General features: G+C 62.1%; 45 protein-coding genes and 6 pseudogenes (1 of these 51 running past the window's edge). 24 read left to right on the top strand and 27 right to left on the bottom strand.

The genetic code is table 11. The features are described 5' to 3' along the window. Positions 1-505: 505 nt before the first annotated feature. A complete protein-coding gene (locus HNQ08_RS21885; protein WP_184136851.1) occupies positions 506-1,609 on the bottom strand; it encodes a hypothetical protein in 1,104 nt (367 codons plus the stop codon). Between the two features lie 308 nt (positions 1,610-1,917). On the opposite strand from HNQ08_RS21885, the gene HNQ08_RS21880 reads away from it, so the two are divergent. Continuing rightward, complete coding sequence (locus HNQ08_RS21880; protein ID WP_184136849.1) at positions 1,918-2,268, top strand: DDE-type integrase/transposase/recombinase; 351 nt, start codon at positions 1,918-1,920, stop codon at positions 2,266-2,268. A 119-nt stretch (positions 2,269-2,387) separates the two neighbouring features. Here HNQ08_RS21880 and HNQ08_RS21875 read toward each other — a convergent pair whose 3' ends face one another. After that, positions 2,388-3,296 (bottom strand): DUF1266 domain-containing protein, encoded by a 909-nt coding sequence (locus HNQ08_RS21875; RefSeq protein WP_184136847.1) that lies wholly within the window; start codon positions 3,294-3,296, stop codon positions 2,388-2,390. Between the two features lie 291 nt (positions 3,297-3,587). Between HNQ08_RS21875 and HNQ08_RS21870 the strand changes: the two are divergent. Both HNQ08_RS21870 and HNQ08_RS21865 read left to right on the top strand, forming a co-directional pair. After that, positions 3,588-4,282 (top strand): annotated as a pseudogene (locus HNQ08_RS21870) (IS6 family transposase). A 231-nt stretch (positions 4,283-4,513) separates the two neighbouring features. Then, positions 4,514-5,278, top strand: coding sequence for a peptidylprolyl isomerase (locus HNQ08_RS21865; protein WP_184136845.1), 765 nt, complete (start codon positions 4,514-4,516; stop codon positions 5,276-5,278). A gap of 163 nt (positions 5,279-5,441) precedes the next feature. On the opposite strand, the pseudogene HNQ08_RS21860 reads toward HNQ08_RS21865, so the two are convergent. The 4 genes and pseudogenes from HNQ08_RS21860 to HNQ08_RS21845 form a co-directional block, all read right to left on the bottom strand. After that, positions 5,442-5,629, bottom strand: a pseudogene (locus tag HNQ08_RS21860) (IS6 family transposase); the annotation flags it as partial. 218 nt (positions 5,630-5,847) lie between these two features. Next, complete coding sequence (locus HNQ08_RS21855) at positions 5,848-6,411, bottom strand: DUF1281 family ferredoxin-like fold protein (protein WP_184136843.1); 564 nt, start codon at positions 6,409-6,411, stop codon at positions 5,848-5,850. Positions 6,412-6,436: 25 nt separating this feature from the next. After that, positions 6,437-7,852, bottom strand: coding sequence for a WGR domain-containing protein (locus HNQ08_RS21850; protein WP_184136841.1), 1,416 nt, complete (start codon positions 7,850-7,852; stop codon positions 6,437-6,439). Positions 7,853-8,576: 724 nt separating this feature from the next. Further along, positions 8,577-10,223 (bottom strand): CocE/NonD family hydrolase, encoded by a 1,647-nt coding sequence (locus tag HNQ08_RS21845; RefSeq protein ID WP_221284361.1) that lies wholly within the window; start codon positions 10,221-10,223, stop codon positions 8,577-8,579. A gap of 866 nt (positions 10,224-11,089) precedes the next feature. On the opposite strand from HNQ08_RS21845, the gene HNQ08_RS21840 reads away from it, so the two are divergent. Beyond that, complete coding sequence (locus HNQ08_RS21840; RefSeq protein WP_184136837.1) at positions 11,090-11,659, top strand: dienelactone hydrolase family protein; 570 nt, start codon at positions 11,090-11,092, stop codon at positions 11,657-11,659. Here the strand turns inward: HNQ08_RS21840 and HNQ08_RS21835 are convergent. The 5 genes from HNQ08_RS21835 to HNQ08_RS21815 form a co-directional block, all read right to left on the bottom strand. Then, complete coding sequence (locus HNQ08_RS21835; protein ID WP_184136835.1) at positions 11,651-11,938, bottom strand: hypothetical protein; 288 nt, start codon at positions 11,936-11,938, stop codon at positions 11,651-11,653. The genes HNQ08_RS21840 and HNQ08_RS21835 overlap by 9 nt on opposite strands. Positions 11,939-12,186: 248 nt before the next feature. Then, positions 12,187-12,831, bottom strand: a complete 645-nt coding sequence (locus HNQ08_RS21830) for a hypothetical protein (RefSeq protein WP_184136833.1) — start codon at positions 12,829-12,831, stop codon at positions 12,187-12,189. A gap of 306 nt (positions 12,832-13,137) precedes the next feature. Continuing rightward, a complete protein-coding gene (locus HNQ08_RS21825; RefSeq protein WP_184136831.1) occupies positions 13,138-13,572 on the bottom strand; it encodes a response regulator in 435 nt (144 codons plus the stop codon). A gap of 1,116 nt (positions 13,573-14,688) precedes the next feature. Next, entirely contained in the window at positions 14,689-15,969 is a 1,281-nt protein-coding gene (locus HNQ08_RS21820; protein WP_184136829.1) for an MFS transporter, read from the bottom strand. Beyond that, on the bottom strand, positions 15,966-16,409 hold the full coding sequence (locus HNQ08_RS21815) for a DinB family protein (protein WP_184136827.1): 444 nt from the start codon (positions 16,407-16,409) through the stop codon (positions 15,966-15,968). Before HNQ08_RS21815 ends, HNQ08_RS21820 begins: the two co-directional genes overlap by 4 nt. Positions 16,410-16,516: 107 nt before the next feature. On the opposite strand from HNQ08_RS21815, the gene HNQ08_RS21810 reads away from it, so the two are divergent. The 3 genes and pseudogenes from HNQ08_RS21810 (at position 16,517) to HNQ08_RS21800 (ending at position 19,134) form a co-directional block, all read left to right on the top strand. Beyond that, positions 16,517-17,131, top strand: a complete 615-nt coding sequence (locus tag HNQ08_RS21810; protein ID WP_184136825.1) for a CGNR zinc finger domain-containing protein — start codon at positions 16,517-16,519, stop codon at positions 17,129-17,131. Positions 17,132-17,250: 119 nt separating this feature from the next. Further along, positions 17,251-18,387, top strand: a complete 1,137-nt coding sequence (locus HNQ08_RS21805) for a GGDEF domain-containing protein (RefSeq protein ID WP_184136823.1) — start codon at positions 17,251-17,253, stop codon at positions 18,385-18,387. Between the two features lie 6 nt (positions 18,388-18,393). Continuing rightward, a pseudogene (locus HNQ08_RS21800) lies at positions 18,394-19,134 on the top strand (IS6 family transposase). Here HNQ08_RS21800 and HNQ08_RS21795 read toward each other — a convergent pair. The 4 genes and pseudogenes from HNQ08_RS21795 to HNQ08_RS21780 form a co-directional block, all read right to left on the bottom strand. After that, positions 19,056-22,070, bottom strand: a complete 3,015-nt coding sequence (locus tag HNQ08_RS21795; RefSeq protein ID WP_184136821.1) for a PAS domain S-box protein — start codon at positions 22,068-22,070, stop codon at positions 19,056-19,058. The pseudogene HNQ08_RS21800 and the gene HNQ08_RS21795 overlap by 79 nt on opposite strands. Before the next feature lie 256 nt (positions 22,071-22,326). Then, positions 22,327-23,036, bottom strand: a pseudogene (locus tag HNQ08_RS21790) (IS6 family transposase). Positions 23,037-23,351: 315 nt separating this feature from the next. Next, positions 23,352-24,158 (bottom strand): alpha/beta fold hydrolase, encoded by an 807-nt coding sequence (locus tag HNQ08_RS21785; protein WP_184136819.1) that lies wholly within the window; start codon positions 24,156-24,158, stop codon positions 23,352-23,354. A 20-nt stretch (positions 24,159-24,178) separates the two neighbouring features. Beyond that, positions 24,179-24,337: a hypothetical protein gene (locus HNQ08_RS21780; RefSeq protein WP_184136817.1), complete on the bottom strand. Its 159-nt coding sequence runs from the start codon at positions 24,335-24,337 to the stop codon at positions 24,179-24,181. Positions 24,338-24,448: 111 nt separating this feature from the next. On the opposite strand from HNQ08_RS21780, the gene HNQ08_RS21775 reads away from it, so the two are divergent. Further along, a complete protein-coding gene (locus HNQ08_RS21775) occupies positions 24,449-24,739 on the top strand; it encodes a DUF1330 domain-containing protein (RefSeq protein WP_184136815.1) in 291 nt (96 codons plus the stop codon). Positions 24,740-24,983: 244 nt separating this feature from the next. Here the strand turns inward: HNQ08_RS21775 and HNQ08_RS21765 are convergent. Next, positions 24,984-25,640: pseudogene (locus tag HNQ08_RS21765) on the bottom strand (IS6 family transposase); the annotation flags it as partial. Positions 25,641-26,097: 457 nt separating this feature from the next. On the opposite strand from HNQ08_RS21765, the gene HNQ08_RS21760 reads away from it, so the two are divergent. After that, entirely contained in the window at positions 26,098-28,191 is a 2,094-nt protein-coding gene (locus HNQ08_RS21760; RefSeq protein ID WP_184136811.1) for a tetratricopeptide repeat protein, read from the top strand. 143 nt (positions 28,192-28,334) lie between these two features. After that, positions 28,335-29,084, top strand: coding sequence for a hypothetical protein (locus HNQ08_RS21755; RefSeq protein WP_184136809.1), 750 nt, complete (start codon positions 28,335-28,337; stop codon positions 29,082-29,084). Positions 29,085-29,300: 216 nt separating this feature from the next. On the opposite strand, the gene HNQ08_RS21750 is transcribed toward HNQ08_RS21755, so the two are convergent. Then, positions 29,301-29,951, bottom strand: coding sequence for an MSMEG_1061 family FMN-dependent PPOX-type flavoprotein (locus tag HNQ08_RS21750; protein ID WP_229790166.1), 651 nt, complete (start codon positions 29,949-29,951; stop codon positions 29,301-29,303). A 298-nt stretch (positions 29,952-30,249) separates the two neighbouring features. On the opposite strand from HNQ08_RS21750, the gene HNQ08_RS21745 reads away from it, so the two are divergent. The 3 genes from HNQ08_RS21745 to HNQ08_RS21735 are packed head-to-tail and all read left to right on the top strand — an operon-like array spanning position 30,250 to position 33,639. Further along, complete coding sequence (locus HNQ08_RS21745; protein ID WP_184136805.1) at positions 30,250-31,782, top strand: ABC transporter substrate-binding protein; 1,533 nt, start codon at positions 30,250-30,252, stop codon at positions 31,780-31,782. Positions 31,783-31,808: 26 nt separating this feature from the next. Then, complete coding sequence (locus HNQ08_RS21740; RefSeq protein WP_268240029.1) at positions 31,809-32,762, top strand: ABC transporter permease; 954 nt, start codon at positions 31,809-31,811, stop codon at positions 32,760-32,762. Beyond that, positions 32,755-33,639, top strand: coding sequence for an ABC transporter permease (locus HNQ08_RS21735; protein WP_221284360.1), 885 nt, complete (start codon positions 32,755-32,757; stop codon positions 33,637-33,639). Before HNQ08_RS21740 ends, HNQ08_RS21735 begins: the two co-directional genes overlap by 8 nt. Here the strand turns inward: HNQ08_RS21735 and HNQ08_RS27610 are convergent. Beyond that, on the bottom strand, positions 33,636-33,809 hold the full coding sequence (locus HNQ08_RS27610) for a hypothetical protein (RefSeq protein WP_229790178.1): 174 nt from the start codon (positions 33,807-33,809) through the stop codon (positions 33,636-33,638). The two genes, HNQ08_RS21735 and HNQ08_RS27610, sit on opposite strands and share 4 nt — an antisense overlap. Between HNQ08_RS27610 and HNQ08_RS21730 the strand changes: the two genes are divergently transcribed. Then, positions 33,801-35,027, top strand: a complete 1,227-nt coding sequence (locus HNQ08_RS21730) for a M14 family zinc carboxypeptidase (protein WP_229790176.1) — start codon at positions 33,801-33,803, stop codon at positions 35,025-35,027. The genes HNQ08_RS27610 and HNQ08_RS21730 overlap by 9 nt on opposite strands. Before the next feature lie 457 nt (positions 35,028-35,484). Continuing rightward, positions 35,485-35,703: an IS3 family transposase gene (locus tag HNQ08_RS28340; RefSeq protein ID WP_425321368.1), complete on the top strand. Its 219-nt coding sequence runs from the start codon at positions 35,485-35,487 to the stop codon at positions 35,701-35,703. Here HNQ08_RS28340 and HNQ08_RS27605 read toward each other — a convergent pair. Together HNQ08_RS27605 and HNQ08_RS21720 are read right to left on the bottom strand one after the other, a co-directional pair. After that, positions 35,606-35,806 carry a hypothetical protein gene (locus tag HNQ08_RS27605; RefSeq protein ID WP_229790167.1) on the bottom strand — a complete coding sequence of 67 codons (201 nt, stop codon included), beginning with the start codon at positions 35,804-35,806 and terminating at the stop codon, positions 35,606-35,608. The genes HNQ08_RS28340 and HNQ08_RS27605 overlap by 98 nt on opposite strands. A 232-nt stretch (positions 35,807-36,038) precedes the next feature. Beyond that, positions 36,039-36,767: a DUF981 family protein gene (locus HNQ08_RS21720; protein ID WP_184136797.1), complete on the bottom strand. Its 729-nt coding sequence runs from the start codon at positions 36,765-36,767 to the stop codon at positions 36,039-36,041. Positions 36,768-37,621: 854 nt separating this feature from the next. Between HNQ08_RS21720 and HNQ08_RS21715 the strand changes: the two genes are divergently transcribed. Continuing rightward, complete coding sequence (locus HNQ08_RS21715) at positions 37,622-37,858, top strand: hypothetical protein (protein WP_184136795.1); 237 nt, start codon at positions 37,622-37,624, stop codon at positions 37,856-37,858. A gap of 299 nt (positions 37,859-38,157) precedes the next feature. On the opposite strand, the gene HNQ08_RS21710 is transcribed toward HNQ08_RS21715, so the two are convergent. Continuing rightward, entirely contained in the window at positions 38,158-39,051 is an 894-nt protein-coding gene (locus HNQ08_RS21710; RefSeq protein ID WP_184136793.1) for an aldo/keto reductase, read from the bottom strand. A gap of 121 nt (positions 39,052-39,172) precedes the next feature. On the opposite strand from HNQ08_RS21710, the gene HNQ08_RS21705 reads away from it, so the two are divergent. From HNQ08_RS21705 to HNQ08_RS21690, 4 genes are all read left to right on the top strand, one after another. After that, positions 39,173-39,442 (top strand): SOS response-associated peptidase family protein, encoded by a 270-nt coding sequence (locus HNQ08_RS21705; RefSeq protein ID WP_184136791.1) that lies wholly within the window; start codon positions 39,173-39,175, stop codon positions 39,440-39,442. A 414-nt stretch (positions 39,443-39,856) separates the two neighbouring features. Further along, positions 39,857-41,791, top strand: a complete 1,935-nt coding sequence (locus HNQ08_RS21700; RefSeq protein WP_184136789.1) for an acetate--CoA ligase — start codon at positions 39,857-39,859, stop codon at positions 41,789-41,791. Positions 41,792-42,163: 372 nt separating this feature from the next. Continuing rightward, positions 42,164-42,859 (top strand): alpha/beta hydrolase fold domain-containing protein, encoded by a 696-nt coding sequence (locus HNQ08_RS21695; protein WP_184136787.1) that lies wholly within the window; start codon positions 42,164-42,166, stop codon positions 42,857-42,859. A gap of 143 nt (positions 42,860-43,002) precedes the next feature. Continuing rightward, the gene (locus HNQ08_RS21690; RefSeq protein WP_342355716.1) at positions 43,003-44,496 is read left to right on the top strand and encodes a pyridoxal phosphate-dependent decarboxylase family protein; all 1,494 of its coding nucleotides are present in this window, start codon (positions 43,003-43,005) and stop codon (positions 44,494-44,496) included. 298 nt (positions 44,497-44,794) lie between these two features. Here the strand turns inward: HNQ08_RS21690 and HNQ08_RS21685 are convergent, their stop codons facing one another. Continuing rightward, positions 44,795-44,959: a hypothetical protein gene (locus HNQ08_RS21685; RefSeq protein ID WP_184136785.1), complete on the bottom strand. Its 165-nt coding sequence runs from the start codon at positions 44,957-44,959 to the stop codon at positions 44,795-44,797. A gap of 233 nt (positions 44,960-45,192) precedes the next feature. Between HNQ08_RS21685 and HNQ08_RS21680 the strand changes: the two are divergent. Continuing rightward, a pseudogene (locus HNQ08_RS21680) lies at positions 45,193-45,549 on the top strand (DMT family transporter). Between the two features lie 1,340 nt (positions 45,550-46,889). On the opposite strand, the gene HNQ08_RS21675 reads toward HNQ08_RS21680, so the two are convergent. Both HNQ08_RS21675 and HNQ08_RS21670 read right to left on the bottom strand, forming a co-directional pair. After that, a complete protein-coding gene (locus tag HNQ08_RS21675; RefSeq protein WP_184136783.1) occupies positions 46,890-47,117 on the bottom strand; it encodes a hypothetical protein in 228 nt (75 codons plus the stop codon). A 436-nt stretch (positions 47,118-47,553) separates the two neighbouring features. Beyond that, the gene (locus tag HNQ08_RS21670) at positions 47,554-47,856 is read right to left on the bottom strand and encodes a GNAT family N-acetyltransferase (protein WP_184136781.1); all 303 of its coding nucleotides are present in this window, start codon (positions 47,854-47,856) and stop codon (positions 47,554-47,556) included. Positions 47,857-49,061: 1,205 nt separating this feature from the next. Here HNQ08_RS21670 and HNQ08_RS21665 point away from each other — a divergent pair. The 3 genes from HNQ08_RS21665 to HNQ08_RS21655 all read left to right on the top strand — a co-directional run bounded on the left by HNQ08_RS21665 (position 49,062) and on the right by HNQ08_RS21655 (position 50,821). Continuing rightward, positions 49,062-49,409 carry an ArsR/SmtB family transcription factor gene (locus HNQ08_RS21665; RefSeq protein WP_184136779.1) on the top strand — a complete coding sequence of 116 codons (348 nt, stop codon included), beginning with the start codon at positions 49,062-49,064 and terminating at the stop codon, positions 49,407-49,409. Between the two features lie 26 nt (positions 49,410-49,435). Continuing rightward, positions 49,436-49,876 carry an SRPBCC family protein gene (locus HNQ08_RS21660; protein ID WP_184136777.1) on the top strand — a complete coding sequence of 147 codons (441 nt, stop codon included), beginning with the start codon at positions 49,436-49,438 and terminating at the stop codon, positions 49,874-49,876. Positions 49,877-50,074: 198 nt separating this feature from the next. Further along, positions 50,075-50,821 carry an endonuclease NucS domain-containing protein gene (locus tag HNQ08_RS21655; protein ID WP_184136775.1) on the top strand — a complete coding sequence of 249 codons (747 nt, stop codon included), beginning with the start codon at positions 50,075-50,077 and terminating at the stop codon, positions 50,819-50,821. A 182-nt stretch (positions 50,822-51,003) separates the two neighbouring features. On the opposite strand, the gene HNQ08_RS21650 is transcribed toward HNQ08_RS21655, so the two are convergent. The 3 genes in view from HNQ08_RS21650 to HNQ08_RS21640 are tightly spaced (each overlapping or abutting the next) and all read right to left on the bottom strand, a layout consistent with a single transcriptional unit that may run on beyond the window. After that, positions 51,004-52,518, bottom strand: coding sequence for an FGGY-family carbohydrate kinase (locus tag HNQ08_RS21650; RefSeq protein ID WP_229790168.1), 1,515 nt, complete (start codon positions 52,516-52,518; stop codon positions 51,004-51,006). Beyond that, complete coding sequence (locus HNQ08_RS21645) at positions 52,515-54,131, bottom strand: fucose isomerase (protein WP_184136773.1); 1,617 nt, start codon at positions 54,129-54,131, stop codon at positions 52,515-52,517. Before HNQ08_RS21645 ends, HNQ08_RS21650 begins: the two co-directional genes overlap by 4 nt. Then, a protein-coding gene (locus HNQ08_RS21640) for a ribokinase (RefSeq protein WP_184136771.1) crosses the window boundary here: on the bottom strand, positions 54,128-54,751 show its 3' portion. It continues 336 nt past the right edge of the window; 624 of the gene's 960 nt are visible here — the last part of the coding sequence; its start codon lies beyond the right edge, outside the window; its stop codon occupies positions 54,128-54,130. The genes HNQ08_RS21645 and HNQ08_RS21640 overlap by 4 nt, the downstream gene beginning before the upstream one ends.

The following is a 54,751-nucleotide window of genomic DNA, read 5'->3' as shown; positions in this document are numbered from 1 at the left end:
CTGGCCTTACCGCTTCGCATGACGAGCACGCCAGTCATGACCTTCAACCGGATGCTGATGAGCTATGAAATACGCGACTTTGGTGTGGAGCTTGACGGTAGCTCCAAATCGCAGATGGTTTCCGAACACTGAGGAAGGAGTGCCCACCCGACTTTCCTTTCAGACCGGGTTGGCGTCACACGCAAATGCACGTTCATCGCACTGCCCTGCCTCCTCGTGAGCCGTCCTGGGCGCGGAAGATGTGCTTGATGCCAGCCTTGAATGAGCGCATATCACAGAGATCCTGTTCCCCGGCCTGATTTGCTGTTCTGTCCCAGAAACAACATTTCTGAACCGCTGGGACTGCTGCCAAGTGGCATTGCCATAAGGATCTGCCGCAGGGTTAACCGCTGTTATCGCCGGGGTCAAGGCGTCTGGTAAATGGGCTTACCAAACAGGTTTCGGTGCTCTCCTGAACTCTCTTGTCTGAGAACCCTTGGCCGCCAGATGCATGGGCCCGCCTGAGCTACGCACGCTCCTGCCCACCGCTGGAGACTTTCGTTTTGCGGCTCCCTTCTGGGTTCCGGCTCCTGCTAGAGTGGCGCTGCATTTTCAGCCGCGTCGCCTCGGCGGCCGCTTTGAAGTCAATCAGCCCCGCCTGGATGTTCTCGACCGTCAGTCCATGCTGCTGCGTCTCAACCACGTTCTGGGGCGGTGCGGGCACCAGGCGATAAAAGGCCGCTCTCTGACAAAGCTCCTCGTAACGGGCATTGACCTCGTCCGGCATCCCTTCCGGATTCAACTGCCGCACCAACAGGTACTCCAGGAACGTCGGCTCCGCACGCTCAGCCACGGGCAACAGCGTGTTCGCGTAGAAAGCGCTGTAGGACCGCCAGGCCGCGGCCAGGGACCTGCTGGGCCAGTGCGCAATCTCCGGATGATGAACGCGCAGCTTCTGGAGATCTTCCTTTGCCAGCACACTGCGTCCGAAGCGTTCTGGGTCCAGGACGACGACTGGGCGCACCAGGTCATACAATCCCCTCGCAAAGCAGACAACGCGTCCCTGGGCTTCCCAGACCCGGAGCAGGCTTCGGGTCTGTTGCCGAGCGGTCGAGGACCGAGAGCTGTAGACCGCTTCCGCCAGACGGTCCACTGTCATAGGCCAGGCGGCCTGTCGTGCCAGCTGCCAGTCCACATCCACCATGGCTGCTTGAGTGACGCGGCTCGGGGTGGAAGCAGGTCCCAGGTCTTCTCCTTTCACCCGGGGCAGCGCGTCTGCAGACGCGTTCTGGGTGCCTGGCGTCCGCGACAGAAAGTGTCGGGCATCGTCAAGGTGGATATAGAGGGACGCACTGTGCCCTTGGCTCCGCTGCGGCGCGCTCTGGAGATGATGCCGCCTCACCCAACGCTTTAACCCAATGGGGCTCACCCCCGACAGGAGAGCCAGATCCGCCAGGCTGACCCAACAGTATTGAGAGGCGTGACGGCCGTACAGGTGATGTTCGGCCTCGTTCAGGGTGCAGTTCAGTTCTTCGGCGACGAACGCGGGACTCAGGAGACCATAGACGTGGTGGAGCTGGCGGAGATGTTCGTGGGGCGGCAAGGCGCTGGCAGTATGGTGCATGGTCAAGCCCTTATCGTACCTCCGCCAAGCTGAATGACGGCTGTCTACGCCAGGTGTTGCGCGTGATTCCCACCATGTAAAGGCTGTCAAACTTCTATTTCCGCTCTTGCACAGAAGCCAGCAGCTTCGAACTTGAGCAACCCCAGGGCCGCCGGGCGCGTACCTGACGTGAACGCACCACCGTGGAGGACTTGATGGTTTCAGTCGCACCCCCAGAGCCACAACAAGCCAGACGCAAACCGCAGATCTGACTCATCTTAATCGCTGTCGGCGTCCTTCTGCTCGCCATCGGCTGGTGGTCCAGTGACGTCGTCATGACGCGTCAGGCCCCGGCCGGCTTTACCCGCGTCCAGGTGGCTGGCTTTTCCACCTTCATCTCCCCCGTTCTCGAGGCCAATCCCGCACTCAATGCTGACCACCAGCAGGTGATTTCTACCTCACGCTGCAATAACATCATTGAACAGTCTCACCGTCCTACACGACATCGGGAGCGACAACAGCAGGGATTCAAACGGAGGAAGCGTGTCCAAGAATTTCTCAGCCTGCACGCTCGAATCGAGAATCTTCACCATCACGCCTGGAACAGCGTTACCGCCATGACAAGAAAAGGGAATCAGAAGAAAGCGTTCCAGACGTGGTCTGCGGTCGCGGCAGGGGTGGGCTGAAGTTCAGATCACCCCGGTCCTCCGTCTGCCGCGCGTCAAGTTAAGGCAACACAACCGGAAGTTCAGCGGTAGGTCTGCCCGCACAATCTCACGCTGGAGGGTGAGCGGAAAGGCGGACTTCAGTGCAGCGTCGTAGGCACTCCAATTGAGTTGAGCTCGGGCACCTCTGGTCGGCCCTGGCCCGCCGGAGACCAGGGATCCCGCAGCCAAGGGCTATTGGTATCCTCAAGCAGCCAAGCTATCGTCTGGGTATAGCCCCGGTTCCTGATCCCCCCAGTCACCCCACCCGATTTCCAGAACTCCGCGCCGGCCAGAAAGCTCTGTCCGTAATGGGCCCAGTCCCGGAACGCCGCGTCCCGCGCCATGTGGCGGCACTGGCCCATAATTCGCCAGCCCTGTCCTTCACTCAGGTATCCCACCGCCACGCCCTGCGCAGCAATATCCACTGCTCGCGCCAGATCGAAGGCCATCCCACCCACCTCACCGACCTCAGGCTCCCACTTGCCCACTACCTTGGCCAGACGCTTGTTCAGATCACCGGCTGTTGAACGGCCCGCCTGCAAGCTTTGGCGCACTTCCTGGTACGAGGCGCGGTGACCGCCGTTCAACAGCCAGGCCAGACTGGACATGGTCGAGGCATGGTCAGTGATCGCCCAGCCCTCTTCCAGGGATTGACGCAGCTCGTCTTCCTTCCCGGCGGGTGGGATCAGTTGGTAAAAGTATTCCAGCGGGCGGCCCACCGCAGAATCCTCAAAAATCTGGATCCAGAGGTGGGTAAATGGAGCGCGCAGATTCAGGGCGAAGCGCTCCGCCTCGCTCAGCGCGCGGGCGCTGGCCTCCACGACCTGCCGGCGCACTTCAGCCTCCTGGGCCTCCTGCGCTTCACGCTCGCCCTTTTGCTGAGCGAGTTCCGCATTGGCTTCTTGAAGGCCCTCGCGGGCCCCCTCCAGCATGGCCTTGCCGGCCCACCACACAAGGGCCAGAACAACGCCTACCACCACGGGAATCACCAGTTGCCACAGTGTCATGCGGGCAGCATAACGTCACCGGTACGGGGGCGTGCGGCTGGGTTGCTTTATCTTGTCGGGGCGGTTCTGGCAAGTTAATCAGCGAAGAGCCGAGTGAGGGCGGTGGTCGTCTGAACGTCAGACCGCCACTTCAACCCCAGCGCGCCACGCCAAATGAGCGTGGTTCTGATTGAATCTTCGAGGGCCGGCGCGAACAGTGGTTCGAGTGTGCTGGTGGACGTTTGCAACACGGGCGTGGAGGGCCAAGAATGGTTGTGTTGCCTTAACGGGCTCGGGGTAGGCTGACCCGCCGTGACTGACCCGAAACCGTACCGCCACCGTTTTCCGATGACGATCATCCAGCACGCGATCGGGCTGTACCACCGCTCTCCCCTAAGTGACCGAGACGTTCAGGAACTGCTGCACCAGCGCGGCCCAAACGGCCAGTCACGTGACGCTCCAAGAATGGTTCATCAAATTCGGCCCGCTCACGGCAGTTGGTCTCCCTCACCGGGAACCCCGGCGGGGTTCCCGGTGGTCTCTGGATGAGGGCTGCACGGCGGTGGATGGCGTCCGCCATTGGTTGTAGCGGGCCGTCGACGAGAACGGGTTTGTGCTCGACATCCTGCTTCAACGGCACCGTGACACCGACGCCGCACCGACCTTCCTGACCCGACTCCTGGGCGACTACGATGCCCCAGAGGTCATTTACACCGATCAGCTTCGGAGTTACGGGGCGGCCATCCGAGCGCTCCCCAGCCTGGCCAACAGTAATCTCCACGGCGCGCTGCAACAACATCAACATGCAGGAAGACGGATCTACACGGCGACACGATCAAAGTCGGCAGGCCTTCAAGCGGCGGAAACGCGCTCAACAATTCCTGAACCTACATGCCTGAATCACCAGCCTCCACCACTCCCGAACCAGCGTCTCCGCCTTGACCAGACGACATTATCGGCGTAAAGCGTTCCTGAAGTGGTCGAAAATTGCAGCGGGGGTGACCTGAAATTCAGGCCACCCCTGCCTTCAGCTTGCCGCGCAGCCAGTTCAGGCAACACAATCGTTTCAACTGATCGATCTTGCCCACTGGTAACCCCTGCTTTTACCTGCTGCGGGATACGCCCTTTCACCCGGCTTGATTTGACGCCTGACTGTTAAGGCCCAATACTGAACCATGAAAACATCTGCATTGTGGCTGGGTCTAGTCCTGCTCGCGTCGTGTGCTCCAATGCAGTCTGTGCAAACTCAAGCCCGCTGGATTCCCATCGATCCGGAGAATCTCTTGGTGATCGACACCACCAAGGGACGCATGATCGTCGAGATGCGCCCTGATCTGGCACCCAAGGCCGTCGAACGTATCAAGCTCCTGGCGCGCGAGAAGATTTACGACGGTCTGCAGTTCCACCGGGTGATCGACCTCTTCGTCGTCCAGACGGGCAATCCCAACAACAAAGATGGGGGAACCTCGACCTACCCGAACCTCGAACCCGAATTCTCGGCGAGGTTGCCAGAAAAAACAGTCTGGCGTCAGATCACCCAGACCAGCGACGGCAATTCCGGTTTTCTGGGGACCATGCCGATCCTGACCGTTTCGGATGCTGAAACCCGGCGGCGTAATGTGCCGGACTTCCAGGCCTGGGGCGCGTACTGTCCAGGTGTGGCCGGGATGGGCCGGGGCGAGGCCCTGAACAGCGCGAACAGCGAGATCTTTTTCATGCGCGGAGCGTCTTCATTCCGGCTGGGCCTGCAGTACACCGCCTGGGGCAACGCCGTCATCGGGCGCGAGGTGGTGACCTCGGTGATCGCTGGAGAACCCCCCGCAAGTCCCGACATCATGCAGCGCGTGCAGGTGGCCGCCGATTTGCCTGAAGGCCAGCGTCCTGTCGTTGAGATGATGGATCCGCAGGGTCCAGCCTTTGGACGGCTGGTAGACAAGGTAAGGCAGGAAAAAGGGGCAGATTTCAGTATCTGCGATATCCAGGTGCCTACGCGGCTGAGGTAAAGTGCGTCGCCCGGCTCAGGCTGCAGGGCACGCATGGAGACCGGCTGCGTTGACTGATCCGGGGCGTAAGTCGGTAGCGCCCCGGTGGTCACAGTTCTCGCCAGGCGGGGTTTTGGCAAGTTAACGAGGTGCAGGTCGACGTTTCTGACGGGCAGCCTGAAGTTCAGGCTGCCAACTGCACGACCTCATCCCAGATGTGCAGGGCGTCCTTCAGGCGGCTTCGTTGCTTTTGGGCAGGCACAGTGATGCGGGTGTGCTGGTGAAGGTTCGAGACTCGGGTGTGGAGCGCGAGGAGTTCCTGAGTCCGCTGTCGTCGCTTGAAGCCAGTTGTTGCCGCTCCTGCTGCCGGGTCAACGCACCCCTGAGAAGGGCATGGCCGTCGTGGCGCCGGCCGATCAGCTGAGCCCGATCATCCAGCAACACCTCCAAGAAGCCCAGACGCTGCTCGGAATGGCTCCTGCCCCTGCTTCGCCCTGAGGGCAGGCTTTCATAGATGACCCGCGCTGTTGTGGGGGTCATCTTGCTCTGCCTGGCAGCGCTCGTATCAACAGTTGTAGATTGATGCCAGATCAGGTCCCTGGAGACTCTTCGTCCAAGTCATAGCCCCAGTCCTGCAGGTCCTGTAGCGTCGGCGCACGTTCATCTAACGATACGATGTTGCCGCTCTCCAAACGCATGTGTACATAGAGCTCGTTGCCGGGTTCGATGCTGCGCAACTCGAAATTGAGTGCCGGCCATAAAGCCGCGACGGCCTCGAGCCACGGTATGGGTGGGGCCCAGGCGGTTGCGAAGCTGAGGACCAGCTGCTCTGGTCCCTCAGTGAAGGTCACATCATCGGCATCCCGGCTGCTGCCCCAGTACGCGGCTTGCCACGCAGCGCGCTCAAGGGGGAGATGAGGGGTGGGATCTTGTTGCCCTGCCTGAATCTGGATGGCTCGGTGGAGCTCCGGAAGGCCACCGGTCCCATAGCCCCGGGCCATTACTTCCCGTGGCACAGGAAGCTGTGCATGGAAGCTCAAGTCCTGGATCCGCGGCCCATAGTCGGGTGATGGCCCTCGCTGGGCGGCGCGCCATGCCATGAGAAGGCGGGCGTTTCCGTGGACCTCAAGCCTGTTCTGGCACCAGTTGGTCATGCCTGCTCCTCCGTCCGTGGTTCCTTCAGCTGACGCGGCGAATATCCCCTACCACACGGTAAAAGCCTCCGGCGTCCAGGAGGTCGTCCACGAGATAGGTCGCGCCAGCAACGCGAAGGTTGCGTGGGAACTGGACATTCCAGGCATTGAAGCTGGGATCGGTAGGCCGAACGCGCAAGCGGGTGCCATCGCGTTCGCAGATCAGACGTACGCCGCTGCCACTGTCGGGGGTGATCGCCAGCTGCGTGAGGGGGACGCTCGCACTGGCAGCGGCGGCGAGTTTCACGTCGCGGGGCGTGGGCGTCTCGCCCCGCTGCGCGGCCTGAATGGCCTCGGCACTGGCATTCAGAGCAGCCAGCACGCCGCGCACAGTCACGAGATACAGCCGGCCGCCGACATATTGCATGCTGAGCGCACCGCCAACCCCCGTCCCCAGCTTCCAGAGGCGTTCACCACTCCGGGTGAAGCAGTACACGGCACTGCCGCTGTCTCCGGCGAAGACGTACTCGCCGCCAGGACTGGTGGCGCAGGAGAGAACCACGTCGTCGCAGGCATAGTCCTGCACGTGCTCGCCTGCTTTGGTGAAGCGTTGGATGAGGTTCTGAGTCGTGCCTGCGTACAGGTCGGTGCCGTCCTGCCAGCCGAACAGCACGTCGCCCCGCGTCTTGGTCTGCCAGAGCGGGATGCCGCTGGTGCGGTCGTACATGCCTACGCCCCTGGAGTGCCCGTAGTACACGCCGCGGTCATCCACGCGAACCATCCACCCCATGCTCCCACCGGTGCCAACATTCGCCCATTGCTGGTCGCTCTCGGCATCGAAGGCGAAGACGTTCCCACCCGCGTCGCTGGCCGCCAGAGTGCCCGCGTGAATGTCCATCCAGAGCAATGCGGCGCTTCCCTCGACCTCATAGGCCACGAAGGGAAGCTTTCCGCTGAGGTCGTAGACGTTGCCGTCGTCGCATCCAGCGAACGTCCAGCGGTCGTCGCGCACCAGGCATTTCACGCCATCGGGAAGGGTGAAGGAGCGGAGCACCTCGCCTTCTGGACTGAGGGCATGGACTTGTCCAGCTTCGTTGCCGACCCAGACCTGACGGTCGTCGGCGAAGATACCGAAGGCTGTGGCATTTGTGTCGAACTTCCACAGGAGCGGCGCGCCCTGACGGGTGGTGGAGCGGGTCTCGGTGATCGTGCGGCGCATTATCGCCCGTTTCTGCCGCACGCCCTGTACGGCATCTTCGTAGCCTTTGCGGCGCTTGTCGCGCAGCTTCTTGTCCGCTTCCGCTTCGGCTTTCTCAGCAGAGGGAAACGTCTTGTGTTGGATCTGCCCATCGGTACCGATGCGTCCATAGCGGATGGTCAGCCCAGCGCCGTCTACGGCGACTGCGTAGAACTTGTGCTCGGCCCCGTTCGGATCAGAGTACTCCAAGTACGTTTCAGACATAATGATATTGTAACTCCAATCACGCTAGCTCACAAGCAGCAAAGCGGATGGCTCCTGCTCCTCCAGTGCCCTGCCTCCTCATTCTGGGGCGCGAGCCGTTAGGGTGCAGAGATAGATGCCGCGCCTTCTCTCCTTCCCGCGCCACCGGCCCTGGTCGATGGCGTTATGGGTGATCCTTGCCGGTGCTGCGCTGTTGGTGGTCTGGGGGATCTACCGGCACGCTAGGGGGCAGAGGCTCACACCCGCCCAAGTGGAATTGCTCTGCCGCTCGGTGCCCTCTTTAAGCGGAAAGCTTCGGCCCTTTGGGAACCCCATGCGCCAGACCTGGGGTTGGATCTGGGACGGGGCCGTGCCGCGTGCAGGGTCTGCCGTAGATCTGGTCTTCAGCTGCCAGCTCCCAGATCTCGCCCCTATAGTGGTTCAAGTGCGGTAATCACAAGTTATGAATAGAGTTCTATCGTGCTCGTCGCCTTGTTCTGGCAACGTAAGCTCGGTAGGCTGGTGAATTGTGCCTGGAGACAACCAATCTCAGGCACTGCTCCTTCGAAAGGAAGCGATTTAGCAGGCGGCTTCATTCTCAAGCCGCCTGCAGAGCTAGTTCGGCCCCTCTTAGTTAAGGTGCCAGCGCCCTTTGCAGAATAATGAGGCAGCCGGGCAGCATGCCGCCCGACAACGCCCCGTTAAATCCGAGGGGACCGGGTCCGAGGGACGATGGCGGCTGAGGTTACCCCATCACGGGCAGGACGATCCGGGACAGCCCACCCTCGCCGTGCATAACGGTGAGGTGCGAGACGGCCAAGCGGCGGCCCGTCGCCTCATCTTCGCCGGTGCCCAGGTTGCGGGCGTACTGCGGGTGGGAACCGCCGGAGATCAGCACGCGAATCCGCGAGCCAACCGCGAAACGGTGCGCCGTGGCACCCAGAGCCAGGCGCACGACCCCGCCCCCGTCTACTGGGCTCAGCCGCCGGAAGCCGTCGCTCACCGTGCGCGACTGGCCCCGGACATCTACTTCGCACAGGCGCACGAACAGGTCCGCGTGCGGATTGTCGCTGTGGTGCGCAAGTTCCACCGCCGGCACGCCCACGACTTCCAGCGGAGCGGTCAGGGCCGGGCCGGTAAAGGTCAGGACGTCCCCCCGAGCTTCAAGGGGACGGTTGTCGCGGGAGCCGCCATTCACGAGGAGTTGCCCGCCGACGCTCGGCGTGGGGTTCGCCGGGTCATAGGTGAAGGTGGAGGGCCGGGCCTTCGGGGAGGGCGCGTAGATGCCCAGCCCTTCGTCCGGGTGCAGGTACAGCGTCTGCGGCTCTGTTGGGGGCGGCCAGCCGGGCAGGTCACGCCACTCCGCTGCACCCGTGACGTACACGCGCACCGGGGCGGAACGGGGACGGGCCTCACCGCCTAAATGCTCGGCCAGCCAGTCCAGACTCTCGCGTGTCATGACGCCGAGTCCCTCGCCGTGCGCCCAGGGACCCACCGTCAACGCCACGTCCACGTCCCGGTCGCGCAACCGGGTGTACTGCTCCAGGGTCTGGTCGAGGAAGATGTCCTGCCAGCCCCCCGCGAGCAGTACTGGAACGCGAACGCGCTCCAGCGCCTCGCCCAGCCGCCTCGGCGCCCAGTATGGGTCGCCCGGGTCAGCGCGGGTCAGCATGTCGCCGTAGGAGGCCGCGAAGGGCCCATGGCCGAGGTGTCGCTCCCCCGTTTCGAGCAGGGGCAGGGCGTCCAACGCGGGCTTCAACCGCCGGGTGAGGGTCGCCCGGTCGATCAGGGCGGTGAGGAGGCCGCCACGCTCCTGGCGCGCGATCTGGTGGTGCCAGGACAGCAGCAGTTCCAGCCGGAACGCGCCCGCACCATGTGCAGTTTGGTAGAGATCATGCACCCCCATCAGAATGATGGCGGTGACCAGCTCCGGCGGCGGATCAAGGAGCAGGGCCCACTGGGTGAAGCCGAAGTACGAGGCGCCCACTGTGGCAAACTTCCCCTCGAACCACGGCTGATTGCGCAGCCACGTGACGGTATCGGCGCCGTCTTCGATCTCACGTCCCATCGGCTCGAACGGACCCCCACCGGACCCGAAAGTGCCGCGGCAGCTTTGCAGGACCACCCGGTAGCCGCGCGCAGCATAGGGGGCCACGAAGTTGGACGCCACCAAGACGCTCCGGCCATAGGGAAGGCGCACGAGGAGGGTGCCGCGCACCTCACCCACCGGGGTATACAGGTCAGCCAACAATTCGGCGCCGTCGCGCATCGGGACCCGCACCCCCTGGGTTACGGTATAGGGCAAGCCTCCCGGAAGCTTCATGGAGCGGGTTGTGATGGTGTCGATCACCCGTGCAAAGCGTGTGGGAGGCGTCGCGCGTGGGTCAGGCATCGTCATAGTGGACCTCGGAGGGCATGCGGGAGAGTCGAGGATGCGAGGGAGTCAGAGAGGCCGCCTTCGACGTCGCTCGACCTAGACCGTGGGGTGCGTGGAACGAGGAGATGGTGAGGGTCCCCCTCCACAGTAGTGCGTCCAAGCCGACCGCGCCTGGGTGCGAGAGAGGAATCCGGAGTGATGCCGCTGTCCGCTGAATCCGGGGGTGGGGCGCTCCCGCCCGGGGTGTGACGCCACCTCCCCGACGGACCTTTTCTGACCAGATTGGGCAGGTTGTTGGCTTATCAGGAGCGGCGGAATTTCAGAAACGCAGGTGGCCAGAAGTTCTGGCCACCTGCTGCACCACGTCGCGCCAACAATTGAACGCTCCTTGCTGGTGGTGAGCAGGCACGGTGGATCGGGCAAGAGAGTGAAGATTCGTGATTCTGGCATGGAGGTCAAGAAATCCCTGCGCCCGTCGCCGCGGCTCTGAATGGATATGTCAGCGCCACGCCTTGGCTCAGATTGGCCATGGAGAAGAGGCAACTTCCGAATCTATTGAAGATCACGGACAAGCGTGTTACGCCAAGCGCCGCTCTGAAATCTTGAGCGCGTCTGCTGCCACCAACGCGCCTAGGCTACCCAGTCGGCCCGTGCCGACCAGAGCTCGCCGCCCGACTGATGTCGAACGTTCACTGGGCTGACGGCCAGGGCCAGAACGGCCCACCACCCGAGCTCAACGGCACTGGCGCCGGCACCATCAACGTCGCACCCCATTCAGGGCTATGGCAGGCGATGCATGGAGAACGCCGAGATCTTGCCCTGGATGGGCTTGTGCTGGATGCGACGTCCCTTGTCGGGTACCGAGCTTATGATCCGACCGTATGAGTGAAATTCTGTTGTTCCATCACGCCCAAGGGCTGACACCCGGGCTTCTCGCTTTCGCAGATGACCTGCGCCAGGCTGGGCACATCGTCCATACCCCTGATCTCTACTATGGGCAAACCTTTGACACGCTGGACGCCGGGATTGCTTACGCCAAGCAACTCGGCTTCAGTGATATCGCAGAACGTGGTGTCAGGGCCGCCGATGACCTTCCCAACGATCTTGTCTATGCAGGATTTTCACTTGGTGTTTCGCCAGCACAGCAATTGGCGCAGACCCGACCAGGAGCGAGAGGTGCGCTGTTCTTTCACGCCTGCTTTCCCGTTGCCGAGTTTGGAACGTCGTGGCCTGAAGACGTCCCTGTTCAAGTCCACGCTATGGAAGGGGACCCTTTCTTTGAAGAGGATGCCGCAGCCGCCAGAGCCTTGATGGACAAGGCACCGCAAGGACAACTCTTTCTCTATTCCGGTGGTCAGCACCTCTTTGCTGATCGTAGTCTGGGGTCATACGACCCTACAGCAACCTCAGTACTCCAACAGCGTGTCCTTGATTTCCTTCGCTCAACCTGAAGTTAGGCCTGGTCTCTGCTCGGGGACCTGATCCCGGTACTTCTCCATGTTCTCCAGCCCCACTTCGATCTCCTGAATGACGGGCGTGAGACTGGCGATGCCTGCCGTGAGATCATCGCGCAGGGTTTGCTCGCCGAGAACGAAGAGCTGTTCGTATTCGGCCGCGTCCGGGAGATGTGGGAACACCGGGTGAGCGAGGGCCTGCGCGCAAAGCGCTTCGAAATGTTGGACGAGCCCCTTGATGTCTTCGGCCAGTTGTCCAATGGTCTTCTCTTCCACAGCGGAACTCTACCCACCAGGAAGTGGCCAGGTCATGACCCAGCCCGGCGCCTGGGGCCCGTCCCCGTCGTGGGGTTGCGGGCCAATCCTCCGCCAAAACGAAGCCCCCACCCCGGCCCTTGCGGGTGGGGGCTTTTTGATCTGGTCCTGTACCCTGGCCACCCACCAGGCGCTGATCTCCTGCGGTGGCTTCGCCGTGTCGAAGCGGTGAACCTCCTCCACCCGTCCAACGTTCACTTGGTTTGGGGTCAGTCACATGAACGGTGAGCGCTCCCACCCGCACGCTGGATCAAGAAGCGTTCGAAGTCCTCCGGCGTCCGCACGTGGTGGTGCAGCACGGCCTCGTACACATCCATGCCGCCCACTTCCTCCGGGTACTCCGGCCGCTCGCACCACTCCCCCTTGATCCACAGCACCGCCAAACGCTGCGTCTCACTCAGGGCACGCGCCAAATGCTCGGCCTGTGCCCGATGCGGCCGAAGGGCTGCCGAGCACCACACCGTCACGTCGATCTTCCACACTCGACCGTTCACCGCGGCGTACCGCAGCACGAAGTAATGCCGCTCATCGCTGGGTTTTCCGGAAGGACTCCGTTCTCCTGTTTCATCGCGGTACAGCACTTCTCGGATGCCCCGTGTGGCCATCACCGGGGCCATGGCCGTCATGATGTGTTGGGCGCTGGGGTGGTCGGCGCGAACCATGACGTCCACGTCCGGCCAGACCATCAAGCCGGACACGGAACTGCCGATCTGCTCGAAGGTGCCGAGCTCTCCAAGTCGCTCGGGCAGCTTCAGTTCGCGCACGACGCGCTCCGCTTCGCCTTGCAGAGCTGCTTGACGGGTCAGCAGGGTCGCGGCGGCGTGGTCGTCCAGCACGCGGGAGTGAGCGGGCATGACGTCAGTGTATGGGGGGCGCGCTTGCCGGACAACAAGCAAACCCCATAGGACAGCGAACTCGTGCTCCGCACTCCAGGACCCAGCAGTCGCGGGCCGGCTCTCCCAGCCACCAGCGGCCCCCTGCCCGGAATGCATCGCCCTCTCACATCACCCGGCAGGAGCAACCGCGCCAGGACAGGGCACCTGGTCTTCTCTTTCATTGAGGTCCACGCTGCACCGTTCCTGTACCGCTCGCATGCTCCCCCTGATAAAGACCTGTTTGACGCTACAGAGATCATCCATCGAACAGGCGTCCATACGCTCTCAACTCCTCCCGTCGGAGCCGACATCCCGCACGGTGCGGCTGGTCTGCCAGTACTGCAGCACTTTCTCCAGCTGCTTCACGAAGGCGTCAAAATTTACCGACTTGACCAGATATGAACTGGCATGCAGGGAGTACGCCCGCTCCACATCCTGCTGAGCATTGGACGTCGTCAGCATCACCACCGGGATCCGGGCGAGGCGTCCGTCCTGCTTCATGGCCTGGAGCAGCTGGAACCCGTTCATCCCGGGCATGTTGAGATCGACCAGCACCACATCTGGCACGAAGTGGCGCTGCTGCAGAAGATCCAGCGCAGCGCGGCCACTGTCGACGCAGGTCAACGTGCACGTGGGGCAGACGTGTTCGAAGGCTTCCTGGGCCAGCAGGCGGTCTTCTGGACTGTCGTCCACCAGCAGGTAACGTCGAGGCACCCTCATGGAGCTGATTGTGGATCGGCGAGCTTCAGCGGCATTTGAAGGCCAATAACGGTGTGCCAGTCAATCCTTCACGCGCTCTGATGACTTCACCTCTCCGGCGCTGGCGAGTCGCTCGCCTGGAGACATCGAGCAGGGCAGCGAAATGAGGGACTCTTGAAGCGATCGAGCGGCCCTACTCCTGGTGCTTTTGCGCGGATCGGGACCTTTTGACTGTGCTCCTGGGAGAATGAGCATCCCGCTGTTGGGGCTGGCACATGAAAGGCTATTCACGTCAGTCAGGGAAGACCGCACAAAGCGGAGGCCTTCCCTTAGGTCATTGTCACCACCTAACCACTGGGAAGGCGCAGGTTGGAGGGGCCATTCGTTCAGCGGTGGCAAAGCACCCGGGCATCCCCTATGGAGGCCGCTCACACTGACAGACGGGATGAGTCCAGTGTCCCAGAAGGGTGGCGCCCACCTTCGAAAAAACGGACGCGCGAGCGGGCGGTCATTCGGCGCCCAGACTGGTCCGAGTCCGGTCACCCGCACCTATGGGGCACCTTTTCGGTGTCCCTCTTTTCATGATGGATGCAGTCGAGGGGTGTCACCCAACTTCCCGCGCTTCGGCTTCGACCTAGGGACAGGCATTCTCGTGCTCGTGAGCGCAACTGACCTGTCATGATGCCCCGCAACATGCAGAGTGAGGCCCACACCAAGCGCCAACGCAGCTGCATCGCCTTCTGGAAGACCTGGAGCCGACCGCTGCCCTGACCTGCCCTCCTCCGAACCGTCAGCTGAACGCCTGATCAATGGGGAGACCGCAAAAGGAGGACGACAAGATTCAAGAACATGGCACCGCCAAGCAGGAATCACCCTCTGGCACAGCGTTTCCCGCTTTCCTTCAGTCCGTCCCCAGTTCCAGCCGTTTGACCGCCTGCGGAGAGATACCGCCCACAGCCTCCAGCGATAGTTGCGGATACACCCCCAGACTTTTCTCGGGGCGAATAAGCTGGGCTACAACTTCAGATTTCGCCTTGTGGTCTGACCTGCTGTCATGCAGGTGCTTTTGCGGGGGGCTACTGGCTCAGCAGCCCCCTATTGACGTGGAACATTTCGTGTTGTGGCCCTTGTGCAAAATTAAGCGAGTCCAGTGTCCGGTTGTTCCTGGATCCGTCCGGGAAGATCCGTCAAATGCCATACGGGCGAGAATCGTACCCAAAGCCAAGCCAGTGACATCAGGCCAGTCCCCACCCACAGCGCCGTCCGCACGCCCAATGCCTCCCCAAGAAAACCGAAGAACAAGGCGCCAAGAGGCAAGACACCGTAGGTCAGGGTGCGGTAACTGGCGGTCATGCGGCCCAGCAGGGACATGGGGGAGAGGGCTTGGCGCAGACTCAGGAAATGGATCGAGGATGCCGAGACGCCCAGCCCCTCCAGAAAATACGCAAGCGTCAGCACCGTCAGGATGGTGGTCGGGCTGCCCTGAGCCCCCGGCACCAGCAGCGGCGCGATGCAGCACAGCGCCGCAGTCCCGGTCAGTGCACGGCCGAAGCCCAGCTTCCGGGCCAGCGGCCCCGCCAGCAGTGAACCGATCAAGGCTCCCAGCCCCGCCGCCCCGAACACCAGTCCGAGTTGATCGGCCCGCAGATGGAGTTCGCGGGTGGCGTACAGGACGAACAGGGTGGACAGCGCTTGAGAGGCGCCGTTGTACGTGGCTGCTTCGGCGGCCATGACGCGCAGCATTGGGTGACCAAAGATCAGACGCACCCCTTCTTTCACCTCTGCTCCGAAGTCCACAGGCGTCTTCGAGAAAACGGGAGGCTCTTCAGAGCGGCGGATGGTGCCGATGCCCAACGCGCTCAGCAGGTAGGACGCTGCGTCCAAGGCAATCGCGAGAGGAGCGCCGAGCCAGCCCGCCAGCACGCCCCCCAGCCCCGGCCCGGCGATCTCGGCCACCGAGGCGCTCGCTTGCAGCTTGCTGTTGCCCTCCAGCAGACCAGCTGGGCCGACAAGACCAGGTAGATAGGACGAGTAGGACACGTGAAACAGGGCGTCCAGCGTTCCCACCAGAAAGGCGATGGGGTATATGAACTCCATGCGGAGCCAGCCTAGAAAGCCTCCTAGAGGGATCAGGGCCAGCAGCGCCGCTCGTCCCAGATTGGCGATCACCATCAGCGGGCGGCGCCGGCGGCGGTCCACCAAGACACCCAATGCCAGGGAGAGCAGCAGGAACGGCAGGAATTGTGCGGCCCCCAGGTAACCCATCTGGACGGAAGTGGCGTGAAGCAGATTCACCGCAGTCAGCGGCAGCGCCAGCGTCGTGATGGCCGAGCCGAACAGCGAGATGGTTTCGCTCCCCCAGAGTTTCAGGAAATCGGTGTCGGCGAGAAGACTGCCCCGCTGCCGCGCGACACTCATGCAGTGGCCTTGAGAATTTGAATGATCGAGCCAGCGTGGTAAGCCAGGTGCGTGAGCTGGTTGAGGACGGTATTCAGTTTTCTGGAGTCCCAGTCCTGAATGGCGACGACGGCCTGCTGGAACGATTCGACTTCTGCCTGCAGTTCCGCTTGAAGGGCCTGCCACTGGGCCCCATTGACGTGGGTGGTGGTGAAGGAGTCATTCTGATCCCCTTCAACGTCTTCTCCTTTGAGCCAGCGCTGTCCCAGGCGCAGCCAGTACAGCACATGACCCACCTGCCCGGCGGCGCTGGAAGTGCCGCCGGGATTCGAACGCGAGGCATGCTCGGCACTGACATCTTGGACATGGAGCAATAATCCCTTGAACCAGTCCTCCTCAAAAACAACGGTATGAAGCTGCTGCGCGAGAGCTGTGGCAACAATCCTTTCCTGTTCTGACATTTGTATCCTCCTGAAATAACCTGTGAAACTATTTATAGAGGTTACGAAAATCAGAGGTCAATAACCCTTGAAGTTCATGAAGGGGGTTAGCGCGCTAGACTCTGGCCATGAAGGCGTCAACAGCACGGTTCTCGTTTGTGGCCGAGCGGGTCTGCCTGGATTTTGCCAATACGGTGGACTGGCACGCCACCGATCACCCCGGTGAGCGCGTGCAGTCGGTGACGGACCTGTTGCACTGGAGCGAGGAAGCAGGCGTGCTGGATCAGGCCTGTCGCCAGATGCTGACTCGACATGCCGACGCCCATCCAGATCAGGGCGAGGCTGTGTTGCGACGTTCACGCGAGCTACGCGAGGTGATCTACCGGATTTTTGATGCCGTCACGCGCGACGTGACGCCTGATCCAGCTGATCTTCAACGCCTGAATGCGGCTAGACTCGAAGCCCTGCAACATCAGACCTTACAACCGGATGGCACAGGCTATGAATGGGGTTGGACCTGTGCGCCGGACGATCTGGGCCGTGTGTGGTGGCCCATTGCTGTCGACGCCGCCACATTGCTGACTTCAGATTTGCTCGCAAAGGTGGGGCAGTGTGCCGATGACCGGGGGTGCGGCTGGCTGTTTCTGGACACCAGCAAAGCGGGCCGCCGCCGCTGGTGCAGCATGCAAGACTGTGGCAACCGCGCCAAGGCCCAGCGGTACCGGGCCAACACCAGTCGCTAGGGTCAGCGTGTATCCCCTCAGGGAGGGGCGTCACCCCTCGCAGAACGCTGACCTGCGGGGGCTATTCATGTCGTGCGCCGTCACGAAGGTGTCCCACCCAGTGCGCTGAACTGGGGATGATGAACGCCCTGGGGATCCTCAACGACTTAGTGGTCAATTTGGCCTTGCTGATTGCCGGCGTCACGTTCATCACCCTGACCTCCCAGGGTCAGGAAACCCGGGAGTCGGCCGTCCGCTTGCTGCTGCGGTACAGCAGCACCGTTTTCCTCGGCCTTTTTCTGATGACGCACAGTGTTGGGCTCGTTCCAGGATTGCTGTTTGATTTCCGAGGCGTCGTGATTGCGCTGGCAGCGCGCCGCTACGGGCTGGTCGCGGGTCTGCTCGTTGCGGTGCCTCTGGCGCTCTATCGCCTTTCCTTGGGGGGGGCTGGTGCCTGGCCTGGGGTGACCAGCCTGCTGCTGGTGGCCCTGCTGGCGAGCGTCGGCACCGGTCTGGCCCGCCGGATTCCCCGCTATCAGGAAGACACCGTCGCTCACCGGGCCTGGACCGCCTTGGTCCTCTTTGGGATCGCCCATATTCCATTCTTCCCGGCTTTCTTCCTGGCCGGAAAACCAGTGGTGCAGACCCTTCCGATCTACCTGACGCTTACCGTCCTCAGTGCGCTGGGCCTGGTAGCGGCGCACCTGGTCAAGCAGAGCCGCCTGCAGTCGCTGGCCCAGACCGAGCAGCTCAAACAGTTGGTGTTCGTCGATAGCCTGACCGGCGCCCTGAACCGTCGCCGCTTCGACGAAGATTTCCGCCGGACCGAGCAGCCCGCCTTCGTCCTGATGCTGGACCTTGACCAGTTCAAGCAGATCAACGACACGTTCGGACATGAGCGGGGGGACAGCGTGCTGCGAGCCCTGGTGCGGACCCTGCAGGAGACGGTGCGGTCCACCGATGGGGTCTACCGCCTGGGCGGCGAAGAGTTTGCGGTGCTGCTTTCGCCCTGTGATGAGATGGCGGTCATGCGGGTCGCCGAGGGCCTGCGCCGCCGCGTCCAGGACCTGGTGGCGGCACGGGCCGGACTTGGCGGAGAACAACAGGTCACGGTCTCTGGTAGACTGGTGCGCCTGGAAGGAGAAAAGCGGGACGTGCTGCGCTCGGCGGACACATTGCTGTATCAAGCCAAGAGCGCTGGGCGCAACCGCATCATGACCAACATCCCCCTCCGGCCTGTTGCAACGGGTTCTGGCACATTAAGCGCGGCAGGCTGAGCCTTCGTGACCCATCACAAACCCTACCGCCATCGGTTTCCCTTGAGCATCATCGGGTACGCTCTCTGGCTCTCTCACCACTGCTCCCTCAGCCAGCGTGATGCCCAAGAATTGCTTCAGGAACGCGGCCCAGCAAGTCAGCCACGAAAAGAAAGCCCCAGTGGAACATCAAAGTTCGCATCCCTCCTCACTGAAGACCTGCGGCATCGGGAGGGGACGCCTCTGTTCCCGGTGGTCTCTGGACGCGGTCCGCATCGAGATTGGGAGCAAAAAATCCTGGTGATGGCGTGCCATCGATGACTCTGGCGCAGTGCTGGGTCTTCTCCTGCAAGATCGGCGGGATAGCCAGGCGGCAAAGACTTTCCTCCACAGGCTCTTCGTCCATTGCAACGTGCCAGACGTGATCCATACGGATCAGCTCTGGAGTTACGGGGCGGCCATCCGAGCCCTTCGTATGGAGCACATCCAGTTGATTTCTCTGCGCGCTGCAATCATCTGATCCAACAATCCCATCGGCCCACCAGGCAGCAGGAGCGGAGCCAGATCGGCTTCAAGAACCCAAGGCGAGTACAGGAATTCCTTGCCCTGCATGCCCGCGTTTCGAACCATCAGCAGCACACCCGCATCACCGTTCCCGCTCACCTCCAAAGATTCAACCACAACCGTGCTCAAGGAGGGCTTTGCTCCGTTGTTCCCGAGATCGGCGCGTCCCGCTGGAGCAGCTGGAAGAAAACCTCGACGACGTGAGGATCAAAGTGGCTGCCAGCGCCGCTACGGATGTGCGCCAAGGCTCTTTCCCCGCTCCAGGCCGGACGGTAGGGCCGGTCACTGGTCAGCGCATCGTACACATCCACCACCGCGAATGCTCTGGCGGTCAGGGGAATCACCTCGCCTTTGAGCCCCAGCGGGTAACCGCTGCCATCCCACTTCTCATGGTGGTACTCCGGAATGTCCAGCGCCGGACGCAGGAACCGAATCGGCGAGAGCAACTCCACCGCGTAGTCGGGGTGTTTTCTCATCTCCGCCCACTCCTCGTCGGTCAGCTTGCCAGGCTTCAGGAGAATCGCGTCCGGAATGCCCATCTTGCCGATGTCATGCAGCAGCGCGCCCCGGCGCACATTCACAAGCTTCTCAGACGGAACGCCCAGCTGCTGACACAAGGCCACGGTCATCTCCGTCACCCGCCTGGAATGGCCCTGGGTTTCCTTGTCACGCAGGTCGAGCGCCCTGGCCCAACCCTCAATGGTCTCGTCGTACGCCAGGCGCAGCTCTAGGTTCTTGCGCTCCAGTTCCGTGAAGAGCTGGACGTTCTCGACCGCGATGGCGGCCTGGCTGGCCAGGGTGCCCAGCATCTCAAGCCAGATTGACGAGAGCGGCAACACCTGGCGCTGCAGCACCTCGATCACGCCCACGACCTTGCCTTTGGTGATCAGCGGCACGGCGTAATACGCGGCGGACGTGAAGCCGTCATGCTGCAGGAGGTTGTGCTCCTCTGGGCTGAACCGCACCGTGCTCAGGTCTGGCACGTGGAGGGGCTGGCCGCTCAGCGCGACCTGGCCGGCCAGCGCGACGCCGACTTTCACGCTGGGTCGCTGGAGGTTGGCGGAGGAGAAGCCCCGCAGTGCGGTGTACTCGAGAGCCAGGGTCTCGGGGTTGAGCAACAGGGCGCTGGCCGCGTCCACACCGAGCTGCTCGCACAGGTTGTCCACCACCAGGCTCAGCGTCAGATGCAAATTGGCACTCGCAGCGATGGACTGATCGATGGCCCGCAGGCCGGTGATCTGGCGCAGTTGTTGATGAAGGCTGTCGTTCAGGGTCTGGATCTCCTGCTCGGCAGCGAGGCGGGCGGTGATGTCCTGGGCGATCTTGGACACACCCACCACCCGGCCAGCCGCATCGAGGATCGGGGAAGCGGTGATGAGCACGGGGACCCGGCGCCCATCTTTGGCGATCCGGACAGACTCGAAGGGTTCGAGTCGCTCACCTTGCCCGGTCCGCCTGAGCATTTCAGCTTCCTGAACGTGGAGTTCTGACGGAACGATCAGGGTGATCGGTTGACCGACTGCTTCGGCCGCCGGGTAGCCGTACAGCTCTTCGGCGCCAACATTCCATGAGCGGATGGTGCTGTCCAGCGTCACACCGATGATGGCGTCATGGCTGGCCTGGACGATGGCCGCCAGAAAGGCCTGATCTTCTTCCGCCATTTTGCGCCCGGTGATGTCGCGAGCCACACAGTAGGTCTGCAGATGGTCGGGAATGACCGTCGCGTTCCACTCCAACCAGACGGTATGCCCGTTCTTATGAAGGTAGCGGCTCTGATATATGGGCGCGCCTTGCTGATCACCCGCGCTCTCCTGCAGCGTGTCTGCCCCCACAGCATGGGGCGCGATTTGGTCATCGGGATGGACGAGTTCCAGCAAGGAGCGGCCAATCAGCTCTTCGGGCGTGTAGCCCAGGACGCGCTGGCACGCTGCATTGATGCTGATCAATTTGGCATCAGGGCCAATGGTCGCGATGATGTCCAGCGACAGGTCCAGCGTGCGTTGCAGCTCGGTGGCGAGCTGACGGTGGCGTTCCTCACTTTCCTCCAGCTGCTGGCGGGCGCGTTTCTCACTGGTGATGTCACGCACCAACGTCAGCAGACACGCCTCCCCATCGATCGTGACTGGGACGACCGACACCACCGTCTGGGCGAGCATTCCGGACTTCAGGCGGAACTGCACCTCGCGGTTGAGGACCTTCCCTTGTTCCCGAAGGATTCGCCCAACGGCTTCAAACTCCAGGGGGTCGTCCCAGAACTTCAGATCGAGCGGGGTCCGCCCGATCATCTCCTCGCGGCTGTATCCGCTGGCGCGCAGAAACTCGGGATTGACGTCGATGTAGTGATGATCGCTGAGTCGGGAGACGACCATGGCCATCGGGGCGGCCTCAAAAACGCTGGCGAAGGGCTCCTCGCTGGAGCGCCGATCCTCCTCTGCTTGGCGCTGCTGCGTTATATCTCGGATGAACACCGAGACACCGTCCTCAGTTGGGTAGGCGGTGGCCTCGACCCACCTGCCGAACGCTTTGAGGTGGCTGACGGCGGTGTGAGAGCGGCGGGTTTCTCTAGCCCGCTGAGTGGCCTGCACCACCGCCGAGTCTTCGCTCTCCGGGAAGGTTGTCAGCAGGTTGTGTCCGGTGAGTTCTTCGGGGCGCTTACCAGCGATGCGGGCTGCCGCGGCGTTCAGGTAGATGTAATTCAGGTCTCGGTCCAACGAGACGAAGCCGTCGGTCATTTGCCCGAGTGTGGACGTCAGCTGCCCATGAAGCTGGTCCTCGTGAAGCCTGGCTTCCTCACGGGCCGTCACGTCGTGCTGGAAGCCCACGAAGTGCGTGACCGTACCAGTCGCATCGCGCAGCGGATTGAGGGTCAACTCGTTGTAGAACAGCGTGCTGTCCTTGCGGTAGTTACGCAGGGTGACGGTTTGGCTGTGCTGCTGCTCAATGGCCTGATGGAGCTCACGAACACCGGGCTGATCGCGGTCGTGACCCTGCAGAAGGCGGCAGTTTCGTCCGAGGAGCTCGGCAGCCGAGTAGCCGCTCAGACGCTCGAAGGCCGGGTTGACATACACGATCGGCTGGTCGTTTTGGAGAGCATCGGTCATCACGGTGCCAACCGCAGAAGATTCGATGACCTGGCGCATGAGCTGAAGATCAGACAAAAGGATGGACAGCTCTGACATCAGGGGCCTCTCTGGATTTGACTGGTGTGCTTGTCGGCGGAGATGCGGTGAAAGAAGAACAGAACCTCGATCTGGCAGACTCGCACAGCGTGGGCCCATCGTTGTCACCATGCAGTTTCCACAAGGCCGCTCTGTCCCATTTGGAGCTCTCTCAATCTGACAGGTTCTGGCAATTGAATCAGCGAAAGATTGAACAGGGTCAGAGACTGTCTGAATCTCAGACGGCCACGTCAACCGCGCTCTGCCATGCTCGGTGAACACGGTTGTGATTCGATCTTCGGAGGTGGGCAGAAACGGTGGTGCGAGTGTGCTGTTGAAGATTTGAAACGCGAGTATGCAGGGCCAGAAATTCCTGCGCTCTCCAAGGGTTTTTGAAGCCGATCTGGCTTCGTTCCTGTGGCCTGGTGTGTCGATGGGACTGGAGGGTCAGCTTGTTGCAACAGGCCCTCGAGACGACCCCAATATGCTCCACCGCGTAGAGCATGGGAGGGACTCGAATGGCCGCTCCGTAACTCCAGAGCTGATCCGTATGGATCACGTCTGGCACGTCGTTCACCAACAGCCGGCCGAGGAAAGTCTTCGCCGCCCCTGTATCGCGCCGAGCTTGTCGGAGGAGACCCAGCACTGCACCAGAATCGTCTCTGGCTCGCCACAGCCAGAATTTTTTGCTTCCGATCTCAACGCAGACTTCGTCTAGGAACCACCGGGAACAGAGGCGCCCCCTCCCGGTGCTGCCGTTCTTCGGCAAGGCGTGGGGCAAACTTGATATTCCACTGGCGCTTTCTTTTCGTGACCAACTTGGAGGCCGCGTTCTTGAAGCAATTCCTGGACATCACGTTGGCTGAGGGAGAAGCGGTGAGACAGCCACAGGGCGGACCCGATAATGCTGAGTGGAAAACGGTGACGGGAGGGCTTGCGGTCAGACACGGACGATCAGCGTATTGCGCTTAACTTGCCAGAACCCATGCACGAGAGGCGCCATCTCAGCGGCAGCGGGAAGCTTCTGCCGGAGTATGCAGTCATCTTAGAGTGCGCCCAGCCATCCTGCCGAAGATGATGATCAGCCAACGATCGATGCGTTACCGCTGATGGCACGGACGCAGGTGGGAAAGTGGCCACGGGCGGCGTGAACGAGAGACGCTCAAAGGTGCAATGCTTTGCGGAGTGCGACGGCCATCCGTCAGAAAGGTACTGCAATCTGCAATGACCCTGGCGCGCCGTTGGATAAATATGGCCTTCGCCTTAGGGAAGCGACATGACGAATTCGGTGACCAGGAAAATGATCCGTTCCGAGTCTTCGCGATGCGGCACATGATGACCATTCTCAAAGATTTCGATGCGCGTCGGGCCACCAGCCAGTGACCGGATCAATTCCGGATGGCGCAGGGAACCGTACTCGTCGTGCGCGCCGTGCATGATCAGGGCCGGGCACACCACCTGTGGGAGGTTGGGGACCAGAGACCACCCAGCGAACGCCGGGTCCAGCCACGTGCCGATCCAGGCGTTCAAAACCCACTGGGTCTTGTCGCCGTGATACTTCGCCAAACGCTCGACCTGCCCCGGCTGAGCGAACTGCTGCTGCGCCACACGGATACCATCCAGCGTCCGGTCCTCAGGAAACACCTGTGCCGCCTCCGTGATGAGCCCCACACAGGCATCTGACCACTGCGCGGCACATTCCACCGCCATCGCGCCCCCCACGCTGTGGCCAAAAGCGATGAAGGTCTCCAGGCCCAGTTGCGCCCGGAGAACGGGCAGGACGCTCGCCGCTTCATCCGCTATGAAATCGAGATTCAGGCGGTCTGTGCGGGCACTCGACCGGCCGAAGCCCAAGCGGTCATAAGCGATGACCTGCCGTCCCGTGGCCTCACAAAGGGCTTCTGGAAAGTTCCGCCACAACCCAACGGACCCCAACGAGTCGTGAAACAGCAGCAGGGGCGCTCTGGTGCGCGGCACCGCCGATTCGTCAATAGGGGTCCAGTGGCGGGCAAACAGGCGGCCCTCGGGATGCTCAACCCAGACATAATGGCTGGTGGTGTTGGAAGTCATGCCCATGTTTCTTGCACACTTCAGGCCATCAGGTAACGGAGCACCCCAGCAGTCATCACGCCAATCACGACGGTAAGCAGCAGGGAGCAGCATGTCGCGGCGAAGAGGGGGACGGCGAGGGCGAGCAGATCCGCCGGGTTGTTCGAGACGAAGTCCGGCGTGATGACGGAGATCAGCACTTCCCGAGCACTGGCAGGGTGACGCAGCGGAGCATATTGACGCTTGCTCGCTTCTCACCCAATGCCTAAAAACGGGCAGCGTAGGCACGTGGAGGGGTTTAGACTGCAAAGATGCCTGCCTATGTGATTGTCAACACACGGGTTTCTGACCCCACTCGCATTCAAAAATACCGTGACCTGGCGGAGCAGTCCATCAAACAGTTTGGCGGCCACTACCTGGTGCGAGGAGGTTTCCTCAGTGTGCTGGAAGGTTCATATCAACCTGAGCGGATGGTGTTGGTGGAGTTCCCTACCCTGGACCGTGCAAAGGCGTGGTATGCCTCTGAAGCATATGCAGAGGCCAAGCAAGCCCGAGAGGGGATTGCTGAGTTTGAGATGGTCCTCGTCGAGGGCCTGTCGTAGCACCCTGCCGTCATTCGCGCGCCGGGACGCTTTCAGGTCAGTGACCTACCAATGCGCATTACCGTGAAGAAATCCCGGGCGATGGACAGACTTAGTCACCGCGAATAGGGGCTGACGTTCCGCACTGTGGTGATCTCTGTGTTGAAATTGGTTGTGGCAAGTTGTTGATTTCAAGGAAGTGGAGAAGCCTCGAGCAGGCAGGCGGCCTGACGTTCAGGTCGCCTGCCTGCTCGACCTGCTGCCACAGCTTGAAAGCGGTTCGTTGGTGACAACGACGGCGGCGAGCGGGAACGGTGCAGCGCGCAAGATGATGCAAATTCGAGAGGCGGGCGTGAAGATCGAGAAAGCCTTGTGCCCGTTTCCGTGAGCGGAAGCCGCTCTGTTGCCGTTCCTGCCGTCGCGTGGGCGATGGGATTGTTCAATCAGATTGTTGCAAGGGTAGTAGAGACCACTTGGACGTGCTCCACCCTGTGGAGCACGGGCAGTTCCCGCAGAGTTGCGCCGTAACTCCACAGCTTGTCCGTGTGCATGACCTCCGGCACCTCGTCTTCCCCCAGCAGTCGGTGGAAGAACGATTTGGCCGCCTTGGTATCACGGTGTTTCTGAGGGAAAACGTCCAACACGCCTCCGTGTTCGTCAACCGCCCGCCACACGCCCCCGACGTCCATATGCCGTAACGTCCAGAAACCACCGGGAACCCCGCCTCTGTTCCCGGTGGCGAAGGCCCTGGGCGAAGAGTTCACCGCACCAACGGCTCGGGGCGTCCCGACGCCAGGTGCGGATGGATTCACGCGTGACGGCGATTCTCCGTTCCAGCAGTTCTTCTACATCTCGGTAACTCAGGGTAAAACGATGGTACAGCTTGGGCGGCGTAGCCGATCACGGCGAGGGGAACCGGCAGCCGGGAAGCTTCTCACCGCTGGACACTGCATCACCCTACCCCAACAACTTGCCACAACCGGTTCGACTGGAGCCTGGCCTGGGTTGGGCGCAGCAGTCGCGACGCCCTTTGGAGCGGGCAGGGCGTCTGGGACCAGACCACGTGCTGGATAATCGGCACCGGAGACGGTAGCGGGAGGGCCTGGCGTCTGTCATGGACGGTCAGCCTGGCCCAATTAAGTCAACACAACCGGGGAGCCACTCTGGCATCTTCCATCTTCATGACGAGCTGCTTGGCACTTGGAACGGTGCGGGCTTCATGTACGACGACCCGCGTGAACGGCGCAGCCTTGATGTATGAGGGCGCAGCCTGTACGGCATGGTTCGGGGTTCTGGCGAATCTCGCGTGCCGTGGCCCTTGAAGAGCTCCAGCGTCGTCTGCCACTCAGCTGCCATCCCCGTGTTGGCACGATAGACGCATGAAGGGAACAGTGATGGCCCAGCTCTCAGCCGCAGTTTGTCTGCTCGCCTCGCCGGCTGCACGGGCCGCCTCTCCCCTGCCCGTGACCCTGAGCGCCTGGAGTGATGCCCGTGCTCTGCCGTCGGAGACCGCCCTCCAGGGGCTCCTGGAACAGGGCCGTGCCCGGAAGTGCGAGGCGGCAGGGATTGACCTCACCAGGCTGCTGCCCGATCAACTGGAGGCGTACCACAGCATGGAACGCCTGCTCTCTACCCTGCCGCCGTCGGACCCCAGCCGCGCCACCTTCGAAAATACTTTTGCCCGGATGCATGAGAGCTATGCGGCGGCCGCTCCGCTCCCACCTCCCAGCGTGCCGGCGACGCTGGCCGAAGCTCTGAAGAACGCGCAGGGCTGGCTTCAGCAACACGAAGCCGCTGGGGTCAAAGCGTTCAGCGCCAGCCCGGAGGCAAAAGACGCTGGGCGCGCTTCCCGGGCCGCACTCGTTGCGTCAATGCTCGGCAAACCGAACGCCGCGCTCGCCGCTCTGCTCGCCGCGCACCAACTCGCGCCGGGCGATCCACAACATCTGGCCAATCTTGGGGGCGTGCTCGTCACCCTGGGCCTCCCGGGTGACGCCCTCACGGTCCTTGACGCGGCAGCGAAGCTCAATCAGAGCCCATCAGGGGCGCTGGGCTGGTCGAGCAGCGCCGTGCTGAACACCAGCCGTGGCCTGGCGCTCACAACCCTGCGGCGCTTCCCGGAGGCCGAGGCCGCCCTGCGCAGTGCGGTGGCTGCCGAACCGATGCTTTCGGAGGCGAACCTGGGGCTCAGCCACGCACTCACCTGTCAGGGGAAATTGAGTGAAGCGGCGCGCTTCGCCCGGGCAGGCCAGCGCCGCACGCCATCCCGGGCGGCCACACCAGCGACTCCCACCCAGACTGCACCGGAAGAGGTTCGGGCCACGACCAGGACCGGCCCCGACGCCCTGACGCGCTTGCCCACCGCGTTTACCTTCGACCTCTCCGGTGGCCGGGAGACAGCGCTGCCCGATCTCAAGCTGCCGCAGACGCCCGCCGACGCGCAGACACTGTTGCCCGGGTACCTCAAGCTTACGGACGACCTGATCGGGCGCATGAAGGCATTGAGGGACCGCGCCGACGAGATCGACCGGCAGCTTCGTGAGCGCACAGGCTTGCCGGTCGTCCGTGCGCGCCGGGACGCCCTGTGGGCGGCCATCCTTTCGGTGGAGGAGGAGCCCGGCCTGAAGGCACTTGTCAGTGCTCAGGCCAAAACCGGAGCTGAGCCCGGCGCGCTGGTCCAGGATTTTTTCTACTGTTCAGGCGGGTGCATCTACGAGCAGATCATCTTGAAGTCCAGATCCCAGGAGGAAGTTCAGGCGCAGTGCGTGCCCGCCCTGGAAGCGCAGAACAACAAGTGGCGCAGCGCGATGCACAACCACGCCAACCAGTTGGGGGCGTATCTCAAAAAAGGGTACCAGCTGAGAACGGCGCTCGCGGCCAATTACAGTGATCCCCTGTGGCATGAGCGTGCCTCGCTCACCGCCGAGATCTTTGCGACCGCCACCTGGTACGGCTATGTCGGCCTCGCACAGGGTTGGGCACAGGCGATCACGCAAAACATACACTGGGAATCATGCGTGAAAGGCAGCGCGAGTGCTGCGCCGCCGGTCACCCCTGAGCTTGCTTTGCCCCGTGCCGATTCGTGCAAAGACCTGTTCGATGACCGCGCCTTCAGTTTTTCGGTCGATGTCCTGAGCTTCAAGATTTCCTGTGACACGATTCAGATGGGTACCGCGTCGCCCGGCTGGATCGGTGCGTTCGGCCAACTCAACCACACCTTCGGCACCGAAGAGTACACGGTGACCGTTGGCGTCCAGCAGGGCGTCAGCGTGCCGGGAACATCAGTGGCCCTCGAGTCCAAACAGGGCGTGTACGTGACGTGGGGTGAGGGCGGCCTGACGGACGCGGGCGTATCGGTCAAGACTGGCGTGAAGGTTGGCATCAAGGGCGGCAGCGACACGAAAGCCACGGGCTCGGACGAGATCGATGCGCTGAGCGGCAAATGGAGCTTTGTGGCCAGCAAGGGCCGCTGAACCGGGTAGCCGGGGGCAAAGACGAGCGAAGCCCCCTGCGCGCTGGCGAGATGCATTCTGCCATCTGCCTGCCATCCTCACGCGTGCAGGATCTGGGGAAGCAGGGGCGCACGAACGTTCGGCGCACCTTCAAAAGGACATGTATGCCTTATCCCTCCGTCCGTTTCCCTCCATACTGCCGCCTGCTCGCCCTGCTCCTCACTCCCTCATCCGTCCTCGCCGCCGGGCTGCCGCACGTTACCTTCGACGCCCGTCCGCTGAGCCTCCAGGCGGTCACCCGCACCGGGCCTGCGGAGACGTATCCGCTCGGCTTCAAGGCGCCGCCTCACGTCGGCGTGGCGCTTGGACCGAAGAACCAGGCGGTTGGCGGCTTCAACGTCTATCCACTGGCCGAGGTTCTGAGACTCAATCCCGATCCGAACGGAGCGGCGCAGCGCGAAATCGCTGCCCTTCGGACGCTTCTCGCGAAGCGGCCTCCCGGGTCAGGCGTCAAGGGCGACCTGCCGTTCTTTCCGCCGAAAGCTGGTGACCAGGTGGTGCGGACAGCCGTCAAGTATCTCCACTTCCAAGGTGGGAGAGGCGTACGGTATCTCGTCGCCTACTCCTTTGAGGTGGCGCCCCTGGTGCGTAGCGAGCTGTTCTACACCTTCGTTGGGCTCACGAACGACGGCAAGCATCTTCTAACGTTTGGCTACGACGTGATGTTGAGCGAAATCCCTCTGGATTACTGGGCGACGCCAGCCCTGCGCCAAGAGCAGGATGCCGTCTTTTCCGACGCCGGCGGCGCCTACCGCAAACACCTCACGCAGATGACGCACGTACTCGCCGGCCTGACAAATGATCCCCGCCTGACGCGGATCGACCAGTTCATCTCTACCATCCGGGTGCAGTGAGTCTGCTTCACCCTCCTCCCCCAGGCCACGTCGGGCGGGTGGCCACAGCGCTTCGCGCTGCGTGAGTCGATGAACAACAGCGCCCAGCCGGGCAGAAGATCTCAGCGCATCTGCCTTCACCCTATCCGTGACTGAAACCCTGGGCAGCTCTCACCATTCGACGCGCGACCGGTCCGCCTAGAGGGGTTCGGAGTCAAGCCATTCAGAGCCGTCAAATTATGGCGTATTCGCGAGCACATGAGCAGCATACATCGCATTGAAATCCGGCCTCTGTTCGTCTGTTAAATGCTGTCGCGGATCCCAGAGTTCTGCCTTGCTAAAAGCACGGGGACAATGCATAAAAGCTTCACGCACCTGAATAATCAACACTGTTCTGGGCAGTTTCCCACCCAATGCGGCTCGGCTGAGGAGCGCAGGCTCCACCGAGATTGAGGCGCGCCCATTCACCCGCACGACCTCATTGACCCCAGGAAGCAGAAAAATCAGTCCCACCTCAGGATTTTGAATGATGTTCCGCAGGCTGTCCAAACGGTTGTTGCCGGGCCGGTCAGCCAGCATCAGCGTCTTGGCCCCGAGAACCTGCACCGCGCCAGCTGGATCTCCACGCGGCGAGCAATCCAGGTGACCTTCCGTATTTGAGGTTGCCAGGAAACACAGCGTGGAGAGCGCCAGGGCGCTCTGGAGCGCCTCATCAAGATGATCCATGACTTTTAAGGTCACTCCGGTGCTGGGTGTGGGATAAAGCTGTTCCAATGCAGTCAGACTGGTGATCACGTACGTATCAGAGCTGTTCGTCATTGTCCTCCTCTTGCCAGTCCATTGCCTTTCTGATGGGTCTGCCATCACTGTCGAGGCAACGAAATTCATCCAGCCCATCCGAAGCAGTTCGGCTTTCAGGGGTTGCGATTGAGCCGCACGACCTGTATTGTAGCCAACAATTCCGTCGATCCAAATTACGATGTAGAGCCTTGAAAGATATGTTCATGAAGCCGCTTCTAGCTTGGAAGTGTCACTTTCGAATTGTCTGACCGTTTACACGGACTTCGCCGCTGATCGAAAGCCCCTCAATTGTATGCGTATTAACGCATAGATATACAAAGGAGTGACCATGGGAACGAGCACGAAGCGGTCTCTGAGCTCAACGCTCGCCTGGACGAGTGTTGCCATGCTTGTTTCACCCTTCGTTGGTGCCCGGGCCAATGCCGATGGTGGTACCCTCCGCATCGCCTTCACCTCCATCCGTCAGCTCGATCCATACAAGACAGGCGGCAACGGCGATGAGGGCAATATCGGCGGCTTGGTGTTCGACTCACTGGTTTATTTAGATGCCAAAGCTACCCCCCAGCCGCTGCTGGCCACCAGCTGGACCACCCCCAACAGCACCACCTGGATTTTCAATCTGCGCCGCGGCGTCAAGTTTCAAGACGACAATCCTGTCTTCGCCAAGGGCAAGGGGCGCGAAGTCACGGCAGAAGATGTCGTGTACTCAATCAACCGCTTCGTGAAGGTCACCAATGCTTTTTCCATCGGCGATATCGCCAGCGCCAAGGCCACCGGCAAATACACGGTGGAACTTAAGACAGCCAAGCCCAATCCCTTCCTCGTCATTGACCCTAACCAACTGGCGCAGGTGGCGATTGTGCCCCGCGAGGCCATCGAGAAACTGGGTGAGGAAGGATTTGCCCGTGCGCCCATCGGATCAGGCCCCTTTAAGGTGCAGGCGTTCACGCCCAATCAGACCATCACCCTGAACCGCAATGAGAACTACTGGCTCAAGCCCAAGCTGAAGCAGGTTCAATTCATCTACCTGCCTGATCCCACAGTGGCGACCCTCGCTGTGCAGAGCAACCGAGTAGACGTGGTGTCCTACCTGCTCAATGTCGACTCGGCTACCCAACTCGCCACCCAGAAAAGTGTCAAGCTGATCACGGGGCCAGGGTCTTACCGGGGTCTGGGCTTCAATGTCAAGACCGCACCGTTCAACGACGTAAACGTGCGCAAGGCCCTGGCAATGGCGATGGACATTGACAGCGCCTACAAGTCGGTGCTGGGCGTTCACGCGGTTCGGGCCTACGGCCAGGTGCCGCCGTGGGTCCCTTTCGGCTATGACGCCAGCCTCAAGAACCTGTGGTCTTATGATCCTGCCGGGGCGGCAGCGCTCCTGACCAAAGCGGGCTACGCCAAGAATGCAGCGGGGCTCTACGCCAAAGGCGGCAAGACCCTGAGCGTCCCCATCAAGACCATTGCCGGATCACAGGTCCGGGTGCTGACCATTCTGGTCACACAACTCAAAGCCTTCGGGATCGACGCCAGCATCCAGCAGCAGGACGTCTCGGTGTGGGCCGATGATCTGGTCAAGGGCAACAACACCGGCCTCTTCTTCGATTTCAGCTTCGCCGGCACCACAGGACTGTCCTCGCTGTTCAATGGGGACAATATTGGAACCACCAACACCCACCAGTACAAGAATGCCAGCGTGGATGCCCTCTTCGCGCAGGCGCTCACCACTGTGAATGCTCAGCAGCGCAGCAGCTTGTGGAAACGCGCGCAGCGCGCGATCTTCCAGGATAAGGTGGGCATCCCCCTCTACTTTGAAAATGGGTACTCAGTGGTCAACACCAAGGTTCAGGACTTCGTGCCAGCTTATGGACCGCTCAAGCTGGTGACGCCCACAAACAATGTCATGTTCAACCCATGAAGTTGAGGATGAGGAAGTTCTGATCCGTGCTGAATTTTATTCTCAAACGCCTGTTGTTGCTGATCCCTGTGCTGGTGGGGATCAGCTTTATTACCTTCGCGCTGCTGGCATTTGCGCCGGGCAGCTACATCAGCCTGGCACTCAGTTCTGGAATCTCCAATCCTGACGCCGTTGAGCGGGTGCGTGGCCAACTGAGGTTGGATGAACCCTGGTTTCTCCGGTTCGTGCATTACCTGTGGGATGTGCTGCATGGCGACCTGGGGCAGTCGATTGTGATCGGACAGCCGGTGGCCGCCCAGATCTGGGCCGCCTTGCCCAATACCCTGCTTCTGGCCATTTCTTCACTGCTCTTCGCAGCAATTGTGTCCTTGATTGCAGGCGGTCTGGCCGGCGCACGGCCCAACACCGTCGCCGATTACCTGGCATCCGCCGTGAGCGTGCTGGGCGTGGCGCTGCCCAGTTTCTGGTTGGGGCTGATGTTGATTTTGCTCTTCAGCCTGAAACTACAGTGGCTGCCTCTGGGTGGCGGCGGTCTCGTCAACTTGAGCGGCGGCCCATGGACCTTTCTGAGTTACCTGATTTTGCCAACCATCGCGCTGGGCAGCGAGCTTACGGCAATTCTCACGCGCCTGACCCGCAACGCGCTGCTCGATACTCTGGGTGAAGATTACGTCCGCACAGCCCGCGCCAAGGGTGTGGCACCGGTACGGGTGGTGTACAAACATGCCCTGCGGAACGCGGCGCTCCCAATCATTACCACGGCGGGTCTGCAATTTGGGGGGCTCTTGGGCGGAGCCGTCATCGTGGAAACCATCTTCTCATGGCCAGGCATGGGCATGCTCACGATTACCGCCATTCAGCAGCGCGACCTCCCGATGATTCAGGGCAGCGTGCTGGTCTTCGCGACTCTGTTTGTGTTGTCGATCCTGGTCACCGATCTGCTCTATTCGCTGGTGGATCCGAGGATTCATTATGAGTAAAGCCTTCAACCTCAACGTCAGTGCAATGCGTACTCGACGTCCGGCCAGCCGGAGCTGGCGCGACTTCACGCACCATCGCCTGAGCGTACTGGGGCTGTTGCTGCTGCTGGCCTTTTACGGGGCGGCCCTGTTCGCTCCCTGGGTGGCCCCAGATGATCCCTATGCCATGAATCTTCAAAGTGCCTTCCTCCTGCCAGGTCAGGGCGGTCACCTGCTCGGCACCGACAACTTCGGGCGAGATCTATTCTCGCGGCTGATCTACGGCTCGCGCATCTCGCTGGTCTCCGGACTGGTGGTGGTGGTCATCGCAGCGGGCCTGGGGAGCCTTCTGGGGCTGGTTGCAGGGTATTTTCGGGGCTGGGTGGATGTGCTGATCATGCGGTTGGTGGAGGTGTTTTTTGCCTTTCCCTTCCTGGTGCTGGTGGTGGCCGTGATCGCTGTCCTCGGAACCAGCATTTTCAATGTGGTGTGGGTTCTGGGCGTCGTGAGCTGGCCAATCTACGCCCGCCTGGTTCGCGCTCAGGTGTTGACGCTGCGGCAGCGGGAATTCGTCGAGGCGGCACGCGCCAGTGGAGCCAGTTCAGGGCGCATCATGTTCCGGTACATCCTGCCCAACAGCCTGACGCCGATCATTGTGGCCGCGACGTTCGGCGTTCCACAGGCCATCCTGGCCCTCGCGGCTCTGGGCTTCCTGGGGCTGGGCGTGCAGCCGCCCACACCGGAGTGGGGCACGATGGTTAACGAAGGCAAGAATTATTTGCTGCAGTCCCCTTCGCTCATTGTGTGGCCGGGGATCTTCATCGCCCTGGTGGTGATGAGCTTCAATTTCGTCGGTGATGGGTTGCGGCAGGCCTTTGACCCTCGAATGGGTCGTTAGCCGTGAATGAGGAGAAGAGCATGTTGGCGACTGACGTGAAAAGCCTGGAGGCGTGGCTGGAGACGGTGCCCGAGTACACCCGGTTTCTGACGGTAGACGAGCTGTATGCCCAGGCGCGAGATGCGGCCCGGCAACACCCGGAACTGGTCCGATACCGCGAGGTGGGTCATTCGAGCGAAGGTGAGGCTATTCCGATGGTAAGCATTGGAACAGGGCCAGTGGCGCTGCTGTTCTATGCCTGTCCGCATCCAAATGAACCGATTGGGGCTATGCTGGTGAGCTATTTGCTCGACCAACTCCTCACCCATGAAGATTTGCGCGGCACCTTCACTTGGCATCTGCTGCCCTGCATCGATCCAGATGGCACCCGCTTGAACGAGGGATGGTTCAATGGTCCGTTTACCATCCGGCACTACGCCGCAGAATTTTACCGTCCCCCTGGTATGGAACAGGTGGAGTGGACTTTCCCCGTTCAGCACAAGCGATTCACCTTTGACGCCCCCATTCCTGAAACCCAGGCGTTAATGGCGGCGCTCAGAGAAGTTCGGCCCACCTTCGTTTACGCGCTTCACAACGCGGGATTTGGTGGGGTGTACTACTACATCAGCCGCGATCTGCCGGAGGTCTACCCAGCATTCCACCACATTCCCGAATCCCTGGGACTGGTGCTGGCGCAGGGTGAGCCAGAGATGCCCTGGGCCGTTGAATTTGCCCCGGCGATTTTCAAAGATTCCTCGGTGGCCGAGGCTTACGACTACTTTGAAACTTTTACGGACGAGGATCCGGCCAGGTTGATCAGTAGTGGTGGGTCCAGCGGTGACTTCCTCAATACATTGGGTGAGCCCAGAGCCCTGGCGCTGGTCACTGAGCTGCCATATTTTCAGGCTTCAGCGGTGGCCGACCATAGCCTGACTCCCCTGAGCCGCCGGGAAGTGCGCCTGACAGGCCTGGCCACAATGGAACGCCTCACGGCGCAGGTGGAGGCGATTTATCAGCCGGTTCGCCCCCTCATGACGTTGGATTCACGCCTCCACCGGGCTTTCCGGCTCTTCCATGAGCACTATCTTCTGACTGCCGATAGCCAGCGTCAGGGGATTCTGAATGACGAGAAAACGCTGAAGCCGGCGACCGTTGCGCAGAAAACGGATGCGCTGTATGTCTCGCAGTTCTATCAACTCCTGATCTACAGCATGCTGGACCGGGCAATCAGACTTCAGCAGGAGCAGGAGGAGATTCCGGCCCTCGAAACCGCGCGTCAACACTTGAAGCCCCTTCTGGAGGCTGGTTTCAAAGAGATTGAGACAAATCTGGAGTATCAGGCTGTCCCGATTCGCCGGGCAGTACAGATGCAGTTGGGGGCGTTCCTGGCTGTGTTGCCCTCTTTATAAACCACCGTGACCTGAACCCTGAGAACCTGTCCACACGAGAATGGAGCCTCTGGGATGATCGCGGAAACCCCCTGGAAGCCAGCAATGCGTGGAAAACGATTCACAAACGACCAGCTTGCTTCCGCTCTCAAACAACCGGACTCTGTGGCCGAAATCTGGCGAAAGAGGAGCATCGCGGCGTTGAGGTACCTGCACTGGAAGAAAAGTTCTGCGGCCTGGGGGTCAGCGGGTTCAGACAGCTGAGACATCTCGAAGAGGAGAACCGCAAGCTGAACACAACTGGCGGCCGATCTGAAACTGCACGAGATCAAGCCGCAGACCGTGATTCAAAAGAAGCTCTGAAGTTGGATCAGCGCCGCGTTCTGTTCAATCACCTGCAAGACGGGCCACCGGGTGAGGGCACGGCGCGCCTCCGCCCTTCTCAAAGGAGTGGCGGACCATTGACCGCCACCAGGGCATGGCGCATCCAGAAGCCCAAAGGATGCACGAGATTGCCCATACCCGGGCGCGGTACGGCTCCCGAAGAATTCATGTCCTGATGGCGCGGGAAGGCTGGCATTTAGGCCACAAGCGGTTTTTCAGGCTGTATCAACTGGCTGGCTTAAATCTGAGGATGAAACGGCCCAGACGGCATGGCTGCGCTGCACGACGCGCAGCGCAGCCAACAGCCCAATAAAGCTTGGGCGTTTGCTTTTGTTTCGGACACGCTCATTGACGAGGAATGGTCTGATGCCCTGACCTTGATCGACCCCTTCACGCAGGAGTGCTTGGCGATTCATGTCGGGACCAGCATCAAGGGGAGCGTGTGGGCGGTGTGGTGCCTGGGCGCATCCAGGTGGAGAAGGGCAGTACATTCATCAGCAAGGCTCTCGATCTGTGAGCCTATCAGCAGGGGGTGATCCTGGATTATCCGGCAGGCGCTGTACAAGAACCTGTAGTTTCAACACATGTTGCTCCCACCCATTGCTTTTGTGATGCGAAAGGTCTCCGTTGCTCGCTGTCAGAGTGTTTTTAGGGTTTGGGCATGGTGTTGATGATCAAGCCTATGTGCGTGTAGTAATTGAGGGCCCCGAACAGCAAAAAGGCCACGCCATCGAGGACCAGCAACACGCCGGTTACCTTTTGAACGGCGCTCCCGATTTGACCTGCCGCCACCTGACGCATGAAGAAGGGATAGAGCATCGCCGTTAAACCCACCGTGGCGTACAAACCGGAGATAAAAAGAGCTTCGAGCCAAGGGTACTGGGCGAAGCGGCCCGAGATCGGTTCTTCAGGAGGAGCGGCGAACAATTGAAAGGCGACGCCCGCGCAGGCGATCGCCACCATTGCCAAGCCCAGGCCTACCACGAAAATACTGAGCGGCTGCGCGGCCCCTGCCAGTTCGCGGTCCACTGCGGCGCAGCCACGCAGGGTGGCGGCCCGTTTCCAGAGGTAGAAGGCGGCGGCCAGCAGGATCACGCCGAAGGCCAGCGACGGCTCGCCAAAGATGATGTTGTCGAAGGGAAAGTATCTGGCGAACGGCCAGGTCAGTGTCATGTGCGCGCCGGTCAGGGTCAGGATGAAGCCCAGGACCCCGAAATTGAGTGCCCAGCCCTCGGCGTGAACGGTCTCTTTGCGGGCTACCGTGCGGCCCAACGCGGCCAACGAGAGCAGGGCGGCCCCGGTGGCCAGGGACATGATGGTGTTGTAGGTGGTCATCTGGGTCCAATCGATGACCAGACCGCCAGCGGCTGCGGACATAATGTTCCTCCTGGGAGCGGCATCAGCAGAGTGCTGCCGGAGTCAGCATGGGCGCGGCTTCTCAGCAGGGAAAGAGGGAACTTTATTCATGAAGGGTAGAGGACGTGTCAGATCCTGTTTTGACCCCTCACGTCGTCCAGTCCTCGAGCGTCGGGTCCAGCACCCAGAAAATTTGCGGGGGGCGAGGATCACGATCAGGCCGCAGGTCACCGTCGTGACGGCAATCTGAACGTCCAGGGGAAAGTTGGGTCACCCGATCTGTCCGTGCCCTGCGAATCGAAGTATGGAGAGGCAGAGGTGACCGGAGACGTGAGATGATGGATGGATCAGACGTGTCAGGCATCAGGGACGCCTTTGACTCCATCACAGTGAGGCGGCCAGAACACTGCAAGCAACGCCGTGGGCCGCGCTCACGCCGGGGGTTGGCCTAAGTCGGTCCTGACCGTCAACCGACATCCAGATCAGGCGGTGTTCCTGGGCGGGGCTCTCGCTGTATCCGATTCCGGTAGAAGATGCGTCGGCAGGTCTCCTGCACCACGCTGCACAGCACCACCCGGCCTCCTGGAGGCCCGTCTGGTCCGTATCCGGTGATTCTGTCCACGTCCGACGCCGAGCGGGATGTGCGACAGGCGTATACCTTGCCTGCCAGTTCGTCCTTCGTCAAATCTGACAGTTTGAGTGGGTTTTTGAAACAGCAGGAGAATGGCCTGAAATACTGGCAGACCAGCCGCACCGTCCATGAGCGAAAACGAAGCCAGGACGGAACGCGCTGAGCGTGCCTGAGTTCGGCGCGATCCGCAACCCGTCTCAACATTGTCAGAAAAGCGTCAGGGGAACACTGCTAAACCGTTGGGATGGAGACCTACCGGATCCTGATTGATGCCGTCGCTGAGGCGCGAAAGGAAGTCAATGCTCTTCTGAGCAGCGCCCCGGCACAGACGGTCGTTAAGCAAAGTTTTAGCAGCAAGCCGCTCCTTCTCGGCGAGGACACCTACTATTCGCTTGATGTCATGCTGGCCGGAGCACACGCGGCGGAATTCAGCAGCAGGTTGAAACAGCGCTACACCACTGACATGCAGCGCATCGCCTGAAGGTTGGCCGTCTGGTGATGCCCTGCCCTCCACGCCCGGCCTGATTCATTCAGCGCCTGAGTCGCGTGGCCGCGCTGGCCGATGACGTGGGCAGCCACGCGAAGCAACTTCACCTCAGCGGGACCGGAGTGGTTCAAGGAGGCGGCTTGAGAATCAGGCCGCCTGCTGCGTCGCCTCCCGGCACAGCAAAGCTGCGGTCCGAATCCGGCAGTGTGAGGTTTGGACTCTTGGTTCAGAGATACCATCGCCTCCGATTTCTGTTCGCCCCTCCCCTGCCAACCTGACCCCACACCGCAGGTTCAGACTTCGCCCTGCCACTCCTGACCATGCTGGGCCCACGCGGCCTCAATCCAGGTCAGCACGTCCAGTGGCAGCGGGCCGTCCTCGACCAGACGAATGTTCCGCTCGAGATTCTCGATGTTTGCGGTGCCCACGATCACGCTGTGCACGCCCGGCGCGTAGGCACTGAACCGGAGCGCCAGGTCAGCCCAATCCAGACCAGCCTGCTGCCGGACGACGTCCAGGTTCATGGTCTGCAGGCGCTCCCAGTAGGTCTCAGCGTATTCGCCGACAGGCCGATGCGTAAACTGCCAGGCGGCGTTGGCGATCGGACGCTTGGCGATCACGCCCAGCCCACGTTCGCTGGCGCTCGGCAGAACATGGTGACGACTCCACTGGTCAGCGAGGTTGACGCTGGTCTCCACGGAGCCGAACCGGCCGGAATGGACCGCCCAGGCAAGCGCCTCATTCTCGCCGCTGTAGGCCGTGACCCGGACATATCCGGCCTCGCGGGCGTCGTCCAGGGCACCGAGCAGGTCCTCTTTTCTCAGGACGTCCAGGGGGCAGGAGTGAAGGTGAAAAATATCGATCCAGTCCACCCTCATACGCTGCAGGGCATGCTCAATGCCGCGCCGGATCACCAGCGGCGTCCAGTCCTCGGTGCCTTCGATGCCGTACCCGCCTTTGCTGCTCAGGATGAAGTCGTTCCGGCGGTGCGCAAGGTGACGGCCAATCCGCTCTTCGCTCAGGCCATAACCGCGCGCGGTGTCCACCAGTGTGATTCCGCGGTCAAGCGCGCGGTTGAGCAGCGTACCGGCCGTTTCTTCGCTGAGGCTTTCGGCGCCCACCTGGCCAGCCCCGAGGCCCAACACACTCACGCTTAAGCCGGTCATTCCAAATGCCCTTTGTTCCATAGCCGCATTGTGCGCTGCTCAGCCCATCGACACGCCGATCGTCATGGCCCTGATGACCCGGGTCAGGCTTGCCTGGAAAGGCGCCAACCCGTTGCTGGTGGCAGGACTGTGAAACCGAACCATGGCCCCAGACGGACTGCGGGAGAGTTGCACGGTCGTGATCCGGCCACCGAGGCCAGATCTGGTGGAGCGGCGTGAGCGGATGCCAGCGCTGTTGCCGAGCAAGGACCACGATGCGTGGCTGCACGCGCCTCCTCCAAGCCCACGCCGCCCTCAGTGGCTGGCCGCCGCGCATCCTGGCCGGGCGCAGCGGGCACAGAATTTAAGTGGACCGCCCCACCTTGTCATTGAGGCCATCCGCGAAACCACCCCCGCGCTTGACGGCGCGTGAAGCTTCTCTGCTCTCTCGAAGTGGAATCAACGTATGCCCTCCCTGAGAAGGATTATTCAACCTCAGCACGAAAAGCCCCACGCGTCCCGCCGAAGTGCAAGAAGCTGACGGCTTCTTCGATCACGCAAGCATCCAGAGGGGGTAGCGTAAGGCCTGCGAGCAGTTCAAGAGCGGCGCAGCGTGGACCTCAACGAACACGGGAAACCAGTTTCGCTGCACTGGCGCAACCGGACCTACCGGGTGACCCGAGTGCATGATGCGTTCCGAGCGGTCGGTGGGGGCTGGGAGAGCCGTCCCGCGACTGCGGGAGCGCGAAGTGCGGCTCCCTGGTGGTGGACGTTCGCGCGGGTGCCTGAGGCCTTAGCATCAAGCCCTCGGCGCACCACCGACCCCACCACAAAGAGGAGACTGCCTGTGGACAAACTGATGCTCGAACATCCCCTGATCCCCCCCACCGACGCCCTACGGGCAACCGCACCAGTCAATGCCCAGGAGGCCCAGCGCCTGCTGGCGCTTGATCCAGCCGAGTACTGGCTGGACCTGGCTCGGGAGCTCACCTGGACGACGCCGCCCGCCACCGCATTGGACGGCACGCTGGGAGAGTTCCAGTACTACCCGGGCGCCACGGGGAATGTCAGCGTCAACTGCCTGGACCGTCATCCTCCCGAGCGCACGGCCCTGCGGTACGAACGGGAAGATGGCCAGCGCGAAACCTGGACCTACGGTGAACTCACCGACGCCACCGCCCGCTTCGCCGCCGCGTTGCAGGATCTGGGCGTCGCGAAAGGCGACCGCGTGGCGATCTACCTGGGCAACGTCCCGGAGGCCTTCATCGCCATCCACGCCTGCTACCGGATCGGCGCGATCTACTCGGTCATTTTTGCCGGATTCAGCGCGTCGGCCGTCCGGGACCGCCTCGAGGACGCCCGGCCCAAGGCGGTGGTGTGTACCGACGCCACGCTGCGGCGCGGCAAAACCATTGCGCTCAAGGCGACGCTGGACGAGGCCATGGTGGGGCTCGACATCCCCCACGTGGTGGTGGCGCGGCGGGTGGACCCGGCGTTTCGGCTCCAAGCTGGAGAGCACGATTTCCACGAGTTGCTGACGGCCACCACCCGCCGCGCCGACCCCGTCGATCTGGAAGCGAACGAGCCGGGGTTCATCATCTACACCTCGGGCACCACCTCCAAGCCCAAAGGCCTCGTCCATGCCGGGCTGGGATTCCTTGCCGGCGCTTACGCCAACGTCAAATGGTCGCTCAACCTGCAAGCCGACGATGTGTACTGGTGCACGGCCGACGTGGGCTGGCTGACCTTTCCAATCTTCGCCCTCGTCGGCGGCCTGGCCCACGGAGCGACGCATGTGATCTACGAAGGCGGCATCGACACGCCGAGCCCGGCGCGTCCCTACGACGTCATTGAGCGCTACGGGGTCAACAAGGTCTTTACCGCGCCCACGGCCCTGCGCATGCTGCGCCGTGCGGGCGACGCGCCGCTGGGCGGGCACGACCTGAGCCGGCTGTCGCTGATCAGCCTGGTGGGTGAGCCGCTCGATCCCGAAACCTGGCACTGGACGCAAGGGAAGCTCGGGGCAGGCCGGATCTTCCTGAACAACACCTACGGCCAGACGGAGACGGGCACGGCCTGGGCGAGCAGTATGGTGGGCCTGACGCCCACCCGGCCCGGCAGCTGCGGTCACCCCCTGCCGGGGTACCGCGCCCGGGTGGTACGCGACGATGGGCAGCAGGCCTCGCCGGGCGAACTGGGTGCCCTGACGCTCACTGAGCCGTTTCCCTGTCTGGCCCGCACGGTGTGGGGGGATCACGAGCGGTATGTGCAGACGTACCTGAGTGACTTCCCTGGTGCCTACGCGGCGAGTGACGCAGCTTTAATCGACGCGGACGGGCTGCTCTGGGTGACGGGGCGCCTGGACGACGTGATGAACGTGGCCGGGCACCGGATCGGGACCATGGAGATGGAAGCGGCCCTGATCACACACCCGGCCGTGAGTGAAGCGGCGGTGGTGGCCATGCCGGATGACCTGAAGGGTTCAGTGCCCGTCGCGTTTGTGGTGCCGCGTGGGGACGCTCAGCCGGGTCCAGCGCTGGAAGCGGAGCTGGCCGACGCGATCGTTCAGGGCGTGGGCGCCATCGCCCGTCCGGCCCGGGTAATCGTGACGTCCACCGTGCCGCGCACCCGGAGCGGGAAGATCATGCGCCGGCTGTTGCGCGATCTTTTGATCAGTGGTGAGGTGAGCGGTGACCTGACCAGCCTGGAGAATCCCGACGCCATTGACCTGGTCCGGGCCAGGATCGCGGATGGGAGGAATGGGAAGCCTCAAGGCATCTGACCGACGCCCGGCAGAGGCAGGTTTGATCACTGCGCATCCCGGCAGGGTGACCTGACGGTGCCCCTGTCCTCTGCCGGGCGTGGACAAGTTCACCTCAGGCCCACAACGACAGACTCATCGTCCGCACCCTTCTTAAAACAGGACCACGTCAATGATCTTCCAGCGGACCTCTGGGCCGAGGACCCGGTCATCCGCGCTGGCCGCTATGAGCGCCCGCCTGCCTCCTGTTCAGTCGGTGACCTGGCAGGACCAGGTGGTCCCTGACCTGCCTGACGAGCCGGAGGTGGCCGCGCGCTTCCATCACCCTGTGCACGTCGGCGGGCCCAGGCCTGGACGGCTGCTCATCCACAGGGCGGCCTGTGAAGTGGCAGTGTGGCCGGCGAGCATCTCCAGGGGGTCAAGCTGTGGGAAAAGCTGGGCGCGGTCGTCGTGTCGGTGGACTACCGGCTCGCTCCGGAATACCCAGCTCCCGTACGGGACTGTTACGGCGCACTGGTGTGGCTGGCGGAGCAGTCGAAGGCGCTGGGCTTCGACCCAGCGCGCCTGGGCGCATATGGTGGCAGCGCTGGAGGTGGCCTCGCGCTGACCGCCGCGCTGAGGGTGCGAGATCTGGAGGGTCCCGAACGCTGCTTTGTCCTGGCTGCGTCTCCGATGCTCGACGACCACAACGAGACGGCATCCTCACGCGAACTCGACAACCTTAGGCCGATTCGGGACCGGACAAAGAACCTCGAGGCGTGGAGCTGGTACCTCGGCGGGCAGGAGGCCGACCCGTACGCCGCTTCGTCGCGTGCTCAGGACCTGTCCGGACTCCCTCCCATATTCATCGACGTGGGCGAACTGGACCTGTTTCGTGATGAGGACGTGGCGTCCACTCTGCCGAAACTGCATGTGTACCCGGGGGCCCTTCACGCCTCAGAACACCTGGCACCGACAGCGGGGCTGAGCCCGCGCATGGTCGGCACTCGCCTGAAGTCTCTTCCCCGTGGGCTGTATGGAGTCGAGCAGGGCGCGGGTGCACCTGTCGTCCCACGAGGGTGCCTTCTGAAGGGTAGGAGGGCAACGTGAACTGAGGACGTGTGGGTGCCCGCCACACAACTCCGATAAGGCATAAATCGGCGACACTGAGGATGAAGTTGTGCAGTGGACCTGGGTGAGGTCCACGCGGCAACCTGAGGCGGCTCCCTAGAGCGCCCGGGCTATCTTGCCCTGTGAAACCAGCAGAAACAACGCCAGAAAGCGGTGCCGAGACCACGGCGGCGGGGCAGGCCATGACCCCCGAAGCGTTCCGTCGCTTCGGTCACCAGGTGATTGACTACCTCGCTGACTACCACGCTGGCGTCGCGTCACGCCCGGTGATGAGCCGCTCGTCACCGGGCAGTATCCGCGCCCAGCTTCCTGACCAGCCACCCCATCAGCCGGAGGACTTCGCGGCCGTCCTGGGGGACCTGGAGGGAATCGTCATGCCAGGCTTGACACACTGGCAGCACCCTCAGTTCTACGGCTACTTCCCAGGAAACGCCGATCTCTCGAGCGTGCTTGGCGATCTGCTGAGCAGCGGGCTGGGTGTGCTGGGACTTGCCTGGCAGTCGAGCCCCGCTCTGAGCGAACTCGAAGAGGTGGTCACCGACTGGCTGCGCCAGATGCTGGGACTGTCTGATCAGTGGAGCGGGGTGATTCAGGATACGGCCTCAACCAGTACCCTGGTGGCGCTGTTGTGCGCCCGTGAGCGCACCACGAACTATGGGGGCGTCGCCGACGGACTGAGCGCCGAGGTTTCTCCGCTGGTGATCTACACCTCCGAGTACAGTCACAGCAGTGTGGCCAAAGCGGCGATGTTGGCGGGATTTGGGGCCGGCAATGTGCGGGTGATCGAAACGGACAGCGCTTTTGCGTTACGGGTGGACCACCTCGAGGCCGCCATTCAAGCGGATCTGGCGGCAGGCCGCCAACCCTGCGCCGTGGTGGCTTCGGTGGGAACCACGACCACCACCGCGCTCGACCCAGTACAGAAGATCAGTGACATCACCGGCCAGTACGGTCTATGGCTGCATGTGGACGCGGCCATGGCCGGAAGCGCCATGATCCTTCCCGAGTGCAGGTGGATGTGGGAAGGCATAGAGAAGGCCGACTCACTGGTCGTCAATGCCCACAAGTGGCTGGGCGCCGTCTTCGACACCAGCCTCTACTACGTCCGTGATCAGCAGCACTTGATCCGGGTCATGAGCACCAACCCGAGTTACCTGCAAAGCGCAGCCGACAACCAGGTCAAGAACCTGCGCGACTGGGGAATCCCGCTGGGACGCCGGTTTCGTGCCCTGAAACTGTGGGCGCTGATTCGTACCCAGGGAAGAGAAGGCCTGCAGGCCAGGTTGCGCCGCGACCTTGATCATGCCCAGTGGCTTGCCCAGCAGGTCGAAGCGGCTCCCGGCTGGAAGGTCCTGGCTCCAGTCACGCTGCAGACCGTCTGTGTGCGCTACGAACCAGCCGGTCTGACACCTGAAGCGCTTGACGCCTTCACCAAGGACTGGTGTCAGCAGATCAATGACTCGGGACTGGCTTACTTGACGCCAGCGACCCTGGAAGGGCGCTGGATGGTGCGGATCAGCATTGGCGCCCTCACCACCCAGCGCGCCCACGTGCAGATGTTGTGGGAAACCATGCGTCAGCGGGCTGAAGCTGCCGTGAGCGACCACCTGGGATAGAGCCCAACAGCACCGGGTCAAGAACGCCCGAGAGGGACATCGTCCAGCGTCTACCATCAGACCGTCCAGAAACCGCGCCCACCATCAGCACCGTGGCCAGCAGGACGGTGACCTGCACCGTCACCAACAACGCCAGGAACACCCAGAGCGTGACTGTCCCCTACCAGGTCAATGCACCTTGCGGGGCTCCCTGGCGCCGGAGGCCAACCTAACAGTCGTGAACACCGCCAAAGCGGGCAGCGCCATCCTGCCCAAGTTCAGCCCGGGCGGCAACCAGGGCCTGAACATGCTGGCCGGCTCACCCACGGCCCTGCTTGACCGGGATGTTTGTTCTTTTGGCCACTTCAGCCACACTGACCTCGCCCCGCATCAAGGTCTCCAGGGCTGGACCGTAAGCCGAAGGCAGCCGCCGGGCCCGCGCGGTGGTTTGAGCGACAAAAGACGGCATGGAGGGCGGGACCACGCCTCAGTCTGCCACTCCTGTGGCAAGTTAGCGGGGAAGGGTGACAGGCTGCCCAACGCTTGAAAGCGCCCTGGTTCACCCCAGCCCTCATCGGCACCCATCATCGTCGAGCAGATGCTCTTGGTGCTTGCAGGCTGCTCACCACTCCGTCTGTCTTGAATCCTAGATTGCTCTCGTTACGCTCCCGTTTCGGCCCGGAGCGCACCCGGACGAGAGAACCGCCGTACCCGGTTATGACCAGACGGCGCGACAATGGGAGGTGTCGTGTGATGGCATGGATCTTGCTCATCGCCGCAGGCATTCTGGAAACTGGCTGGGCGATTGGGCTTAAGTCCACGAAGGGCTTCACCCGCCCACTGCCTACAATCCTCACCGTCACCAGTCTGGTGGCCAGCGTGGGTTGACTCGGACTCGCAGCGAAAACGCTCGCCATCGGCCCCGCGTATGGCGTCTGGGTGAGGATCGGCGCCGTTGGAGCAGCAGTCCTGGGCATTATCCTGTTCAAAGAACCAGGCACACTCGCTCGAATCGCGTTCCTCGGCATGATGCTTGTGGCCATCATCGGCTTCACAGCGACGAGCGGTCATTGAAATGCTGACCGCGACAGCGTGACGGACAGCAGCCTGGTGGCTTCCCAGGGATGGGCAGACAGTGCGGCGTGGAATCCGATGTATACCCTTGACGCTGCCTGAATTCGACGCTTTCTTTAAGAAATCAAGGCGGCCTGCGGGCCGTCTTCTTCTTGCACGGCCACCAGGTGCACCTGCACTTGGTGTGACGGGTCATGGAACTTCACAACAATGAACACTGGTAAGAATGCTCCGCAGCCGAAGCCCAGACTTGATTGCGGTTGGACCGTCGCCTCCCAGACCCCTTCTGTGCAGCAAGACAGATGATGATCGGTGACAGCCCAATCGTCCGGATTTACTGGAATAGTGAGGTCACCATCCTCTCGCCTACTGACTTTGAAGTTGCCTGAGATGAGTGCGGACCGATCCCTCAAGTTCCGCCAGTTCAAGAACGGTAGTGCAGTTCGTAGAATCCAAGAACATGCCCGTCAGGTCTGAGGCGGCGAAGGGGCAACCAGTCCTGTGCGCCTTGACCCACGCCTCTGCATCTCGAAGAGCGGCCACTGTTTGCCGGCGCTGATGACGGACCTGCTCCCGTTGTTCTATTCGGCTCATGCTCGAGTCTGTCTCCGAGTCATGTGCGGGGCACAGCTCCATTCCTTTCTTGCACCGGATGTATTCGATCGGATGATTTTGTATTCAGACGAATTTACCTGTAATTTCAACGGCCTTCCGCTAACGCTTTAGCTTCATGTTGCCAGCAGGTTCAGGCACTTCTGGCGCAGGCTGGTCCATTGCCACCACTGGCCCGTCCAAAGGGACATGAACCCTCCTATCTACATGAACTTGGATCGCTCCCGCCAGTGAACGGCTTTTATCTTCAACACCTGCGAGAGAGCGTCATATCCGTGTCGTGTTTGACGCACTACGTTCTCTCTACGAACAAGCCCTGCCGATGTGAGGCGGGGATTTCCCCACCCCTGTGTGGGGCTTTTTTGTGCCGAGAAAACAGCACATCCCTCTGACAGGATGCGGGCTTACGCTTGTTGTACCCCACAACCAGGGTCTGTCCGGGTGAAGACAGGCTTGACCGCCCCACCGCCAAGTGGGGCTTTATCGTGACTGGACGACACACCTGAGCGATGCTCAACCTTCGTTGCGCACAAGAGAAGAGACAGAACTCGCCCCATCCCTGGAATGAGATGCGCCGGCAGTCAATCAAGACGCTCAGCCCGGCAGGAAGAGATGGTCAGGCTCCACCACCATCCGGGGCAAGTCCGGCACCCGCCTTCTGGAGCAGTGCCGCGCGGCATGCTAGACGCGCCATCTGGCCAGCCTTTGCGCTGGCCTTTTTCAGGCTCTTACTTGTCGAGATCGTCGGCTATGATTCCCAGCCGTTCCACTGCTTCCATAAGGGGTTGCCACTCGTGAAGCTCACTCTTCTCTGGCCACGTTTCGCCCAAGGAGTCTTTGAAATCTGGCGGCAATCGAACGATGAATTCCCCGATCCCATCACGCCGGACGGCACATCCTTTTTGCTCCAACACCCAAATATGCCTCAGCAATTCAGTTCCGTTGACTGCATCCATTTGCCGCAGCGTATGACCTGTTGCCCTGAGGCCCATTTGAAGGGGATGAGCCATACCCCAGCCCGATGCACTCTTGGCGAGTATCAGTGGGGCTGCTCAGCCTGGGGAGAGTTGCCGCCCGTTATTTGACGGACTGTCGGCAGAGCCAGGTGCGCAGCCGAACCAGCGTCTGCCTCACCAGGCCTGTGGGTTCACGGGTCTGATGGGATCAGATTGGGCGATGAGCTCGCCGTTCAGGTGAACTCGCAGGATGCGGCGATCAATGGGCGGCTGTCCTGCGGGCTGATCCGACCAGGAAAACACCAGCCCCTGAGACCCGTAATCATCGAGCCTGGCTCTATCGGGCTCGGGGATCCAATCTCGCCAGGTGTCCATTCTCCACTTGACCCATCAGGAGGTGAAGTCCGTAGGGCAAGAGACCATCACGATACCCCTTTCAGTCTTCTGCACGCCCTGGTGGTGCCCAGCTGAAGCGGCGTTCCTGATAACGGCGTCTGAAGCCAGCCCGCTCCACATTGCGGAGGCTGGCCCTGTTGCTCACGCTCACTTTCACCGTGGCCCGGTCACACCCGGCGTCCACTGCATCGATGAGCCGACGACGCAGCAGGGCCGCCTGCGCTCCCTGGCCACGAACTGCAGGCAACGTCGACGCCCCAGAGATGTGCACCAGTTCTTCAATCACCGTCATCTGCGCAGCGGCGATCAGCTGCCCATCCGACACCGCGCCATACCGGAACATGTTCGGGGGCGCTCAGCCGCCCCAGATAAGCCAGCTGTGGATCCGGCGCGTCTTCCCCCAAGATTGGGATGACCGGGCGCGGCACTCTGGGCAAGGAAGGGGTCGGCAAAGGATGGATGCCGACGCGCTGAGCTGGTTTGGCAGCTCAACAGAATGGTTGACGCGCGTTCGATCCCAGCCGTTTACGCTGACTCCACCCAACAACACATTCCGCCCGGGTGAAGGCGGAGAGGGTCGCCCCACCTTGAACGTGGGGCTTTTCGTGACTGCGCACTCTCCCAGTCAGGCGATGCCACACTTGCCCTGAGCACGACATGGCCTGGTGAAGCCAGCCAGCGCTATTCGCGCTCAAACAAAATGGCCCAGTGATTGGGTTGCACCCACAAGCCAGATCAAGGAGGTGAACCCTTCCGATGCCTGACAAGTCGCCCGCGCACAAGCAGAAGGTCTCCTCCTCAACGGAAATCGAGCTCGCTCTGGGGAGCACAAAGACCACCCTTGAGCCCGACGGAACCATGCACTGGAACTGCGTCAGTCGTCAGCTCGACCTTGCCGTCAGCACTCTGAAAAACGGAAGGCCGATCCGGCGCAGTTCTGTCTGCCCGCGAGCGCGGCGAGTTCCTGGAGGCGGAGAGGACGCATCAGCTCATCTTCAGCGGCTGCGCCGCCTGCCGGAGATCAGCGCGTACGACACCGCGGATGCCGACGACTGGCTCTACGCAGGTCTGAGCAGCCCCGAACCTCCGCTCCTCAACCCCCACCAACTCTCGCCTCGCGGCGCAGGCCGCCCAGAGCAAGGAAATGGACCCACGCCTCAAGCGCCTGCTGGCCGAGAAATCTCCCCAGCATCGCCCTCAGGCTGGCGCTTCTCCCCTGCCCTGTCCCCTCCTGTGCTGGCCAACGCCCAGCGCCGCTCCAGGCCGCTGCCCGAAGGCCGATTGACACGCGGCCCCAGCGACAACGGCCTCGAGATCCTGGCCGCAGCCGGACCGATGTGATCGCGCTGTGCCGGGAAGCCTGCCAGACCGATAGCGAGGCAGCGTGGTCCTGGTGCTGACACTGGCGGGCGCCCTCGCGCAGCCTGGCAAGCCTGATGCCGCATGTTGAAAGGGAGCCAGCAGGTGCGAGCCACGGCCACAAACCTCTCTTGATTTCGCGCTGTCTCCAGCGTACTTTACAACTATGTTAATTAACAAGGAAGCGAAATGCAGAAGCCCGACTCGCTGAGCGAAACCTTCGCTGCCCTCGCCGACCCGACTCGGCGCGCCATCCTCACACAACTGCGCCTCGGCGAAGCCACTGTGACGCAGCTTGCCCAACCGTTTGACCTCAGCCTTCCCGCAGTGTCGCGACACCTCAAAGTCCTCGAGAAGGCCGGGCTCATCACGCGAGGCCGAGACGCCCAGTGGCGTCCGTGTCGCCTCGCTGCCGACCCCATGCGCGAGGCTGCCGAGTGGATGGAGCCTTACCGCCGTTTCTGGAACGACCGGTTCGACCGTCTCGACGTTCGCTTGCGCGCCACACTGGACGACCCGGAACACACCGAGCCCTGACGCCGCCCAGACCACAGGAGATGCCCATGACCGACGGACTGATGATCACCCGCACCTTCACTGCCCCACCTGAGCGTGTCTATGCGATGTGGACGACGCCCGAGCACTTCACCTTCTGGTTCGGCACAGAGGCTGTGGAGGTGCCGCTCGACTCGGTGGTGATGGACGTCCGCGTCGGCGGCAAGTGGCGTGCCACCATACAGCTTCCCGACGGACACCTCATCTACTGGACCGGTGAGTACACCGAAGTTGATCCGCCCTATCGCCTCGCCTTTACATTGACGGACCAGCCTTCTCTGCCTGCCACCGAGCCGGTGGTCGTCATGCTCAAGGAAGTGTCGGGCGGCACGGAGATGACCTTTAGGCAGCCTCGCCATGGCTTCAGCGACGAGCACCTTGAACGAACTCGCGAGGGGTACAACGGCTTCTTTGATGCGATGGAGAAGCAGCTTTCCATGGTGGAGTGAAGTCTCACAGGCGAGGCGCCTCACTCGACGTCAAGACTTGACGTCGAGTTTTGACGAGTAGTGAACGGCAGAACCCTATGTTCCATTCTATTGCGCCTGCGGTGCCGGGCCTGGATCGACAAAATTTGCGTCGCTCTGGAGAGCAAGCGAGGAGTTTGGTTTACCAGGAACTTTTAACTGACCAGGCCACCATGCGGCATGATCCGCGCTCAACTCCTCACCCCGGACCCAGGGGGTCTGACCACCCACCTCACCACCCATACCCGCACCCGCGATGGCCTGATCCAGATCGCTGGCCTCGCTGAAGTCACCTATCACGGGCGCGCCACCAGCACTGCCGAAATCGGCGCCTCCCTCGTGATACTCAAACGCGGCGGCAGCCTCCAGATCCACGCCCCCACCAGTATCAAGCCCATGAACTGGCACCCCCGTACGGACGAACGCTCCGCCCGCGTCGAACACGGCCATTGCCTGCGCCACGCCTCCCGCCAAAGTCCTGAGGAACTCGTGCGCGTCACCTTCCTGCATCCTCACCTGGCGCTTGATGTGCACGAGGCGTCATTCACCTTGTCTGATTCGGAGAAACAAATGCAGGACGCCCTGGTCCGCCACCCGGAACTCATTGAACCCGGACTGACCGTGCTGGACCGCGAGTTGCTGATTGATTCCGGTGGCATCGACCTGTACGCGCGTGATGCGCAGGGACGGTCTGTGGTGGTGGAACCCAAGCGGGGCCGTGCCACCCAGGACGGCGTCAGCCAGCTGGGGCGCGACGTCGCGACAGTTCAGAAATCGGGTGTGGGGGCGGTATGGAGCATCCTGGCGGCGCCGTTCATCATGGCGCCGGCCTTGCAGGAACGACGTGCCAGGGGACTGGCATTCCGCAAGACTGGCGCCTGGCCTGATGCTCCTGCACCAACGGTCTTGCCCACCCTGTTCGACTGAGCAGCTCAATCAAACACTGTAAGGACTGGGGACTGCTGAGCTGTCAGTACGGATGGCTTCTGGACCGTGATGTTGGCTGATCAAGCGGCGCAACAACGACTTGGCGGCGTCGGTATCGCGGTATTTCTGGAGGGGAGGCAGCAGGCAGCCTGCTGCGCTCCTTCTAGAACTTGCCAGAATTCCTATGAACGGGAGAGTGCGTGAACAACGGATCTCGTAGAGGTGTACAGCTCACGGTAGAGGGGGTAGAGCCGGTCATAGGCCGCTTTGGCGGCTGCCTCCGGCACCACGAGCTCAGCTGGCTGGATCCAGCCTTGCAGGTCCTCAGGCGCGAGAACACCCGCCGCGCGGCCTGCCAGAAAGGCGTCTCCATAACTCGCTCCAAGGCTCACCTGGGTCATCTCCTGCGCCACGCCCGTGACATCGCTGACGATCTGGAGCCAGACCCGGCCTTTCGTGCCGCCGCCCACGGCAATCACCCGGCGGATGTCCGCTCCAAGATCCCGAAAGGCTTCAAGGTTGTGCCGGATCCCAAACCCGACCCCCTCCAGGGCTGCTCGAAACAGATGCCCGCGCGTGTGCGCCAGCGTCAGGCCAGCAATCACCCCGCGGGCCTGCGGATCGTTGATCGGCGTTCGCTCACCGCTGAAATAGGGCAGCATCAAGAGACCATCCGCGCCTGGGGGAATCCGAGCAGCCTCGGCAAACAGCGCCCCGTAAGCTTGTTCAGTGGGGAGGTCCCGCGCAAACTCGTCCGCCATCCAGCGGGTCAGGCTGCCGGTGGTCCCCATGCCAGCAGCGAGATTCACCTGCCCTGCAAAGGCACCGCCCACCGACCACACCCGTGGATCAGGAGTGGATAGAGGCTGTACCAGGACGAAGAATGTGGTGGATCCGTACATGACCATCAGGTCGCCGGATTGGGTGGCGCCAACACTGATGGCTTCGGCCAACGCGTCTACCGTACCCACCGCAACCGGCGTCCCTGGAAGCAGCCCGGTCAGTTGACCGGCTTCCGATGTCACCTCGCCCGCCCGCTCATCACTCCAGGCCAGCTCTGGTAGCAGGTCAAGCCCGCGGTCCGCCAGAACGGCCGGACAAAAGGTCTCGGACCACTGCCGCGTGCGCGGGTCATAGAGGGGCATGAAGTGTGCGCCTGTGTGGTGGTCCATCACGTGACGCCCAGTCAGACGGTAGACCAGGTAGCTGCTTGCAGTGGTCAGGGTCTGGGTTCTGGCCCAGACATCCGGCTCCCGCTCGCGCAGCCAGCGGATCTTGGGGCCGATGGCCTGGCTGGTCAGCGCCATCTGGCTGTGCGTGAAGAGCAGCTCTTCCCCTAGTTCATGGTTCAGGGCGTCGATCTGGGCCCCGGCGCGGGTGTCTATCCCGTAAAGGATGCCAGGACGCAGGGGCTGGCCATGCTTGTTCAGCGGCAGCAGCGTTGGCCCGATGGCGCTGCACGCCACTCCCATCACCTGAGTGGGGTCCACCGTCTCCAGGAGCGCCCGGATCAAACTCTGGGCGTCGGCCCACCACACCGCGTCGGCATCCTGCTCCACCTGCCCGGGTGCAGGCATGGAGACCCCGTGGGCCACCACGTGCTGGGCGATGATTTGACCGTCCAGGGTCGTCAGGACGCCTTTGCTCGAATAGGTGCCGACGTCGAGCCCCAGCAACACGGGGCCCCGCACCGTCACGCCCTGGCCTCCAGCCCACACAGATGCACCCTGACCCCGAGGGTGTCAAATAAGGTGGCCTTGACGTTCAGTGCTTCCACGGCCCGTTCCCGGCTGGGGGCGTAGGCCACCTGGATGTGGTTGGCCTGATGCTGGGCCATCATCTGATCGCGACTGACCCCTTCGAGCACCGCATTCATGATCGGCCACTGAGGATTGGTGTGGGCCCAGCGGCGCTGAACTTCAGCTTCCAGCAGCGCCACGGCCTGGCCCAACCCGAGGTCGACGTGCAACTGGCCGCTCCTGACATAGACCCGTGACCAGACCAGCGCGCCCGGCCGACTTTCTCCTTTGAGCGTGCCGCCTCCCTGCGCAAAAAACATTGGGGGCTGGCGCTCACTGGATGCGCCCGCGTATCCACCTTTGAAATGCGAGGCTGGGGCGGCGCCGGAAATCATGAAGACCCAGACGAACTGTCCCTCATGGTCCTCGCCCCACCGGATGTCGTGGAGCGTGTTGGACGGGTCCAGGCCCAGGGCAGTCCAGACCTGATGGGTCAGCAGCCCGTCAACCGCCGCCCCCTCGTCGACCTCGTTGAAATGGGGCAGGGCCTGAGCGGGATACAGCACCTCTCCCGTCCGGGCATCGTGCACCGGGGGCCGATCAGGATTGTTCAGCAGGCCTTCGGCGAGGTCGCTGGCCGGTGCCAGGTCTTTGAGGCCCTGCTGATACTGGATGCCGATGGCGTCACAACCAAACTGGGCAGCGATGCGCACGGCCGCGACGTACATCCTGAGCTGGTCGAGCGTCTGGGCGCGCGTCAATTCTGCTGCGTGATCACTCCCCCAGACAAACTGCATCCCGCGCTCTGTCAACCAGTTCAGGGCCGCCAGGGCCTCATCATCGGTGACCTGCTGCATTCCGGCATACAGGGCGGATTGGCTGAGCCGCTCCTTGTAAATCCCCAGGGGGTTGAGCAACTCGTCGTCGACGATGGCGTTGTACATGCCCATGCACCCTTCATCGAAAATGCCCAGGATGGCTTGCCGCTCCAGCAAGGCGTGGGCCAGCTGGGTTCCCAGCGCCCGGTGTTCTGCAGGCACCGCCTGTGCGTCAAAAGGACGGACATGCGATAGATCGTGGGTCACCCGGCCGGACTGAACCCACTCGGACAGCCTGGAGACAAAAAAGTCGTCCTTGAAGTTCTCACTCCAGAGCGTGCTGTAAGCGATGCCCATCTTGGTGAGGCTGCCGTTGAGATTGAGCAGCCCCACCAGCCCTGGCCATTGCCCACTCCAATTCGCCACGGTCAGAATGGGACCGCGGTGGGCGCGCAGGCCGGCCAGGACATGGTGGCTGTATTGCCATACCGCTTCCGCGACGATGACCGGGGCATCTTTGGGGATCTGCCTGAACACGTCCATGCCCATGCGCTGCGAGGAAATAAAGCCGTGATGTTCATGGGGATCGACCCCGTGCGCCCGGGTCACGCGTACCCCCAGCGCCAGCAGCGCCTGGGTCAGTTGCGCCTCCAGTTGCGCCTGGGCTGGCCAGCATTGCTGGTTGGCGGCGAGGCGCATGTCGCCGTTGGCCACCAGATAAGCTTCGGTCAAGGGGAGCGGGGAAGTCGTCATAGGTTCTCCAAAACAAGGGCAGCAGGCAGGTCGCCTCCTCCCTTGGCAGTCAGCGGGGCGTGTTCCACACGGGCGGTGGTGAGAAGCTGCTCGATGGCCGGCGAATGCGGCATGCTGATCTGTGCGCCAGACCGGGTGCAGGTCAATGCCGCGGCCGCTGAGGCACGCTGCGCCGCCGAGGCAAGGTCCATATGCGGGAGCGACGCCACCAGTACACCCACGAAAGTGTCACCGGCACCGGTGGTATCCACCACCGGAACGTTGAATGCCGCAGTACGGTGAAACTGTCCATTAGCCCAGACAGCGGCGCCGTCGGCACCCAGGGTGACCACGATGGCGTGGGGTCCACGCCCAGCCATCACCTTGAGCTGGCTCTCCAGATCACGCCCCACCTGAGGCCCGCACAGCGTCTCCAGCTCACCAGCATTCACAATCAGCAGGTCGACCAGTCGGAGCAGTCCATCATCCAGGGCTTGTGCAGGCGCCGCGTTCAGGGTGATGTGCACCCCGGCACGGTGCGCCGCCTGAGCAAAGGCGCAGATTGCGTCACGGGGACTTTCGAGTTGCAAGATCAGGTGCGTCACCCCGCCCAGTTCCGGCAAGTCCGATGCCTGAAGAGC

The organism is Deinococcus humi, assembly GCF_014201875.1.
In the GTDB taxonomy this organism is placed as follows: Bacteria; Deinococcota; Deinococci; order Deinococcales; family Deinococcaceae; genus Deinococcus; species Deinococcus humi.
The sequence above is the reverse complement of the archived record's forward strand: the minus strand, read 5'-3'. Positions and strand labels throughout refer to the sequence as shown.

Bases quoted from the DNA above. Each gene is read 5' to 3' on its own strand.
- HNQ08_RS21755 (WP_184136809.1), top strand. From the start codon at position 28,335: ATGCCTTATCCCTCCGTCCGTTTCCCTCCATACTGCCGCCTGCTCGCC.
- HNQ08_RS21660 (WP_184136777.1), top strand. From the start codon at position 49,436: ATGACCGACGGACTGATGATCACCCGCACCTTCACTGCCCCACCTGAG.
- HNQ08_RS21805 (WP_184136823.1), top strand. From the start codon at position 17,251: ATGAACGCCCTGGGGATCCTCAACGACTTAGTGGTCAATTTGGCCTTG.
- HNQ08_RS27605 (WP_229790167.1), bottom strand. From the start codon at position 35,806: ATGAATCGCCAAGCACTCCTGCGTGAAGGGGTCGATCAAGGTCAGGGC.
- HNQ08_RS21655 (WP_184136775.1), top strand. From the start codon at position 50,075: ATGATCCGCGCTCAACTCCTCACCCCGGACCCAGGGGGTCTGACCACC.
- HNQ08_RS21715 (WP_184136795.1), top strand. From the start codon at position 37,622: ATGGAGACCTACCGGATCCTGATTGATGCCGTCGCTGAGGCGCGAAAG.
- HNQ08_RS21830 (WP_184136833.1), bottom strand. From the start codon at position 12,831: ATGCCCGCTCACTCCCGCGTGCTGGACGACCACGCCGCCGCGACCCTG.
- HNQ08_RS21710 (WP_184136793.1), bottom strand. From the start codon at position 39,051: ATGGAACAAAGGGCATTTGGAATGACCGGCTTAAGCGTGAGTGTGTTG.
- HNQ08_RS21785 (WP_184136819.1), bottom strand. From the start codon at position 24,158: ATGACTTCCAACACCACCAGCCATTATGTCTGGGTTGAGCATCCCGAG.
- HNQ08_RS21880 (WP_184136849.1), top strand. From the start codon at position 1,918: ATGACGCGTCAGGCCCCGGCCGGCTTTACCCGCGTCCAGGTGGCTGGC.
- HNQ08_RS21815 (WP_184136827.1), bottom strand. From the start codon at position 16,409: ATGTCAGAACAGGAAAGGATTGTTGCCACAGCTCTCGCGCAGCAGCTT.
- HNQ08_RS21855 (WP_184136843.1), bottom strand. From the start codon at position 6,411: ATGACCAACTGGTGCCAGAACAGGCTTGAGGTCCACGGAAACGCCCGC.
- HNQ08_RS21820 (WP_184136829.1), bottom strand. From the start codon at position 15,969: ATGAGTGTCGCGCGGCAGCGGGGCAGTCTTCTCGCCGACACCGATTTC.
- HNQ08_RS21760 (WP_184136811.1), top strand. From the start codon at position 26,098: ATGAAGGGAACAGTGATGGCCCAGCTCTCAGCCGCAGTTTGTCTGCTC.
- HNQ08_RS21720 (WP_184136797.1), bottom strand. From the start codon at position 36,767: ATGTCCGCAGCCGCTGGCGGTCTGGTCATCGATTGGACCCAGATGACC.
- HNQ08_RS21675 (WP_184136783.1), bottom strand. From the start codon at position 47,117: ATGGATGCAGTCAACGGAACTGAATTGCTGAGGCATATTTGGGTGTTG.
- HNQ08_RS28340 (WP_425321368.1), top strand. From the start codon at position 35,485: ATGGCGCATCCAGAAGCCCAAAGGATGCACGAGATTGCCCATACCCGG.
- HNQ08_RS21645 (WP_184136773.1), bottom strand. From the start codon at position 54,131: ATGACGACTTCCCCGCTCCCCTTGACCGAAGCTTATCTGGTGGCCAAC.
- HNQ08_RS21795 (WP_184136821.1), bottom strand. From the start codon at position 22,070: ATGCGCCAGGTCATCGAATCTTCTGCGGTTGGCACCGTGATGACCGAT.
- HNQ08_RS21670 (WP_184136781.1), bottom strand. From the start codon at position 47,856: ATGTTCCGGTATGGCGCGGTGTCGGATGGGCAGCTGATCGCCGCTGCG.
- HNQ08_RS27610 (WP_229790178.1), bottom strand. From the start codon at position 33,809: ATGACCCACCTCGCGGTATCGGACCAGTTCCGGGTGTTGCCGGGCCGC.
- HNQ08_RS21840 (WP_184136837.1), top strand. From the start codon at position 11,090: ATGAGTGAAATTCTGTTGTTCCATCACGCCCAAGGGCTGACACCCGGG.
- HNQ08_RS21825 (WP_184136831.1), bottom strand. From the start codon at position 13,572: ATGAGGGTGCCTCGACGTTACCTGCTGGTGGACGACAGTCCAGAAGAC.
- HNQ08_RS21665 (WP_184136779.1), top strand. From the start codon at position 49,062: ATGCAGAAGCCCGACTCGCTGAGCGAAACCTTCGCTGCCCTCGCCGAC.
- HNQ08_RS21775 (WP_184136815.1), top strand. From the start codon at position 24,449: ATGCCTGCCTATGTGATTGTCAACACACGGGTTTCTGACCCCACTCGC.
- HNQ08_RS21850 (WP_184136841.1), bottom strand. From the start codon at position 7,852: ATGTCTGAAACGTACTTGGAGTACTCTGATCCGAACGGGGCCGAGCAC.
- HNQ08_RS21750 (WP_229790166.1), bottom strand. From the start codon at position 29,951: ATGAATTTCGTTGCCTCGACAGTGATGGCAGACCCATCAGAAAGGCAA.
- HNQ08_RS21735 (WP_221284360.1), top strand. From the start codon at position 32,755: ATGAGTAAAGCCTTCAACCTCAACGTCAGTGCAATGCGTACTCGACGT.
- HNQ08_RS21810 (WP_184136825.1), top strand. From the start codon at position 16,517: ATGAAGGCGTCAACAGCACGGTTCTCGTTTGTGGCCGAGCGGGTCTGC.
- HNQ08_RS21875 (WP_184136847.1), bottom strand. From the start codon at position 3,296: ATGACACTGTGGCAACTGGTGATTCCCGTGGTGGTAGGCGTTGTTCTG.
- HNQ08_RS21705 (WP_184136791.1), top strand. From the start codon at position 39,173: ATGGCCCCAGACGGACTGCGGGAGAGTTGCACGGTCGTGATCCGGCCA.
- HNQ08_RS21745 (WP_184136805.1), top strand. From the start codon at position 30,250: ATGCTTGTTTCACCCTTCGTTGGTGCCCGGGCCAATGCCGATGGTGGT.
- HNQ08_RS21845 (WP_221284361.1), bottom strand. From the start codon at position 10,223: ATGCCTGACCCACGCGCGACGCCTCCCACACGCTTTGCACGGGTGATC.